At 30.3% G+C, this 42,824-nt stretch carries 41 protein-coding genes and 1 tRNA gene; 19 read left to right on the top strand and 23 right to left on the bottom strand.

Translation table 11 applies throughout. The annotated features are described in order from the left end of the window. Nucleotides 1–364 precede the first annotated feature (364 nt). The 6 genes from Q8S45_RS07110 (at nt 365) to Q8S45_RS07085 (ending at nt 9,848) form a co-directional block, all read left to right on the top strand. On the top strand, nt 365–1,324 hold the full coding sequence (locus tag Q8S45_RS07110) for an L-threonylcarbamoyladenylate synthase (protein WP_305602884.1): 960 nt from the start codon (nt 365–367) through the stop codon (nt 1,322–1,324). A 71-nt stretch (nt 1,325–1,395) separates the two neighbouring features. Beyond that, nucleotides 1,396–2,598, top strand: a complete 1,203-nt coding sequence (mnmA, locus tag Q8S45_RS07105) for a tRNA 2-thiouridine(34) synthase MnmA (protein WP_305602893.1) — start codon at nt 1,396–1,398, stop codon at nt 2,596–2,598. 533 nt (nt 2,599–3,131) lie between these two features. Further along, nucleotides 3,132–6,779: an HYR domain-containing protein gene (locus tag Q8S45_RS07100; protein WP_305602883.1), complete on the top strand. Its 3,648-nt coding sequence runs from the start codon at nt 3,132–3,134 to the stop codon at nt 6,777–6,779. A 150-nt stretch (nt 6,780–6,929) separates the two neighbouring features. Next, nucleotides 6,930–8,552, top strand: a complete 1,623-nt coding sequence (locus tag Q8S45_RS07095) for a S8 family serine peptidase (RefSeq protein ID WP_305602880.1) — start codon at nt 6,930–6,932, stop codon at nt 8,550–8,552. Next, complete coding sequence (locus Q8S45_RS07090) at nt 8,552–9,484, top strand: nitronate monooxygenase family protein (protein ID WP_305602877.1); 933 nt, start codon at nt 8,552–8,554, stop codon at nt 9,482–9,484. Before Q8S45_RS07095 ends, Q8S45_RS07090 begins: the two co-directional genes overlap by 1 nt. Nucleotides 9,485–9,494: 10 nt before the next feature. Beyond that, nucleotides 9,495–9,848, top strand: a complete 354-nt coding sequence (locus Q8S45_RS07085; protein WP_305602874.1) for a hypothetical protein — start codon at nt 9,495–9,497, stop codon at nt 9,846–9,848. A gap of 4 nt (nt 9,849–9,852) precedes the next feature. On the opposite strand, the gene Q8S45_RS07080 is transcribed toward Q8S45_RS07085, so the two are convergent. The 5 genes from Q8S45_RS07080 to mtaB all read right to left on the bottom strand — a co-directional run bounded on the left by Q8S45_RS07080 (nt 9,853) and on the right by mtaB (nt 13,903). Continuing rightward, nucleotides 9,853–10,239, bottom strand: coding sequence for a TSUP family transporter (locus tag Q8S45_RS07080; RefSeq protein WP_371132994.1), 387 nt, complete (start codon nt 10,237–10,239; stop codon nt 9,853–9,855). Beyond that, a complete protein-coding gene (locus tag Q8S45_RS07075; protein ID WP_305602871.1) occupies nt 10,236–11,150 on the bottom strand; it encodes a lytic transglycosylase domain-containing protein in 915 nt (304 codons plus the stop codon). Before Q8S45_RS07075 ends, Q8S45_RS07080 begins: the two co-directional genes overlap by 4 nt. Nucleotides 11,151–11,212: 62 nt before the next feature. Then, nucleotides 11,213–11,875, bottom strand: a complete 663-nt coding sequence (locus Q8S45_RS07070) for an alpha/beta hydrolase (protein WP_305602868.1) — start codon at nt 11,873–11,875, stop codon at nt 11,213–11,215. Further along, entirely contained in the window at nt 11,875–12,525 is a 651-nt protein-coding gene (locus Q8S45_RS07065) for a MarC family protein (protein WP_305602865.1), read from the bottom strand. The genes Q8S45_RS07070 and Q8S45_RS07065 overlap by 1 nt, the downstream gene beginning before the upstream one ends. A 40-nt stretch (nt 12,526–12,565) precedes the next feature. Further along, nucleotides 12,566–13,903 carry a tRNA (N(6)-L-threonylcarbamoyladenosine(37)-C(2))-methylthiotransferase MtaB gene (mtaB, locus tag Q8S45_RS07060; RefSeq protein WP_305602862.1) on the bottom strand — a complete coding sequence of 446 codons (1,338 nt, stop codon included), beginning with the start codon at nt 13,901–13,903 and terminating at the stop codon, nt 12,566–12,568. Between the two features lie 53 nt (nt 13,904–13,956). Here mtaB and Q8S45_RS07055 point away from each other — a divergent pair, with 53 nt between their 5' ends. Further along, nucleotides 13,957–14,463 (top strand): GNAT family N-acetyltransferase, encoded by a 507-nt coding sequence (locus Q8S45_RS07055; protein WP_305602859.1) that lies wholly within the window; start codon nt 13,957–13,959, stop codon nt 14,461–14,463. Next, nucleotides 14,460–14,786: an antibiotic biosynthesis monooxygenase gene (locus tag Q8S45_RS07050; RefSeq protein ID WP_305602856.1), complete on the top strand. Its 327-nt coding sequence runs from the start codon at nt 14,460–14,462 to the stop codon at nt 14,784–14,786. The genes Q8S45_RS07055 and Q8S45_RS07050 overlap by 4 nt, the downstream gene beginning before the upstream one ends. A gap of 41 nt (nt 14,787–14,827) precedes the next feature. Here Q8S45_RS07050 and Q8S45_RS07045 read toward each other — a convergent pair whose 3' ends face one another. The 7 genes from Q8S45_RS07045 to Q8S45_RS07015 all read right to left on the bottom strand — a co-directional run bounded on the left by Q8S45_RS07045 (nt 14,828) and on the right by Q8S45_RS07015 (nt 20,870). Then, a complete protein-coding gene (locus Q8S45_RS07045) occupies nt 14,828–15,850 on the bottom strand; it encodes an endonuclease/exonuclease/phosphatase family protein (RefSeq protein ID WP_305602853.1) in 1,023 nt (340 codons plus the stop codon). 6 nt (nt 15,851–15,856) lie between these two features. Then, a complete protein-coding gene (locus tag Q8S45_RS07040) occupies nt 15,857–16,687 on the bottom strand; it encodes a rhomboid family intramembrane serine protease (RefSeq protein ID WP_305602850.1) in 831 nt (276 codons plus the stop codon). Next, the gene (locus Q8S45_RS07035) at nt 16,688–17,425 is read right to left on the bottom strand and encodes a rhomboid family intramembrane serine protease (RefSeq protein ID WP_305602847.1); all 738 of its coding nucleotides are present in this window, start codon (nt 17,423–17,425) and stop codon (nt 16,688–16,690) included. A gap of 14 nt (nt 17,426–17,439) precedes the next feature. Beyond that, entirely contained in the window at nt 17,440–19,251 is a 1,812-nt protein-coding gene (gene mutL, locus Q8S45_RS07030) for a DNA mismatch repair endonuclease MutL (protein WP_305602844.1), read from the bottom strand. Continuing rightward, the gene (locus Q8S45_RS07025) at nt 19,251–19,544 is read right to left on the bottom strand and encodes a hypothetical protein (protein ID WP_305602842.1); all 294 of its coding nucleotides are present in this window, start codon (nt 19,542–19,544) and stop codon (nt 19,251–19,253) included. The genes mutL and Q8S45_RS07025 overlap by 1 nt, the downstream gene beginning before the upstream one ends. A 75-nt stretch (nt 19,545–19,619) precedes the next feature. Next, complete coding sequence (gene ribH / locus Q8S45_RS07020) at nt 19,620–20,099, bottom strand: 6,7-dimethyl-8-ribityllumazine synthase (protein ID WP_305602840.1); 480 nt, start codon at nt 20,097–20,099, stop codon at nt 19,620–19,622. Between the two features lie 9 nt (nt 20,100–20,108). Beyond that, nucleotides 20,109–20,870 (bottom strand): tol-pal system YbgF family protein, encoded by a 762-nt coding sequence (locus Q8S45_RS07015; protein ID WP_305602838.1) that lies wholly within the window; start codon nt 20,868–20,870, stop codon nt 20,109–20,111. A 111-nt stretch (nt 20,871–20,981) separates the two neighbouring features. Here Q8S45_RS07015 and Q8S45_RS07010 point away from each other — a divergent pair, with 111 nt between their 5' ends. Beyond that, nucleotides 20,982–22,061, top strand: a complete 1,080-nt coding sequence (locus Q8S45_RS07010; RefSeq protein ID WP_305602835.1) for a DNA replication/repair protein RecF — start codon at nt 20,982–20,984, stop codon at nt 22,059–22,061. Further along, entirely contained in the window at nt 22,061–22,357 is a 297-nt protein-coding gene (locus tag Q8S45_RS07005; protein WP_305602833.1) for a DUF721 domain-containing protein, read from the top strand. Before Q8S45_RS07010 ends, Q8S45_RS07005 begins: the two co-directional genes overlap by 1 nt. A gap of 57 nt (nt 22,358–22,414) precedes the next feature. On the opposite strand, the gene glmM is transcribed toward Q8S45_RS07005, so the two are convergent. From glmM to Q8S45_RS06990, 3 genes are all read right to left on the bottom strand, one after another. Beyond that, entirely contained in the window at nt 22,415–23,797 is a 1,383-nt protein-coding gene (glmM, locus tag Q8S45_RS07000; protein WP_305602830.1) for a phosphoglucosamine mutase, read from the bottom strand. A 99-nt stretch (nt 23,798–23,896) separates the two neighbouring features. Beyond that, entirely contained in the window at nt 23,897–26,038 is a 2,142-nt protein-coding gene (gene rpsA, locus Q8S45_RS06995; protein WP_305602828.1) for a 30S ribosomal protein S1, read from the bottom strand. Nucleotides 26,039–26,282: 244 nt separating this feature from the next. Beyond that, the gene (locus tag Q8S45_RS06990) at nt 26,283–27,707 is read right to left on the bottom strand and encodes an ATP-dependent RecD-like DNA helicase (RefSeq protein ID WP_305602825.1); all 1,425 of its coding nucleotides are present in this window, start codon (nt 27,705–27,707) and stop codon (nt 26,283–26,285) included. Nucleotides 27,708–27,809: 102 nt separating this feature from the next. Between Q8S45_RS06990 and Q8S45_RS06985 the strand changes: the two genes are divergently transcribed. From Q8S45_RS06985 to Q8S45_RS06975, 3 genes are read left to right on the top strand one after another with little or no spacing between them, the layout of a single operon-like run. Next, a complete protein-coding gene (locus Q8S45_RS06985) occupies nt 27,810–28,544 on the top strand; it encodes a hypothetical protein (protein ID WP_305602822.1) in 735 nt (244 codons plus the stop codon). Further along, nucleotides 28,510–29,358 (top strand): DUF3822 family protein, encoded by an 849-nt coding sequence (locus Q8S45_RS06980; RefSeq protein WP_305602819.1) that lies wholly within the window; start codon nt 28,510–28,512, stop codon nt 29,356–29,358. The genes Q8S45_RS06985 and Q8S45_RS06980 overlap by 35 nt, the downstream gene beginning before the upstream one ends. Beyond that, on the top strand, nt 29,359–29,907 hold the full coding sequence (locus tag Q8S45_RS06975; RefSeq protein WP_305602816.1) for an RsmD family RNA methyltransferase: 549 nt from the start codon (nt 29,359–29,361) through the stop codon (nt 29,905–29,907). On the opposite strand, the gene Q8S45_RS06970 is transcribed toward Q8S45_RS06975, so the two are convergent. The 5 genes from Q8S45_RS06970 to Q8S45_RS06950 form a co-directional block, all read right to left on the bottom strand. Next, complete coding sequence (locus tag Q8S45_RS06970; protein WP_305602813.1) at nt 29,904–30,857, bottom strand: MoxR family ATPase; 954 nt, start codon at nt 30,855–30,857, stop codon at nt 29,904–29,906. The genes Q8S45_RS06975 and Q8S45_RS06970 overlap by 4 nt on opposite strands. A 2-nt stretch (nt 30,858–30,859) precedes the next feature. Then, nucleotides 30,860–32,218 (bottom strand): peptidylprolyl isomerase, encoded by a 1,359-nt coding sequence (locus tag Q8S45_RS06965; RefSeq protein WP_305602811.1) that lies wholly within the window; start codon nt 32,216–32,218, stop codon nt 30,860–30,862. A gap of 1 nt (nt 32,219) precedes the next feature. Then, nucleotides 32,220–33,071, bottom strand: a complete 852-nt coding sequence (locus Q8S45_RS06960) for a peptidyl-prolyl cis-trans isomerase (protein ID WP_305602809.1) — start codon at nt 33,069–33,071, stop codon at nt 32,220–32,222. Nucleotides 33,072–33,074: 3 nt separating this feature from the next. Next, entirely contained in the window at nt 33,075–34,682 is a 1,608-nt protein-coding gene (locus tag Q8S45_RS06955; protein WP_305602807.1) for a peptidylprolyl isomerase, read from the bottom strand. 104 nt (nt 34,683–34,786) lie between these two features. Then, a complete protein-coding gene (locus tag Q8S45_RS06950) occupies nt 34,787–35,071 on the bottom strand; it encodes a DUF493 family protein (protein WP_371132993.1) in 285 nt (94 codons plus the stop codon). Between the two features lie 112 nt (nt 35,072–35,183). On the opposite strand from Q8S45_RS06950, the gene Q8S45_RS06945 reads away from it, so the two are divergent. From Q8S45_RS06945 to Q8S45_RS06925, 5 genes are all read left to right on the top strand, one after another. Then, complete coding sequence (locus tag Q8S45_RS06945; RefSeq protein WP_305602805.1) at nt 35,184–35,714, top strand: ATP-binding protein; 531 nt, start codon at nt 35,184–35,186, stop codon at nt 35,712–35,714. A 1-nt stretch (nt 35,715) separates the two neighbouring features. Continuing rightward, nucleotides 35,716–37,608: an ATP-dependent DNA helicase RecQ gene (locus tag Q8S45_RS06940; RefSeq protein ID WP_305602802.1), complete on the top strand. Its 1,893-nt coding sequence runs from the start codon at nt 35,716–35,718 to the stop codon at nt 37,606–37,608. A 2-nt stretch (nt 37,609–37,610) separates the two neighbouring features. After that, the gene (fmt, locus tag Q8S45_RS06935; RefSeq protein WP_305602799.1) at nt 37,611–38,555 is read left to right on the top strand and encodes a methionyl-tRNA formyltransferase; all 945 of its coding nucleotides are present in this window, start codon (nt 37,611–37,613) and stop codon (nt 38,553–38,555) included. A gap of 188 nt (nt 38,556–38,743) precedes the next feature. Beyond that, nucleotides 38,744–39,016, top strand: a complete 273-nt coding sequence (locus tag Q8S45_RS06930) for an HU family DNA-binding protein (protein ID WP_305602797.1) — start codon at nt 38,744–38,746, stop codon at nt 39,014–39,016. A 97-nt stretch (nt 39,017–39,113) separates the two neighbouring features. Continuing rightward, nucleotides 39,114–39,671 carry a YqgE/AlgH family protein gene (locus Q8S45_RS06925; protein ID WP_305602794.1) on the top strand — a complete coding sequence of 186 codons (558 nt, stop codon included), beginning with the start codon at nt 39,114–39,116 and terminating at the stop codon, nt 39,669–39,671. Here Q8S45_RS06925 and Q8S45_RS06920 read toward each other — a convergent pair. Both Q8S45_RS06920 and Q8S45_RS06915 read right to left on the bottom strand, forming a co-directional pair. Continuing rightward, nucleotides 39,657–40,481, bottom strand: a complete 825-nt coding sequence (locus Q8S45_RS06920) for an aminotransferase class IV (protein ID WP_305602791.1) — start codon at nt 40,479–40,481, stop codon at nt 39,657–39,659. The genes Q8S45_RS06925 and Q8S45_RS06920 overlap by 15 nt on opposite strands. A 52-nt stretch (nt 40,482–40,533) precedes the next feature. Further along, on the bottom strand, nt 40,534–40,917 hold the full coding sequence (locus Q8S45_RS06915; protein WP_305602788.1) for an START-like domain-containing protein: 384 nt from the start codon (nt 40,915–40,917) through the stop codon (nt 40,534–40,536). A gap of 124 nt (nt 40,918–41,041) precedes the next feature. Here Q8S45_RS06915 and Q8S45_RS06910 point away from each other — a divergent pair. Continuing rightward, nucleotides 41,042–41,115: transfer RNA gene (locus Q8S45_RS06910), tRNA-Met, on the top strand. Between the two features lie 276 nt (nt 41,116–41,391). Here Q8S45_RS06910 and Q8S45_RS06905 read toward each other — a convergent pair. Further along, a complete protein-coding gene (locus Q8S45_RS06905; protein ID WP_305602785.1) occupies nt 41,392–42,171 on the bottom strand; it encodes a type VI secretion system tube protein Hcp in 780 nt (259 codons plus the stop codon). Nucleotides 42,172–42,824: the final 653 nt, after the last annotated feature.

The following is a 42,824-nucleotide window of genomic DNA, read 5'->3' as shown; positions in this document are numbered from 1 at the left end:
TTTTTACGCCTTTCTTTATTAAGGCAATTGCCTTTTTTCGATACGAACTTCTAATCGTATCATCAACTGTCCTAAAATCTTCTTTTTCCATAGGACAAATATACAACTTTTTTATGAATATATTACCGCTAGGTTAATAGAATAAAAAAAATGATGGTAAATTGAAAAATTTTATTTCAAAATTTGCTTTTAATATGTTCGCCTACAGCATTGGAAAACTTTTAGTGAAAATTTTAAAAACGCTCTAATCAAAATAATTATTTTAGAATACTCGTGTAGTATCAAAATTTATTTTTAAACGAATAGGAATTAGTATCTTTGCACATTCAAAAAAATAATTTTTTGGTATTTTAGTTGTATTAAAATGACGTTGATTACATCAGACATAGAAGTTGTTAAACAAGAACTTATAAATGGCGGAATAGTTCCAATTCCAACCGAAACAGTGTATGGTTTGGCTGGTAATATTTATAGTGATGCAGCACTTTCCAAAATATTTGAATTAAAAAATAGGCCTTTTTTTAATCCTTTAATTGTTCATATTAAATCGATTCATGAGTTGCAAAAAATAGCAAGTGAAATTCCTGAAAAAGCACTTAAACTAGCTTCAGCATTTTGGCCAGGACCACTTACATTAATTTTGAAAAAGCAACCAGAAATTTCAGACATTGTTACTGCAGGCAAAGATACTGTAGCCGTTAGAGTTCCTAATCATAAAGTAGCTTTAGCGTTATTAGAAAATTTAGATTTTCCGGTAGCGGCACCAAGTGCAAATCCGTTTGGTTCCATTAGTCCAACAAGTGCTACTCATGTATTTGAATATTTTAAGGGTAAAATACCTTATATTTTAGAAGGTGGCAATTGTAAAAAAGGAGTGGAATCTACCATTATAGGTTTTGTAAATAATGAACCAATATTGTACCGCCACGGTTCCATTTCAATTGAAGAAATTGAAAAGATTGTTGGAAAAGTAACATTGCTTACCCTAAAGGAAGATGCACCAGATGCTCCTGGAATGTTGGCAAAACATTACGCACCAAATACACCTATATTTTTAACAAGCAACCTAAAAGAATTAATAAAGTTGCATCAAGGGAAAAAAATAGGATTGTTATTATTTAAAGCAAAAATGGAAGATAATAACATAGCTGTTCAAGAAATTTTAGCGCCTAATGGTAACTTGGAGGTAGCAACTTCAAATTTATATGCTGCGTTGCACAAATTAGATAAATGTAACTTAGATGTTATAATAGCTGAAATTTTTCCTGCTGTTGGTTTGGGAAATACTATTAATGATCGATTAGAACGAGCAACTAAAAAGTAAAATATTTGTAGTTAGTATAACATAAATAATTATAATTCAGTTTTCTTTAATGTGAAAAATGAATAATAGCAATAAAAAATAAAAAAATGAAACGAGTAATTGTAGGCCTTTCGGGTGGTGTAGATAGTAGTGTGGCAGCCTATTTGTTAAAAGAACAAGGGTATGAAGTTATTGGCTTGTTTATGAAAAATTGGCACGACGATTCTGTCACCATTTCAAACGAATGTCCTTGGTTGGAAGATAGTAATGATGCGATGATTGTTGCCGATAAACTAGGAATTCCTTTTCAAGTAGTAGATTTAAGTGAGCAGTATAAAGAACGGATTGTAGATTATATGTTTAACGAATATGAAAAAGGGCGAACACCTAATCCAGATATACTTTGTAATAGAGAAATAAAATTTGATGTTTTTTTAAAAATAGCCCTAGATTTAGGTGCAGATTATGTGGCCACTGGGCATTATTGTAAAAAAGGAGAGGAAGAAATCAACGGAAAATCTGTTTTTAAATTAGTAGCAGGTGCAGACATTAATAAAGATCAATCTTATTTTTTATGTCAGTTATCTCAAGAACAATTGGCAAAAGCCTTATTTCCTATTGGTGAATTAACAAAACCAGAGGTTCGTAAAATTGCTGCAGAACAAGATTTAATTACAGCCGAAAAGAAAGATTCGCAAGGCTTATGTTTTATAGGTAAAGTTAGGTTGCCTGAATTTTTACAACAAAAATTACATCCAAAAGAAGGTGTAATTGTTAAAATACCTAGTGATTCTAAAGTATTTAACAGAGTTATTCCAACATTTAATTCAGTAGAAGAAAAATTGGAATTTTTTGCTGCTAAATACAAGTATAGCTTAACAGACGGTAAAGTTGTAGGAACCCATCAAGGAGCTCATTATTTTACAAAAGGACAGCGCAAAGGCTTAGCCGTTGGCGGAATGAAAGAACCCTTATTTGTAATAGAAACAGATGTTATTGAAAACATAATTTACGCAGGTGAAGGAAAAAATCATAAAGGGTTGTACCGCAATGTATTGTTTGTAAGCAATGAAGAAATCCATTGGATACGACCAGACTTAGCTCTAAAAGATGGAGAAACTATGGAAGTTAAAAGTCGTATTAGATACCGTCAAAAATTAGAAAAAGCTACCCTATATAAAGTTGAAAGTGGACTATACGTTCAGTTTAAAAACAATCAGTCTGCCATAACTGAAGGTCAATTTGTGGCTTGGTATGTAAACAACGAATTGTTGGGCTCTGGTGTAATTTCGTAGGTTAGTATTTTTTTTGCACAGTTTTAATGCTCTTGTTTTTTTAAGTTAAAATCAATTCTGATACTTTTCCGAAATTTTTTGGTAACTTTCTGATAAACAATCTATTATTTTATATGTAAAAAGGACCTTTCATAATATCCGTTAGCAAATTTTTTATATCGATTTATTGCTAAAATCGTGTAATTTGCAAATTTATGATGCTTTTAGATTCTGATTATGTGGTTGTTATGCTTTTTTCATATAATTTTATACTTGAAAATTGTAGTTCCCGTAATACTTCATTAGAGCACTGCAACTTTCACTATTAAATTGGTTATTATTTGTTTGATACTATCAATATTTTAATTGTATTTACCCCATAACCCCACAAAAAAATCATACCGTTTAAGGGTGGTTTTAAGTATGTATTTTTTAAGATTTTTAAATAATTAGTTACTATTAATTACCGATTGGTAATTTCAGTTGTTGCTAGTTTTTGTTATAAGTATTTATCAATTTAAGTTGCATCTATGAAATCTAAAATTACTTCTCTCATGAATTTTTTAAACAATTTTACACGAAATTTCGCTAGCCAACGCATTTCGAATCCGTTGGGTATGTGGTTAACAGTTATGTTAACAGTATTAATGAGTTTTAACACTTGGGCGCAGACAGTCTCAACTGATAAAGATGACTATGCTCCTGGTGAAACAGTGTTAATTACTGGTTCAGGGTTTTTACCGGGTGAAAAGGTATCTTTACTCATCATTCATATTGATCCTAATTTTATATTTCACCTCCATGATGATATGCCAGATGCGCTGGTAGATGAGGATGGTAATTTTACTTCCTCCTGGTTTGTCTTGGATGAAGAGTTAAATACAACACTTTACCTAACTGCGGTTGGACAAACTTCCGGCTTTGAAGCTTTTACAGTTTTTACGGATGCAGATAAGCATGATATTTATTTTCAAACTTCTGGATTATCCAACAATACTTCCATTGAAGTTTCATGGTCTGGGACATCAGACAATGCCGTTGCATTTAGCGGTACAACAATATTTAATTCACCTGGTCCAACAGGAGCATCACAGAAAGTGACAACACAAGCTAATACATCATTTACATTCAATTTTCCAATAATTTCGGGATATACTTTAACTTCTTCAAAGACAAGTCCTTTCACTACTGGGGTAAAAAATGGTTCTACTGTAATTTTAGCTACATATACGGGCTGTACAGCGCCTGCAATTACAACTACTTATTCTAATATTTCTGTTAACAATACTGCTGATCAATGTGGTGCAGTAGTTACTTATGCTGCTGCTGCAGTAACGGGATCACCAACACCAACCGTTACATATTCTAAAGCTTCTGGTACTTTATTCCCAGTTGGTACAACTACAGTTACTGTAACTGCAACCAATAGTTGTGGTAGTGTTAGTAAGACTTTTGATGTGATAGTAGCAGATACAGAGAATCCAACAATCAGTGCACCTTCAACAGTAGTTGTAAGCACAGATGCTGGTATTTGTACTGCAAGTTCAGTAGCGTTAGGTACAGCAACATTTGCTGACAACTGTTCTGGTTCTTCAGTGAGCAACAATGCACCTGCAATATTCCCTAAAGGAAATACAACTGTAATTTGGACTGTGACTGATGCTTCTGGAAATACAGCAACAGCAAACCAAACAGTAACTGTAAATGATACGGAAGCTCCTGTGGTTTCAGCACCAAATGGTTCATCCACCATCCAATGCTATTACAGGGTTGTTACCATGCCAACACCACCAACAGCAACCGATAATTGCAGTGGGACTATAAATGGTGTATTAATTGACGGAGGCATTGTAGATACGCCATCGCCCTTAACCTGCGAAGGTAATAGGGTTTACACCTTTAAATATACCGATGCTGCTGGAAATACCTCTTACTGGACTTACACCTATAACGTGGTAGTTCAAGATTTTACTCTGCCATCAAATGGAACAGCTACAGTTGAATGTGCTTCGGCTGCTTTGGCTGCCAGCGTCACGCTGCCAGTTGCAAAATCGTCTGATTGTTCAGAATCTCCAGCAATTGTGGCAACTGGACCAGTTACTAATAAAGCAGGAACAGATACTTTCAACGGTTATGCGGGAACCATTAGTTACACTTGGACTTATACAGATTGCTCAGGTCGCTTTATCCACGATTGGACTTATACTTATACTGTAAATGATGTAACACCACCAACCGCAATCTGCAAAAACATCTCTATAAATCTTAGTTCAGCTGGAGCCGCTTCAATAGTAGCTGCAGACATCAACAACGGAAGCAGTGATGGTTGCGGAGCAGCAGTTACACTTTCTGCGAGCAAAACCAGTTTTGATTGTACAAATCTGGGAGCAAATACTGTGGTATTAACAGTTACAGATGCCAGCGGAAATTCTTCAACTTGTGATGCAACAGTTACGGTAAATGATGTAACACCACCAACCGCAATTTGCAAAAATATCTCTATAAATCTTAGTTCAGCTGGAGCCGCTTCAATAGTAGCTGCAGACATTAACAACGGAAGCAGTGATGGTTGCGGAGCAGCAGTTACACTTTCTGCGAGCAAAACCAGTTTTGATTGTACAAATCTTGGAGCAAACACTGTGGTATTAACGGTTACAGACGCCAGTGGAAATTTTTCAACGTGTAATGCAACAGTAACGGTAGAAGGATATGCTGTAATAGATACGCAACCCGTAAGTGTCAATATTGTTTACGGTTGTGATGCACCAAACTTAACTGTTGCAGCTTCTTTGGTTGGTTCAGGAACAATAACTTACCAATGGTACAAAAATACTACTAACAGCAACAGTGGAGGAACTTCGATTCCGGATGCAACAAGTACTAGTTATCAAACACCTCATAATTATAGTATTGGAAATTATTATTACTATGTAGTGGTAACTGCAAATTCATGTAGTGTTGCTAGCACAGTGGCAACCGTTACTATAACTCCTCAAATTGCTTCGGCTGTTGGGAACATATATTATACAGGTCCAACAATGGCTTGGACAACAAGTGCAACCAGCAATACAGCAACTGTGACTTTATCGGCAACAATTAAAAATGGTGAACCATGTGGTGATATTAGAACTGCTCGAGTTACATTTACTGTTAATGGTCAACGTATTTCAAGCGCTACAAATTTACCAGTTGGTTTTATTGATCCGAATAATCCGGCAATGGGTGGTACTGCTTCAGCAATTGTTCAATTGAATATTGCTAACACTGCCACAAGCGATTTATTTGAAATTGGTGTAATTATTTCAGGTAATTATATAAATGGAACTTTTCCATCTGGTGTAGTTACGATTATTAAACCAAAACCAGGCGGAGTAATTGCTGGTGGCACTCCATTGTGTAATGACAAATCTACTGGTTATGTGAAAGGATTTGGAATGTCGTACTTGAATTTCTTTGTTGAATATGCAATGAAAGGAAAAAGTATAACAAATCCGAAAGGCAAAGTAAGTTTAACTGTTGCCAGTTATAACAAACCTGACGGTACAGTTGACAATAAGTTGCATTTTTATTTGATAAAAAGCAATGCAATTGCCAGTTTGAATATCACTTCACCAACAGCCACTTTCTCTGGAAAAGCTAATATTGCAGAAATTGTAGGAGGAAACTTAATTCCAATTGAAGGTAACTGTCAAATGGTTCTTGATTTAAGAGATAATGATTTATCAGGAAATTCCAACAGCATTGATTTAGCTGGAATTACGATTCAACGCAATGGCGGTGGTATCTGGTATTCAAATAACTGGGAATCTACAAAAACTGTTGCAAGAACAATTTGTGATGGAGATATTAGTGTAGCTGGAGCTCCAGCTGTTACAACTTCAGCAAAAACAGCAGAACCTGAAATTACTACAGCTCCTGAAATCAAAGCGGTTGCAGAAGAATTAGTTGCAGAAGCGCAAATATTCAATGTGATGGCTTATCCTAATCCATCAGCAGATTACTTTACACTTAAACTTCAAGGGAAAACCAATGAAGAAGCAATTGAAGTAAATGTATTTGATGTACTTGGTAGGCAAGTATATTCAGCTAAAGGGCGTTCAAATGAGACCTATCAGTTTGGAGCACGTTTCCAAGCAGGAATGTACGTAGTAAATGTTGTTCAAGGAACGGAGAAAGTATCATTAAGAGTTATTAAACATTAACTAATTTTAATAGTAAGAACCGGCCAATTGGCCGGTTTTTTTATGTACAATTAAATAGTGTTAAAAGTTGTTTATGGTTTTTTTAATTAAAAAGATACTTTTGAATTAAAAGTAGTAATTTCGAATTATAACTATTATAAAACCGATACATTGAAAAAGAAGCTTGTTTCTTTAATTCTATTTCTTATTGTTTTTAATGTAATTGCTCAAACTGAAGATGCTTGGGTATATTTTAAAGACAAGCCGAGCCAATCTTCCTATTTGGCAAATCCTATAACAATGCTTTCGCAAAGTGCCATTAATAGAAGAATACGTTTCAATATCGCATTAGATTTTAAAGATGTTCCTGTTCAATTAAGTTATATCAATCAAGTTAAAAATATAGCAGGAATTACTGTTTTAGCAAAATCGAAATGGTTAAATGCGTTGCATATTCAAGGGAATCAAACGGCAATAAATGGTTTAAAATCAATTGCTTTTGTTGAAAAAGTTGATTTTGCAAATAAAACATTAAATGCTGCTGGAAAGCAAGGGGTTGTTCCAAAAAATATAAATCGTTCGGATAAGTTAAAAGTGGAAACCAATTTTAATTATGGAAATGGAGCCAATCAAATTCAAATGTTGAAAGGGGAGGTTTTGCATCAAAATAATTTTACAGGAAAAGGAATTAAAATTGCTATTATAGATGCGGGGTTTCCAAATGTGAATCAGTTTCCTGCTTTTGAACGACTTAGAACAAATAATCAGATATTAGGTGGTTATAATTTTGTGAATAGAAGTTCAAATTTTTATTCGGGAAGTTCCCACGGTACTTCGGTACTTTCAACTATTGGTGGCTTTATTGATAATCAGTTTGTAGGTACTGCACCAGACGCTCAATTTTATTTATTTATTTCAGAAGATTCATCTAAAGAAACGCCTTTGGAAGAAAGTTTGTGGGTAGAAGCTGCCGAAAGAGCTGATAGTTTAGGGGTTACTATTATAAACACGTCGTTAGGGTATACCACATTCGATAATTCAAATTATAATTATACCTATGCAGATATGGATGGGAAAACTACCTTTATTTCTAGAGGTGCAGAAATTGCATTTTCTAGAGGAATTATTGTGGTTAATTCAGCAGGTAATGAAGGAAATAGTGCTTGGCATTACATAAGTGCGCCTGCTGATGCTACAAACGTGTTAAGTATTGGAGCCGTAAATGCCACTCGCCAAATTGCGAATTTTAGTTCCTATGGACCTACAGTAGATGGTAGAATTAAACCCGATGTGTGCGCACAAGGAGCTGGAGTATATATTATTAATAGTAATGGGCTTGTGGCTACCTCTAATGGAACTTCTTTTTCGTCCCCGGTATTAACTGGTGTAATAGCTTGTTTATGGCAAGCTTTCCCAACCAAAACCAATGTAGAAATCACAAAATTAGTGAGGGAATCGGCTCATTTATATAATACACCAACTAACCAAGAAGGGTATGGAATCCCAAATTTTGAAATAATTTATAATTTATTATATGTAGCCGAACCTGAAGTTGAAAATACGGATTTAGTGGTATATCCAATTCCTTCAAGCGATGATATAAATATTAAATTTCCATTAAAAGTTACCAAAATAAATGTGACGGTTTATTCTGTTATTGGTGAAAAATTATTAAATAAAATGGTCGATATTAACAACCCTATGATTAATATTAATCATTTATCAGACGGTATATATGTGTTGCAGTTGTTGTATGAATCAAAAATTGAAACATTTAAAATTATTAAAAACTAATGAAAACAAGAGTAACGGAACTATTTAAAATTAAATACCCAATTATTCAGGCAGGAATGGTTTGGAATAGTGGATGGAGGTTGGCTTCGGCAGTAAGTAATGCAGGTGGCTTAGGTTTAATTGGGGCAGGTTCTATGTACCCAGAAATACTAAGAGAACATATTGTAAAATGCAAAAAAGCTACCGATAAACCTTTTGGAGTAAATGTTCCTATGTTGTATCCAAACTTAGAAGAAATTTTCAAAATAATTGTGGACGAAGGAGTTAAAATTGTTTTTACTTCGGCTGGAAATCCTAAAACATGGACTTCTTTCTTAAAGGAAAATGGCATAATAGTTGTGCATGTGGTGAGTAGTGTTAAATTTGCTATTAAATCGCAAGAGGCTGGCGTTGATGCAGTTGTAGCGGAAGGTTTTGAAGCTGGTGGGCATAATGGAAGAGAAGAAACTACAACTTTTACGTTGATACCAATGGTTAAAGAAAAAATAGAAATTCCGTTGATTGCTGCTGGAGGAATTGCAACAGGAAGAGGCATGTTAGCAGCAATGATTTTGGGAGCAGATGGCGTTCAAATTGGAAGTCGGTTTGTTGCAAGTGAAGAATCTTCTGCTCATATAAATTTTAAAAATGAAGTTGTAAAAACACAAGATGGAGATACTCATTTAACCTTAAAAGAATTAGCACCTGTTCGTTTATTGAAAAATAAGTTTTATAATGATTTACAAGAATTGTATCTTGAACATCCAACAAAGGAACAGTTGATGGAAAAATTGGGAAGAGCAAGATCAAAAAAAGGAATGTTTGAGGGTGATTTAGAGGAAGGGGAACTGGAAATTGGTCAGGTAGCTGGATTGATTCATACAATTAGACCTGCAGCCGAAATTATGACCGAAATTATAGACGAATACGAGTTGGTTAGATCCACCATTTAAGTTTTAAAATATGAAAAGTTTTATTTGTAGTATCCTATTAATAACTTGGTTTTCAGCATTTTTAGAATGTGATTCTTCAGATGATGAGGCAACAATTCCTTCCTGCATAAAAACCAAAATAGAGCAATTAAAAAATGCTGAAGTCCAAAATCCTCCTGCTCAAGTTTGGGAATGGAAAGTAGATGGAGCTAGTTATTACTATATTACAGCCGATTGTTGCGACCAATACAATGTATTATATGATCGTAATTGTACAATAGTTTGTGCTCCGGATGGTGGTTTTTCAGGAATGGGCGACGGAAAATGTCCTACCTTTAGTGAAAGTATTCAAAAAACCTTGATTTGGGAAGATACTAGGAAGTAGCGTTTTATTTAGTAGAAAAAATTAATTTTAGAGCCACCAACAACATCATTACACCAAAAACCTTTTTTAAGATTCGTTGATCAATTTGCAATGCAATTTTAGAACCAACAAAACCACCAATCATAAATAATAAAGCAACTGTTAAAGCAATTCTCCAATCAATATTACCGCCAGAACCAGCGGTATGATAATTATAAACAGCCAAAAAAGTTACAGGAGGCAACATAACAGCTAAGCTTAATCCTTGTGCGTTATGTTGGGAAATTCCTAAAAAAAGAATAAACAAAGGCACCATAATTATTCCACCTCCAACGCCAACTAAACCACTTATAAGGCCCGCTAATACACCAATTAAGGCTAAAATAAGAAAAGTTGATACTGTCATTTTCATTTGGTATTGTTTGGAATTTTTATTTGATATTCTTTTTTCGATGTATTATTTAATTTATTTTCACGTAGCCAGGGATTATGCTCTTTTATAATTTTATAGTTAATCCCTAAATCTTTTGAGAATTTCGCAAGGTTGGTAATGGTTGAATCTACCTTAATTGTTTTAGTTGGTGGTAAATTATATAAATCGTCTTGATCATAAATATAACCATATTTTTCAGGATTTGACACTATTTCTTTAATTGCAACAATTCTTAAGATGTATCTTTTGGTCTCTTCAGTTAATAACAAATCGTAATAATTAGAAACTAGTTGCTCTTCCTGTTTTTTTGAAATTCCACTCATACCGGCGTTATAAGATGCAGCTGCTAAGGTCCAATTTCCAAATTTTTTATACGCTTTGTTTAAATAATTACAGGCTACCTCAGTAGATTTTTCAACATGATAGCGTTCATCTACATTATCGTTTACCTCTAATCCATTCTCCTGAGCGGTAGCTTTCATAATTTGCCAAAAACCTCTAGCACCTGCTGGAGAAGTCACATTTTGTAATCCGCTTTCTATCAATGCTATATATTTAACATCATCGGGAATTCCATTTTTTTTCAAAATGGGTTCTATAATTGGAAAATATTTATTTGCTCGTTTAATTAACAGAATGGTATTTGATTGCCAGTAGGTATTTACAAGTAGCTCTCTATCAATTCTTTCTTTTACATCTTCATCTTCAGTTGGTACCCGTTCTCCTGCAAAATTTAAATTTGTTGGAATTTTAAGCGCTTTTATTTGATATGTTTCACTTGTATTTTTTTCATTAGTAAGCGTAACATCATCTTTTTTTGATGAAAAAATGAATAATGAACTTATAAAAAGTAATGAAATAATGCCTATAATTTTTGTTGAAGTTTTCATAAACGGACTAATTTAGGGTAAATTACAAATAAAAAATTAGGTGAAGATACCGAATTCTTTTTTTAACAATTTATTAAATTGGTAATTATTGCACTAATTTCCTTGGCTTTGGTTAAAATCATAATATGAGTTCCTTTAGAAATCAGGATTGGATTTTTTACATAGTTACTTGGAAATATATGATCTCGTGTACCTTGAATATGGGCAATATTTTGAATGGCTCTTGTTGGATTCCAATTTAGAGCTTGATGTATGGCCCAGTTTATATAAATTTCATTTTTAATTGCAAAATAACGCTGATAAAGTGTTACTCTTTTCTTTAGTATTGGAATAAATATAAATGGAATTAACTTTTCTAAATGCGTCACCAATTTTGTTGGAAAAAGCCAATATAATTTTGTTTTTTTAAAGAAAAGTAATCGCTTTGGAAGTTCTGACGGGTGTTTAATGCTAGAAATTATAATTATTTTTTCAGGATTTAAAAAGACACTCATCTCCTGGACCATAATTCCCCCTAAAGAAACTCCAATTAAAACTGCATTTTTATGAGTTACCAATAACGCCATTCTTTGAGCATAACTTTCTAGAGTTTCATTTTTTGATGTAGGAATTAACCATTCTAAAAAATGAAGTTCATACAAACTTGAAGGTAAATTTAAATAATCAAAAATTTTTGAATTTGCTGCCATACCTGGCACAAAATAAATATGTTTTTTAAAAGTCATTAGCTTTTTAAAATTTCAATTACAATCGGTTTTAAACCGCTAAAGAAAAATTCTACAGCAATTACCATTACTATTAACCCCATCAATCTCATCATAACTTTATTACCAGTAGAACCTAATTTTTCAGTTATTTTACTGGCACCTATCAATATTAAATAGGTTAATAGTAAAATAAATGCTATGACAGCAATTAATACTATTTTTTGAGAGATTTTGGCAGCATCTTCCATTAAAATAATTGCGTTAGTTATAGCTCCAGGTCCACAAATCATAGGAATTGCCAAGGGTGTAATTGAAATGTCTTCAACATAGGCATCAATTTTTTCTTCATCATCACTATGTTTAAAAGATCCTAACCGTGCTTGCAGCATATCCCAACCCATAGTAAAGAAAATAACGCCTCCAACTATTCTAAAACTATTGACAGAAATTCCAAAAAAGTTAAATAAAATTTGACCTGAAAAAGCAAAGGCAATTATGGTAAAAAATGCGACAATAGTTGCTTTTTTAGCTGTTTGCTTACGACGCTGTTTACTTAAAGAAGCGGTCATGGTCATAAATATAGGCATGGTACCTAACGGATTAATAATCGTAAAAAACGATGTAAAAATAAGTAGGGCAAACGTATATAAATCGGTTTCTGGAATCATTTCAGTAAGAATATTTTATTTAATTATTTGATAATTAATGTTAAGAAATAAAGGCTGGAACATTTATCCAATCAAAACGAACAAAACCATCTTCATCAATTTTAGTTAATTTTATGCGATGTAAAGTATTCACTAATTCAGGATTCCAAGGTGTTTTTACTTTCACGTAATTTTCGGTAAATCCATATATAAAACCTTCTTTATTTTCGCTTTCAAAAAGAACAATTAATTCATTTTTAAGTTGACTTTCATAAAATGCTCTTCTTTTTTTAGCTGAAAGTCCACGTAGCATTTTACTTCTTTTGTTCCTGATTTTTAATGGTACAACTCCTTCCATTTCAACTGCTTCGGTATTAGGTCTTTCAGAATATGTGAAAACATGTAAATAAGAAATGTCTAAATCATTTAAATAATTATATGTTTCTAAAAATAGCGCATCCGTCTCTCCAGGAAAACCTACAATTACATCGACACCGATACATGAATTTGGCATTTCTTTTTTAATTGATGCAACTCTATCATCATAAACTTCACGAACATATCTTCGTTTCATTAGTTTTAGTAATCCATTGGAGCCACTTTGCAATGGGATATGAAAATGAGGAACAAAACTTTTAGATTTTGCAACATATTGTATGGTTTCATTGGTTAACAAATTGGGCTCAATAGAAGAAATTCGAATTCGGTCTATACCATCAACCACATCTAAAGCTTTAACTAAATCTAAAAATGTATGTTCGTGCTTTTTATTACCAAATTCACCTTTTCCATAATCACCAATATTTACACCGGTTAGCACAATTTCTTTAATTCCTTTTTCAGAAATTTCTTGAGCATTTTTTAGTACATTTTCCAATGCATCACTTCGTGAAATTCCTCGAGCCAACGGAATTGTACAATAGGTGCATTTATAATCGCATCCATCTTGAACCTTTAAAAATGCTCTGGTTCTGTCTCCAATAGAATAAGAACCAACATAAAAATCAGCTTCTTCAATTTCACATGAATGTACTTCTCCCATTTCATTTTTTGAAAGGTCGTTTAAATAATCTGTAACTTTAAATTTTTCGGTTGCTCCTAAAACTAAATCAACACCATCTACAGCAGCTAATTCATCAGGTTTTAACTGGGCATAGCACCCTATGGCAATTAAAAAAGCATTTTCGTTCTGTTTTAAGGCCGACTTTACAATCGATTTAAAACGTTTGTCTGCATTATCAGTTACTGAACACGTATTTATAACATAAATATCTGCTTTTTTGGTAAATTCAACGCGCTCAAAACCATCTGCTTGAAAATTTCTAGCAATGGTAGATGTTTCTGAAAAATTTAATTTACAGCCAAGTGTATAAAATGCTACTTTTTTTTGTGCGGTCATTCTCGTACATTTATCGGGTGCAAATTTACAATAATATTATAATACTATAGGAGGTGCAACTAATTTTTGAAACTGAACGTTTAATAGTTAGAAAATTAAAACTTTCTGACCTTAAAGGCTTGCATGAAATGCAAAGTAATAGTAACGTGATGCGATATACTACTGGAAATATAAAAACATTGAAAGAAAATGAAATGGAGTTATTGAAACTTATTAAATTTTATAATCTACCAATGAATAATTTCTGGGTTTATGCTATTCAATTAAAACCGAGTACAGATTTTATAGGAACAGTTGCTATAATAAAAGAAGAAAACAACGATGCTGAAATTGGTTTTCGTTTATTGGAAAAATATTGGAATAAAAAATTTGGGACAGAAATAGTTAATGGGTTGATAAATTACTGCAAGTTAAACGATTATAAGACATTGATAGCCAATTCTGTATTTAAAAATTTAGCCTCTATAAAAATTTTTGAAAATGCTAAATTTAAATGTGTTGAAAATTTTATAAGTGAGGATTTGAAATTACCCGAACAAAAATTTATTTTAGAATTATGATAGCAAAAACACCCAAACCGCCATATTACGCTGTAATATTTACTTCAATTAGAACAAATAATACCAATAACTACCTTGAAACTGCTAAAAGAATGGAAGAATTAGCCAAATTACAAGAAGGTTATTTAGGTATTGAGTCGGCTAGAGAAGAACTTGGAATTACAGTTTCTTATTGGGATAGTTTAGGGGCTATTTTAAATTGGAAAAATAATATTGAACATACAATTGCAAGAGAAAAAGGCACCGAAATATGGTATGAATCGTATCATGTAAGAATTTGTAAAGTGGTGCGCGAGTATGGTTTTAAAAAAGAAAGCGATTAAAACTTACGAATCAAAAGTAAAGTGAATATTGAATTTATTTTTTAATCTTGATCATTCAAGTTTAAACGTGCCATAATAGGGTAGTGGTCAGAATATTTAACATCATACGTTTCGAAATTATTAATTTCGATACTTTTATCTGTTAAAATAAAATCAATTCTAAACGGAAAACCATAATCGTATGTTTTCCCAAAGCCTTTTCCAGCCACTTCAAATGCATCATTTTTATCAGATTTTATTTTACTATAAACCCAAGAAAATGCAGTATTATTAAAATCACCACAGATGATGGACTTAAAAGTCAAATTTTCCTGATGTTTAATTATTAAATTAGCTTGGTTGGTTTGTTTCTTAAACGAATTTTCTAATCTAATTTTAAGCCTTCCTGAATTTTCTTGATCAAATTTTTCTTTAGCAGGATTTATTCGAAGTGATTCTAAATGAACGTTGTAAACACGAAGCGTATCATTATTTCTAATGATATCAATAAATTGAGCATTATTGTTACTATTAGTGAAATTTAAAGAGCCAGAATTAATTATTTTATATTTTGAAAAAATGGCATGGCCAAAATTGCTATTTTTCTTACTTGGAGTTATTAAACTGTATGGGAATGAAAATCCAAGTTTTGTCTCTGGGTTAAAATCTTGAAGACATAAAATATCTGGATTTGTTTTTTTTATAAAATCAAATATTTTTAGGTCTACATTTTCTTCTTCAATCCACTTATAAACGTTAAACATTCTAACGTTATAACTCATTACTTTTAAATCAGAATTTTGTAAAACTTTTTTTTCTTGAAACTTATAAAATTTGGAAACATACGAAAAACCAATAATTAGGATAAGGGTTGAAATTAAAAATTGTCGTTTTAGTTTTAATAACCAATATGTTATAAATAAGAGGTTTATCAAAATTAAAAAAGGAATAAATAAACTTATTACTGAAATAAACGGAACGCTATTTGGAGAAATAAAATAGCTCAAAAATGAGAATAGCAATATTGAGGCAATAATCGAATTTAAAATAAACACAAATTTATCAAATGCCGATAACTTTTTCATTGGCTATTATTTTCCTGATCGAAATAAAAAATCTTTTTCTTCTTGCGACAAACTTTCGTAACCAGATTTACTGATTTTATCTAGGATGTCGTTTATTTTACGCTGTTTGGTTTTAGAAACTTCTTCTTTATCACTTTTTTTATGACTTCTATGAACAGTTTTTAAAGGACTTTTTTTACTTTTTGAAGTAAAATTTAAAAAATAGTCAACAAAATATTCAAACCATTTTCCAATATCATTTCCCTTTTCTAATTGTTTAACATAAATAAAACCAAATAATGCACCTGCAGTATGAGCGATTGCACCTCCGTTGTTTTGATTTGTTAATTGAATAAGACTTAATCCCACCCAAATAGCTGCTAAAACCCATAATTGAACACTTCCTATAAGTCGTAATTGAATTGCATAACGTGGTAACTTTGTTGCTATTCCAACAAAAATAGCGGTTACTGCGGCAGATGCACCACCCAAAGGGATTCCTATTTTATCGGTTAAATAATACACTAATAAAAATGCAATTCCACCAAATAAAGTGCCTAAAAAGTAAAAATTGATAAATGTTTTTTCACTGTAAAAATCTAAAAAAAGGTTTCCAATATAATATAATACAATAAGGTTACTTAAAACATGAATTAACCTGTCGTGAATAAATACGTAGCTAATTATAGTCCAAGGTTTCGAAATAACTTCTGAAAGTTGTGATGGTAACGCAAACCAATCTACCATAAAACTTGTAAAAAGTGCTGTGCATAAATAAAAGAATATAGTGACATATATAATTTTTTCAGCAACAGATGCTTTTGCATAAGCTAGTTTTATTTCTGATAGTAAATTCATTTAATTCCAGCGTTTAAATTGATTTTGTTTCCAATACCAAGCAATAATAAATCCGATTAATGCGCCTCCAATATGAGCAAAATGTGCCACATTACCAATAGAATAATTTGTTACTCCAAAAAATAAATCACCTAAAATAATAACAGGGATAAAATACTTTGCAGCTATTGGAATTGGTAAAAAAATCAATGCCAATTTAGCGTTGGGAAATGCCATACCAAAGGCAACTAAAATTCCGTAAACTGCACCAGAAGCTCCAACTGCTGGAGTGTGATATGTGGCATAAAATTCGGTTAATTTTTCGCCTGAAATAGATTGAAGAATTTGGGTATTATAACTGCCTGTATCGAGAATGTTTTGAATTTCTGTAGGTGAGATTCCCAATGCAATTAATTGGTCATAAACCCCATTGAATTGATAATAGTTTACCAACGTATAAACGGCTCCAGCTCCTAATCCTGCTGAAAAGTAGAAGAAAATAAACTTATTTCGTCCCCACATTTGCTCCAATGGCGTACCAAATGCCCATAAAGCATACATATTGAACAATATATGCATAAAGGAATCTTGACTATGCATAAACATATGTGTCAGAAATTGCCAAAAGCCAAACTGAGGATTTTCAGGAAAATGAAGTGCAAATAAACTTTGTAAATCAAAATCCAATAATTGTGGAGCGATAAATAACAGAACATTAATAATGATTAAATGTTTAATGACTTCTGTAATTCTACTCATAGTTTTTATATTTATTAATTAAATTTTTTATCCAATTCGTCTATTCCAATGGTTATAAATGTTGTTTTACCATAAGGTGATAAATCGGGTTGTTTGCACAAAAATAGTTTATTTACAATTTCTTCTTGCTCTTTTACATCTAATTTTGTACCTGTTTTTATTGCTAAACTTTTTGCAAGACTTTTAGACATTACATCTAACTGGCTGAAACTTGCGTTTGGAATTTCATTATTAATATCTTCTAGCAATTGTTCTATAATAGTGGTAACCTGACTTTCAACAATAGTAACTGGAATTCCTTTTACTACAATTGAATCGCCTGAAATTTTATCAAACAAAAATCCAATACTTTCCAAATCTTCTTTTATTTCTAAAATTAATTGAATATCGGTTTTTTTAAATTCAATTTCCAAAGGAAATAATAATTGTTGACTTGCAGCTTCTTGAACGGTTATATTTTCTAAAAATTCTTCATATAAAATACGTTGATGGGCTAAGTTTTGATTTATATAAACAATGCCAGATTTAATGCTACTTATAATATATTTTTTATGAATTTGATGCGTTTTTGTTTCAGGTACTGAACTTTGAAATAACCCACTTTCAACAGAATTAAAAGGTGTTTCTGTATATGAATCATCAATGTTATTATACAAACTTTCCCATTCCATTTTTTGTTCTCTTTTATAGGGAAATTGAATGGCTTTTTGTTCAAATTCTTTAAATGGATTAAAATTTGAATCGACCGAAATGCTTGGATTTAGAGATTTTTTATCTTTAAACGTATATGGAGTGTCCATTGAAGAATCTCGATTAAAATCCAAAACTGGAGCAATGTTATACTGCCCTAAACTATGTTTTACAGTCGCTTTTAAAATTGCATATAATGTTTTTTCATCATCAAATTTTATTTCAGTTTTGGTTGGATGAATGTTTATATCTATACTTTTTGTTGGGACTGTTAAATATAAAAAATAAGTTGGATGCAATCCGCTTCCTAATAAACCTTCAAACGCATTTATAACGGCATGATGTAAATAGCCATTTTTAATAAAACGATCATTTACAAAGAAAAACTGTTCGTCGTTTTTCCGTTTTGCAAATTCAGGTTTAGCCACAAAACCTTCAATGATTACAATATCTGTCTTCTCACTAATTGGGACTAATTTTTCATTTGTTTTTTTACCAAAAATTGCAACAATTCTCTTTCGAAGGTTACTGTTTTTTATATTAAAAATTTCATTTTCGTTGTGATGAAATGAAAATGAAATAGATGGATGCGCAAGTGCAACACGCTGAAATTCATTGATTATATGGCGCGTTTCAATTGTATTCGATTTTAAAAAGTTTCGTCTGGCAGGAATATTATAGAATAAATTTTTAACAGCAATTGAAGTGCCTACTGAAGTTGCTATATTTTGCTGAAATTTTAGGGCACTTCCTTCAATTTTTATATGTGTTCCAATTTCACTAGATTCTTGTTTCGATTTTAACTCAACATGTGCAATAGCAGCAATAGAAGCTAAAGCTTCCCCTCTGAATCCTTTGGTGTGTAAATCAAATAAATCTTCAGCTTTTCTAATTTTTGAGGTGGCGTGTCTTTCAAAACACAATCGAGCATCCGTTGCACTCATTCCAATACCATTATCAACAACTTGAATAAGTGTTTTGCCTGCATCTACCACAATTAATTTAATAACGGTAGCTCCAGCATCAATGGCGTTTTCCAACAGTTCTTTAACAACAGAAGCAGGTCTTTGTACAACCTCTCCTGCCGCAATTTGGTTAGCAACGTGATCGGGTAGCAGTTGAATAATGTCTGGCATTAAAATAAGGTATGTAATTCAAGAATGTAGGCGGCAATACCAACTAAAATAGCAATTATAAGTGCTAATCTAAGATTTGTGGATTTATCTGTTGCATTTCTTTTATTTTTAACCCAATCTGATTTTAAATTATTTTTATAAAATTTTAGCTTAGAAATATCCGATTTATCACCCTCTTTTTCCTTATTATATTTTTCTTCTAGTTGTTGCAAACGCTCTTTGCGTTCGTTGTAATAACGAGGTTTGTAGTCGAAAACATAATGAGCTCTAGCTTTAAATAAATTACCAAACATAATAATGAAATATCAGTATTCTTCAAAAGTACTGAATTATAAGATTGTGGTCAAGTTTTGTGAATAATTAGGCTGTTAAAATGCTCTTAAAGCTGCCATTTTAATTGCAGCAATAGCACATTCAATGCCTTTATTACCATGTTTTCCTCCCGATCTATCTAGTGATTGTTGTTTAGTATGATCTGTTAATACACAAAAAATTACAGGAATATTGTATTTAATATTCAAATCTTTTATGCCTTGGGTAACACCATCACAAACAAAATCGAAATGCTTTGTTTCTCCTTGAATAACATTACCAATAGCAATAATTGCATCTAATTTTAGGGTTTCAATCATTTTTTTACAACCATAAATTAACTCAAAGCTTCCAGGAACATCCCAACGTATAATATTTTCTTGAAGAACGCCATTCCCTAATAAAGTATTTTTAGCGCCAATAAATAAATTTTCTGTAATCTCAGGATTCCATTCAGAAACAACAATCCCAAACCGAAAAATTTTCGAGTTTGGGATTATTGTTTTATCGTAATCAGATAAATTAGTTGTTGCCATTACAACTCTTTATTTTGAAGCATGTGCTGCTTTATTTATATAAATATCTATATTTTTAGCTTCGTCTGAATTAGGATATTCGTCTTTTATTCTAGTAAAAATATCCAATGCTTTGTCAAATTTTTCAAGTTCCATTGCAGTGTTCCCTGCTTTAAATAAATATAATGGACTTGTAAAATTATTATCTCTTAAATTTCCTGCTTTCAAATAGTAATTCAAAGCATCTTCTGGTTGATTAATATCGGCAAAAGCATCACCAATAGAACCTTTAGCAATTGGAGCTAATAATTCATCATCTGACGAAAAGTCTTCTAAATATTCAATAGCTTCTTTATATTTTTTAGTTCTTAAGAAGGAAATACCAGCATAATAGTTTGCTAAATTTCCAGCAGCTGTACCACTATATTTGTCGACAATATCTATAAACCCATATTTACCATCAGCACCATTTAAACCAATTGTAAAAAGTGAATCTGCAGCCATTTCGTCATTTATTGCTTTTTCAAAATATTGTTTTGGAAAAGCCAATTCATTAGCCGCTTCTTTTTCTTGGGGTCCTTTTACATATTTTTGATATGCTAGATACCCTAAAATAAAAGCAACAACAGCTCCTACAAAAATATATATTATTTTTTGATTTTTAATAACCCATTGCTCAGAGCGTGATGCAGTACTATCTAATTTTTTAAATACTTCTGCAGTTGTTGAATTATCTTCAACATTATTTTGAGCTTTATTTCCTTTAACTCCAGTCTTTTTATATGTTGCCATTTCTTTAAAATTTGTAGCCGCAAAAATAGGATTTTTAAATGGAAAGTAAAAATGCAAATGAGTCTAATTTTTCAATTAAATTGAATAATTTTATAGCTTCAAAAAAAATGAATGTATTTACAGAAAATTACTTTAGTAAATTTTAAAAATTTCAAGTCGCAATTATTTGAATTTCAGTCTAAAATAAACTGTTTTGTCGGTAATAATGGTGTTGGTAAAACTAATGTGTTGGATGCTATTTATTACCTTTCGAATGCCAAAAGTTATTTTAATCCGGTTGCAACTCAAAATATAAATCATACGGAAGAATTTTTTATGATTGAAGGAACATACCAAATTCAAGATAAAACAGAAACGGTAGTATGTAGTTTAAAAAGAGGGAATAAAAAAGTAATTAAGAAAAACGGGAAGGCTTATGAAAAATTTTCTGAGCATATTGGATATCTACCTTTAGTTATTATTTCTCCTGCCGATAGAGACTTGATTATTGATGGAAGTGATATTAGGAGAAAATTTATGGATAGCGTGATTTCACAATCAAATAAATCTTATTTGCAAGCGCTCATTAATTATAATAAAGTACTGACGCAAAGAAATGCCTTATTGAAATATTTTGCCCTTAACAGAATCTTTGACCACCTTAATTTGAAAGTATATAATGAACAGTTGAATTCTTATAGTGTTATAATATTTGAGGAAAGAAAAGCATTTTTAAATGATTTTGTTCCTATTTTTAAGCATAAATACGCGTTAATTACAAATTGTGAAGAATCAGTAGATTTAATATATAAATCTCATTTAAATGAAGGGGATTTTTTAGATTTATTAGATGAAAACCTAGAGAGGGATCGATTGCTTCAATTTTCGACTATTGGAGTTCATAAGGATGAATTGATTTTTGAAATTGATGGCTATCCAATTAAAAAATTCGGTTCCCAAGGGCAACAAAAATCGTACTTAGTGGCATTAAAATTGGCTCAATTCGAATTTATAAAAAAACAATCAAATGTTAAACCAATTTTATTATTAGATGACATTTTTGATAAATTAGATGATTTAAGAGTAACTCAACTTATTAATTTAGTTAATAATGATGAATTTGGACAATTATTTATTAGTGATACACATAAAGAACGTACGGAAGAAGCGGTAGCAAAAACAAACCAATCGTATAAAATATTTGAATTATAATGGCAAAACGACAAAATGAATCTAATTCGATAGAGGATTTAATGAAGTTATTTATTAAAGAAAATAAATTAACCAAAGGAATGCGTCAAATTGCGGTGAAAGAAGCTTGGAATATGCTTATGGGTCAAGGTGTGGCATCCTATACCACTTCAGTTGAGTTACAAAATAAAACATTAATTGTTCAATTAAAATCGGCTGTTTTAAGAGAAGAATTAAGTTATGGAAAAGAAAAAATTATTACAATGATGAATAATGAATTGGGCGAAAACATTATCACTAAAATAGTATTGGCATAATTTAAAGCTTACCAACCAAAATTAACTATTTAATTTATTGAATCATAGATTCATTCATTAAATGAGTTTTTTTATTTCACTTATAAAACGAATTGCCAAATCATCAGCACTTTTTTGTGTGGTGCTTTCCGTATAAATTCTAATAATAGGTTCGGTATTTGATTTTCTTAAATGAATCCATTCAGTTTCAAAATTTATTTTCACACCATCAATCGTAATAACATCTTCATTTTTATAAGTTGAAGCAATGGTTTCTAAAATGTTATCAACATTAATTTTAGGTGTTAATTCAATTTTGTTTTTACTCATATAATAGCTTGGATAGCTATTTCTTAATGTTTTACAAGAAATTTTTAAATTTGCTAAATGCGATAAAAATAAAGCCACACCCACCAATGAATCTCTTCCGTAATGCGATTCCGGATAAATAATTCCACCATTTCCTTCACCACCAATAATTGCATTCGTATTTTTCATAAGTTCAACAACATTAACTTCACCAACAGCACTTGCTTCATAACTACCTCCATGTTTTTTGGTAATATCTCGTAAAGCTCGAGATGATGATAAATTAGAGACAGTATTTCCTTTAGTTTTTCCTAAAACATAATCTGCACAGGCAACCAAGGTGTATTCTTCACCAAACATAGAACCGTCCTCACATACAAGAGCCAATCTATCAACATCAGGGTCAACTACAATTCCAAAATCTGCTTTTTCTTTAACTACTAATTCGGAAATATCGCCTAAATGTTCTTTTAAGGGTTCAGGATTATGTGGAAATTCTCCGTTTGGTTCACAATATAATTCTACACATTCAACTCCTAATTTTTTAAGCAATGCAGGTATTGCAATTCCTCCAGTTGAGTTAACAGCGTCTACTATAACTTTAAAGTTCGCATTTTTAATAGCTTCAATGTCAACTAATTTTAACTTTAATACTTCTTCAATATGCCTGTCAATATAATTTTTCTTTCTTCTATAACTTCCTAAAAAATCGACTTCAACAAAATTATAGGCATCCATTTCAGCAATCATTAATATATTTTCACCTTCTTTAGCATTTAAAAATTCGCCTTTATTATTCAATAATTTTAAAGCATTCCATTCCTTTGGATTATGGCTTGCAGTAATTATAATACCACCATCGGCATTATCTAATGTTACTGCAATTTCTACGGTAGGTGTTGTAGATAATCCTATATCAACAACATGAATGCCCATACCTACTAAGGAATTAGCCACTAGACTACTAATCATTTTACCAGATTTTCTAGCATCTCTTCCTAAAATTATAGTTGGATTTTCTTTATTAGTAATATTTTTAAGCCACATTCCATAAGCAGCTGCAAATTTAACAGCGTCAATTGGGGTTAAATTATTATTTACTTGCCCTCCAATGGTTCCTCTTATGCCTGAAATTGATTTTATTAATGCCATGTTTTCTTTTTATTATGAAACAAAGATACTTGATAGGAGGTAAAAAAAAAAGCTGTAACTTAATAGTTACAGCTTTTTGAAAAATATTTAAAAAATGGATTATTTTTTACCTTTTTCCATTTTTGCTTTTAAAGCTGCAAGTTCTTCATTGATATCACCAAAAGTTGTTTTTTCGGCGGCATCACTATTAGTTTGTGCTGTTTTAATATTTTTATCTTCTTGTTCTTTAAAAATTGAAGTATGAGAAGCTACTACACGTCTAAATTCTTTGTTAAATTCAATAACTTTAAATTCGTCTTTGTCTCCTTTGTTTAATTTTGAACCATCTTCTTTTACAGTAAATCTACTAGGTACAAAAGCTTCAACACCATCTTCTAAAACAACAATTAAGCCTTTATCGCTTTTATCTTTTACTGTTCCAGTATGCACAGAATCTATAGAATAAGTATCTTCGTGAGCATCCCAAGGATTGTCAAGTGTTTGTTTATGGCCTAAATTTAATTTACGACCTTCAACATCTAATTCTAAAACTTGAACTTCTAATTTATCACCAACAGATACGAAATCTGATGGGTGTTTAATTTTCTTAGTCCAAGAAAGATCAGAAATATAAACTAAACCGTCTATTCCTTCTTCTAATTCAACAAAAACACCAAAATTTGTATAATTACGCACTGTTCCTGTATGGGTTGAACCAACTGGATACTTTTCTACGATATTATTCCATGGATCTGGGAATAATTGTTTAATACCTAAAGACATTTTTCTATCATCTCTGTCTAAAGTTAAAACTTGAGCTTTAACTTCATCACCAACAGATACAAAATCTTGAGCCGAACGTAAATGTGTTGACCAAGACATTTCAGAAACGTGAATTAAACCTTCAACACCTTGATTTACTTCAATAAATGCACCGTAATCTGCAATAACTACTACTTTTCCAGTAACAGTATCTCCTACTTTAATGCTTTCATCTAAAGCTTCCCAAGGATGAGGATGTAATTGTTTTAGACCTAATTGAATTCTTGTTTTTTCATCATCAAAATCAAGAATAACAACATTTAATGTTTGGTCTAATTCAACCACTTCACTTGGATGGTTAATTCTAGACCAAGATAAATCTGTAATATGAACTAATCCATCTACACCACCTAAGTCAACAAAAACACCATATGAAGTTATGTTTTTAACAACACCTTCTAATACCTGTCCTTTTTCTAATTTACCAATAATTTCTTTTTTCTGAATTTCTATATCAGCTTCAATTAATGCTTTATGAGAAACTACAACGTTTTTAAATTCGTGGTTAATTTTAACAACCTTGAATTCCATTGTTTTTTCAACATATTGATCGTAATCTCTAATTGGTTTAACATCAATTTGAGAACCTGGTAAAAATGCTTCAATTCCAAAAACATCTACAATCATACCACCACGAGTTCTACACTTCACAAAACCATTAACTACAATACCTGTTTCGTGTGCACTAATTACACGATCCCAAGCTTTAATTACTCTTGCTTTTTTATGAGATAAAACTAATTGACCTGAACTATCTTCTCTTTTATCAACTAACACCTCTACAATATCTCCTACTTTTAAGTTTGGATTGTAACGGAATTCATTTAATGAAATTACTCCTTCAGATTTTGAATTGATGTCAATAATTGCTTCACGGTCAGTTTTTCTAACCACAATGCCATCAATTACCTCACTTTCATTTACAACACCTAAAGTGCCATCTAAAGCTGCTTCAAACGCTTTTAAGTTTTCTTCGTCAACTGCTTCAATACCTTCTTCGTATTTGTGCCAATCAAATTTTGCTAAAAACTCTTCAGGTTTTAGTTTTTCTTCTTTTGGAATTTCAACTACTTCAATAGCGACTTCTTTAGTAGTTTCTTTAACGGCTTTAACAGCTTTAACTGGTTTAGCAACAACTTCTTTTACCTCTTCAATTACTTCAGTTGCTATTACTTCAGCTTTAACTTCTTTAATTGTTTCTGTTACTGCTTCAACTACTTCAGTTGCTACTACTTCAGCTTCAACTTCTTTAATTGTTTCGGTTACTGCTTCAACTACTTCAGTTGCTACTACTTCAGCTTCAACTTCTTTAATTGTTTCTGTTACCGCTTCAACTACTTCAATTATTTCTTCACTAGTTTCTACTTGAGGCGTTGCCTCTGTTTGAGTTACTTCGGTAGCTTCTATTTGCTCCTTTGTTTTTTTTGTTTCTTCAGACATTTGCTGATGATAATTATTTGTATCTTATTGTTATCCAGATTTGTACACGATAATAACTCAAAGAGATTATTTATATTTTTTTTCTCTTACTCCTTTTAAAATCTGCTCTCGTTTAAAGGAGTGCAAATTTAAGTTTTTTATTTATTATAACAAAAAGAAAATGAAGGTTTTAAATATGCAAATTGTTATGTTTAGAAATGTAATTAGAAAAATATAGTTTTAGTAATGCCAATCCACATTTTTTTTATAAAAAATAATCATTTTTAAAACCTATTAAATACACTTTTTGTTCAGCTCTTGTAAGTGCCGTATAAAGCCATCTTAAATAGCCTACTGTTTGACCATCGGACAAATAAGGTTGTTCAATAAATACAATTTTCCATTGGCCGCCTTGAGATTTATGACAAGTAACCGCATAAGAAAATTTGATCTGAAGCGCATTAAAAAATTTACTCTTCTTAATGCTTAACAATTGTTTATATTTTGATTTTTCATTACTAAAATCTTTCGCAACTTCCTGATATAAACGATTTGAATCTTCATATGATAAGGAAGGTGATTCGGTATCTAACGTGTCTAAAAGCACTACAGTATCAAAAGGTTTCTGATTTGGATAATCCACCATTCTAATTTTTACCTCGGCGAATCTAAAACCATATAATTCTTTATAATTATAAATTCGCAAAATTTCACAAATATCTCCATTCGCAATAAACCCAGCTTCACTATCATCATCTAACCAGAAATAATTGTTTTTGACAACCATTATAAAATCACCAGATGAAATTTCATTTTCTTGGCCTCTAATTTTAGTTCTAATTTGAGTATTATATTGGTTTGCTCTTTTATTGGAGCGAACAATAAACGTAGTATCTTCAATTCCGTATTTGTCGTAGGCGCTAATTAAGGCATCCTCAATTTCATACCCATCTTCTAATCTAATAATATCTGGATATCCCAATTTAAATTGAAAAGTTTCAAAACCTTTGAGGCCTATTATTAGTCGAAGTTGGGTGGCATTCAATAAAATTCCAGAATTTGCATGCTGTCTCATTACTTCGTTCAATTCTATTTCAATAATATTTTTATTGTAATTTAAACTTAGAATTTTAGCGTCTAATGCAGGACTTACGTCTAATTTTACAGGAGGTAATTGAGCTGTATCGCCAATTAAAATCAATTTACAGTGCTTTCCGCCATCAATAAAACTCATTAAATCGTCTAATAAAGAAGAACTTTCGAAAAGTTTTGGTCCATTCACTCTGTCTGGAATCATAGATGCTTCATCAACTATAAAAACTGTGTTGGAATGTTTATTTGGTTGAAGAACAAATTCTACTCCTCCAACTTTAGTTTTTTTTGGATGATAAATTTTTTTATGAATGGTGTATGCCTGTTTACTTGAATAATTTGATATTACTTTGGCAGCTCTACCAGTGGGCGCCAATAAAACGGCTTTTTTTCCAGCTTTCCATAGATTATTTACAACAGTACTAATAGTGGTAGTCTTACCTGTTCCTGCATAACCCTTTATTAAAAAAGTAGTTTCATTAGTTGATTCAAATAAAAATGCAGCTAATTTTTGAAGTAACTCATCTTGTAGATTGGTTGGTTCAAATGGGAATTTAATAATAAGTTCTTTATAAAATTCAGATGCAGTTTTAATCATATTTTCAAGAAAATTCAAATATACAAATTGATTTATGCTTAAAAATTTTTCTCATTAAAAAAAATTTGTAGATTTGCCTACAGACATAAAAAAAATATACAAATGACAACAATTTTGATTATAATCGCAGGTATTATAGTTACTGGATTTTTAGCGTATGCTATAGTGAATAAAATTCCTAGAAAATTTCATTGGATGCTTTCATTAGTTTTGCTTGCTTTGGCCGCTTTTTTAGTTTATAAAATTAATTTTGAAATTCAAAAACCAATTCATTTTAATAAGGAGAAAAAAGTTAGGTATGCTAAAGTTATCAAAAATTTAAAAATTATTAGAGATGCTGAAGTAGCATACAAAAAAGTAACAGGAAATTACACCTCAGATGGTGAAGCTTTAATTCAATTTATTGAAACAGGGAAATTTGCCGTTACTCAAACAAGAAACGTAGTAAGAACTGTGAAAGAAAGAGGTGGAATTACTAAAGAAATTGAAGTAAGAGTAGTTGACACTGTTGGATATGAAGATGTAAAAGCATCTTTTGTTGGGAAAGACTACAAAAACATGATGAGCATTCCAGGTACCGATCAAAAATTTAAAATTGAAATTGGTGAAGTTGAAAAAGTAGCTGGTTTAATGGCAAAGGTTTTTGAAGTAAAAGTAGACAAGGCACTTATTTTAGCTGGTTTAGATATGAATCTTGTAAAACAAGAAAAAGAAGCCATTGGAGGTGAAGAAATTAGAGGAGAATTTGTGAGTGTAGGATCATTAGGTGAAGTTAGCGAAGATGGTAACTGGCCCCCATTTTATGAAAAAGGAGGAAAAAAAGATAATAAGGAATAATCGTAATTTAGAATTAAACAATCTAGAGGACAAACATTTATCCATCCAACTTAGTTTGGATGGATTTTCTTTTTGTATTTATAACAAGGTAAATTTAATGTTTGAGAATTTTAACGAATTTTCTTTTAGCCTTCCTGCTAGTTCACCTTACAAACATTTAGAATTTGTAGAAGAAATTTTTTCTAGTGAACCATTGTTACAACCAAAATACAAGTCGGTTTCGGTTACACATTTCAATAACTTGGCAACCCAAGTACCTGCTGCCTTATTTGATAAAAAGTTATTAAATACCTATTTGAAATATTCGGTTAAGGTTTTAGAAAATGATTACATCACCTACGATAAAATTGATAATAGTGAAATAATAAACGTTTATATTCCTTTTGTAAATATTAATAACTTTTTGCTTGAAAAATATGGCGCATTCAATTTTAAGCATTCGTCCACTATTTTAATTGAAAATCTATTAGGATCTTTTAAAAATTCAGAAAACAAAAAATGTTTTGTAAATGTTTATGCTAATAATTTTGAAATAGTAGTCCTCAATGGAAATAAATTAGAACTTTTTAATTGTTTTAATTTTAAAACAAAGGAAGATTTTATTTATTATATTTTGTTTACTGCTGAACAATTAAAATTAAATCCAGAAGAATTTGAATTATTTTTAATGGGTGACATTGAAAAAGATTCAGAATTATATAGTATCACCTACAAATACATTAGAAATGTAAAATTTTATGAGCCTTCACAATTCCCTACTGAATTAAGTGAACTCCCAAAACATTCTAATTTCACACTTTTAAATAATAATTAAATGCGAATTATCTCTGGTAAATTTAAAGGGAAACGCATTACAGCTCCCAAAAAACTTCCTGTTCGCCCAACAACTGATATGGCTAAGGAAGCCTTGTTCAATATTTTAAACAACACCTACTATTTTAACGAAATTAACGTATTAGATCTTTTTTCTGGAACAGGAAATATAAGCTACGAATTCGCATCTAGAGGTTCTCAAAATATTATTTCTGTTGATGAAGATTATTGCTGTGTTAAGTTTATAAATACAATTAATTTAGAATTAGGAACATCTATAAACGCTATTAAAAGTGATGTTTTTAAATTTTTAGAAAAGTATTCTGCAACTTTCGATGTAATTTTTGCAGATCCCCCTTATAGTTTTGAAAAATCTCAATTTGAAAAAATTATTCATTTAATTTTTTTAAATAATTTATTAAAAGAGGGTGGCACTTTAATTATTGAACACTCTAAACAAACCGATTTAAGTAATGTTGTTAATTACAGTCATTCTAAAAAGTATGGCGGTAATATGTTTAGTTTTTTTGAATTAAATCAAATCGATTAGAACAAAGCTTCAATAATTTGCATTTCCGAAACACCTTCGGCTTCAGCTTTATAATTTTTAACTATTCTATGTTTAAGTATAGAATATGCAACTGCTTGAACATCTTCAATATCGGGTGAGTATTTACCATTTACTGCTGCGTTGGCCTTTGCGCCTAATATTAAATTTTGAGAAGCTCTAGGACCTGCTCCCCAATCAACATAGTTTGTAACTATTTCGGGAGATTCAATTGATCCAGGTCTGGTTTTAGCAACCAACCCAACGGCATATTCTATTACATTATCCACTACAGGAATTCTTCTAATCAAATGTTGAAAACTTAAAATTTCTGTTGCTGTTAAAATGGTATTTATTTCCTGTTTTTCATCATTGGTAGTGCTTTTTACAACTGCTACTTCTTCAGAAAAACTTGGGTAATCCAAGTTAATAGAAAACATAAATCGATCTAACTGAGCTTCTGGAAGAGGGTAAGTTCCTTCTTGTTCAATCGGATTTTGAGTAGCCAACACAAAAAAGGGTTCATCCAATTTATAATAATGCCCTGCCACAGTTACAGATCTTTCTTGCATTGCTTCAAGAAGGGCTGCCTGTGTTTTTGGGGGAGTCCTATTTATTTCATCAGCTAAAATAATATTACTAAAAATGGGCCCTTTTATAAATTTAAATTGATTTTTTTCGTCAAGTATTTCGCTACCTAGAATATCGGAAGGCATTAGATCAGGTGTAAATTGAATGCGTTTAAAATCTAATCCTAATGTTTTGGATATAGTGTTAACCATTAATGTTTTTGCAAGCCCTGGCACACCAATTAACAAAGAATGACCACCACTCAATATTGATAACAAAATATGGTTTACGGCCTTATCTTGTCCAATTATAATTTTGGCAATTTCTTTTTTAAGTTCTTGGTGTTTTTGTACTAAGTTTTGAAGGGCTTCTACATCAGACATAGTTATTCTTTTTTCCAATTATTTTTAAAGGTACATTTTTTAAAATCTTCATTAATTTTTATGTAGGTATCTAAAATTTTGGTTTTAGACCATTTTTCAACAGTTTCTTCTTGTTTTTTTTGTAATGTTAATTGTTGAATTTTTTCATAATCTTTAATAAAATTAGCAACGTGAGCATCACTTTTGCTTTTTAATAAAATAATTTTAAACATTTTTGATTCTCCTCTTACTTCATCGTAATATGGTTCTGTAATTTCACCAGCTTTTAAGTTGCTTACTTTTCCATATAAATTTGGATCCATTAGTGTTAAATCAAAACGAGTATCATTGGATTCTGGATTTAAAATTAAACCTCTATTGTGTTTTGTTTCAATGTCATCAGAAAATTGTATAACGGCATCTTCAAAAGTCATAGTACCTTCCAAAATTTCTTTTCTTATTTTTACTAATTCTGCTTTAGCAGCATTCATTTCTTCACTAGTAATTTTTGGTTGAATTAAAATGTGTCTAACATCGCGCTCCTGACCTTTAATTTTTTCAACTTGAATGATATGAAATCCAAAACCGGATTCAAAAGGTTCTGAAATTTCACCTTCATCTAGGCTAAAAGCTACCTCTTTAAATTCTTTTATAAATCCACTTGTTCGGGTTAAAGTATATAATCCGCCAGAACCAGCGCCATTACTTGAAACAGCAGGGTCATCAGAATTTATAATGGCTTTTAATCGAAAGCTATAACCATCTTCAATTTCTAATTTAATATCTTTTAATTTAGAAATAACTCTATTTGTTTCTGCTTCAGAAGGTTTAAGTGTTTTTACAATTTGAGCCAATTCAATTTCAGCACTAAATTCTGGTAAATTAGTATCTTTTTCAAGATTTCTAAAATAGGTTCTAACCTCTTCTGGGGTTACATCAATTTTATCAATAATACTTGCTCTTTCTCGCCTAATTAATAATTGTTCTTTTTGAATTTCGAACAATTCACTTCTTAAATCATCTTCATCATTAAAACCATACATTTTTAACACTTTTTCCATAGAACCTAATTGCTGTGTAAAAAAACTGATGTTTCGATCTACTTCAGTGTTTACTTCGGCCTCTGCAACAACTATACTATCTATAACAGCATGGTGAGCTAATAACTTTTGGATCATAACTTCTTCCAAGATCTCACAATCTGTAATATCAATTTTTCCTTCGATACGTTGTTGAAGTTCTTTTTTAAATTTCTCTATATCTGAGTCTAATACAATATTTTTACCCACTACTACTGCAACTCCGTCAATTTTTATACGTTCTTGAGCTTTTGCTCCAATAAAAAATAAAAGCAAGGTTATTCCAATAATATTTTTTTTCATTTTAATAAATTTCAAATTGTTGTTTTTTATTTGCATCGTCAATTAATGTTTCTTCAATATTTCTTAATAATAATAACTTTCTTTGATGTAAAATCATTTGTTTTATAGTTGGCGTAATGTAACTTTTTGGAGCAATTTCATTTCTACGCAACACCTGTTTTATAGCCACCAAATATACACCTAATGAGTCTTCTTTTTGAACAAAACTATTGTTTTTTAATAAAGCGTCTTTATCCACATTTTTAAAAACAGGAACTTTATTTACAAATTCTGAATACTTTACCCAAACAGTTTCATCTAAATGATACGAATTTAGGTTCAATCCTTTCTTTTCAAGTTTATCTAAATCTTCTTTTTTACCCGATTTAAATAGTGAAGTAAGTTGATTTGGATTAGTTATGTCTTTTCCAATTTTAATATACCTTAATTTTAGTAATTCCTCATTTAGTATAAATTCCTGATTGTTTTCATTATAAAATTTTTCAATATCTTCATTGGTAATTTCCTTATTCAAATACTCTGTTACAACGGCTTCTTTGTAAGAATTAATAAACAAATCTTCCTTATATTTTTTAACAAGTTGGTCAAATTCTTTCGATTGATCATCTAAATTTATCTTTGCTTTTTCTAATAATAATTGGTGTTTTATCCAATTTTTAATGTAATTTTTTACCAATAAAACACTGTCTTGCTTCGTTACATCTTTTGTTATAATATTTTGTAAATCTTCTTTGTATAAATAAACGCTATTTACACGTGCAATTGCTTTTTTTGATTCATCTGATTTAACAGTAAAATACTTACAGGATGTTGTTAAAAGGATTACTGCAAAACCAATTATAAATTTATTCATATCTTAAAATTTAAAATTAATAATTCGACTATTTTCGTCTGAATTTATATGAACTGTATATTTTGAATAAAGATTTTTCAAAAGTATTTCTTCTAGTGATAATTGATAATCTACCATAACTTGGTCGCTAACTTCTTCGAAAGTTTTAGCATGGTATTTCAATTCTTTATTTTTAATAAAATAAGCATTTAATTCATTCAAATTAGTAGATTTTTGCCAAACCAATTTATCCATTAAATCAAATAGTAACAAACCATCCTTAAAATCTGTGTACAATGTAGCAAATTCTGAATTTGTAAATTCTAAAGTTTCCTTAAAATAAGTGATTACTTCTTTTTCTTTAAAATTTTCAAATGCATCGTAAATAGATGTGTATTTTACAGTATTCAAATAATTAATAAATGTTTGTTGCCCTATTTTTTTATCATTTATTGATAATAGTGTGTTATTGAATTTAGCATTATTAGTTTTCCAATCTTCATTTTTAAATTGTTGAAGGGCTGTATTATTTATAGATATATTGTACTTTTTAAGGAGTTTATTTACAGTAGATTTGCTAATAATAGTAGCTCTTTCATCGTTATCAACCATGACACCTAATTTGTCATAAAGTATATTGAAACTTTCTAATGGATACTTTTTATGTAATTGGATAATATGCCATCCAAATGACGTTTCAAAAGGTTTCGAAATGTCACCTTCCATTTTTAACGCAAAAGCTACATCTTCAAATTCAGAAACAATTGCTCCAGTTCCAAATTTTGGCATTAAGCCATTGTTGGAAGCACTTTCTCTATCTTCAGAAAATTTTTGAACCATTTCTTTAAATGTGGCCTTTTTTGTTTCTAGTAACTTGTAAATTGAATCAATTTTCCTTACTACATTTTGAGTATTTTTTGATAGTATTAAATGGTTAACTTCTATTTCACCACGAGATTTTCGAATGTCATGAACTTTCAAAATATGATAGCCAAATCGGGTTCTAAAAGGCTCTGAAATTTCATTTATTTTAGTGTTATAAGCAATATTTTCAAAGGGATATACCATTTGAAAAGCAGTAAAGAAACCCAAATTCCCATCATTTTCAATAACAGATGGATCTTCTGAATATTTTTTAGCAACTTCTTTAAAATTGTCGCCATTTAATAAAAATCCTTTAGCCTTCAAAATTTTATTAAAATATATAAGAGTGTCTTTTGGTGAGGTATTTGGAGGAATTGTAACTAAAATATGACTTGCGTTAATTTCATTTTGAAGTCGATTATAACCTTCTAAAATTAACTTTTTTTTAATTAAAGTATCTTTTAAATAAGGTAGCACAAGGGCGTTTTTATAGTGTTGTAATTCATTTTTAAATTTTGGAAGTGTATCTAGACCCATTGCTTGGGCTTCTTTAACTTTTAATTTAAAATTTACAAATAGCTTTAAATAATCTTGGATAGAATTTGTTTTAGATTCTGAAATAACCTTCAAATTGTTTTTATAGGAATGCAAAAAATCTGCAGTTAAATAATTTTCATTATCTATTGAAAAAAGAACATTGCTATGTTCTTGTGAATAATTTTTAAAAGTAAAAAGTAAAATAAAAAAGAACCAATAAATGCCTTTCATTAAAATAAATTTTTGAAATAAACTTTAGACGGTAAAAGTAAATTTACCTTTAAATTAAAACGTTGCAAGATATTTTTTATTTTTTTTAATCCATGTTAAAGTAATCACAAAGATATAATGCCTTCAACCTGCTCAGCTTCCATATACTTGACAATTATGTCGTCTGCAGTTTTCATAATAACTAAAACGGACAAACTTACAAATTTACCAGTTTTTGAATGTGTTTTTGTTATTACAGCACCAGCATGGTTAAACATTGATTCAATCTGATTCATTTTTTCTTCATCAGAAGGAATAATAAATTTAAAAAGATATTTTGAAGGAAATTTAGTATCCTTTTTGAGCTTCTTCTTCAATTTTTTGTAAAATTCTGTTCTTTTGTCCATCATAATTGTTGCTTTGACCTAATAAAAAGTAACGGTCAGACGTTTTCTTTAAATAGATGACAAAATTACATGTTTATTTTTTAGTTTAATTTAACGAATACTTTATTTTTGTAGTATGCAACAAAAAATAGTTATAACTGGAGGTCCAGGAACTGGAAAATCTACTGTAATTGATGAACTTATCAAGAGAAATTATAGTTGTATGACCGAAATTTCTCGAAAAGTAACATTAGAAGCTCGAAAAAACGGTATGGAACAATTGTTTTTAACTAAACCATTATTGTTTAGTGAATTATTACTAGAAGGTAGAGTTAATCAATATTTAGAGGCTCAGAAAATAGAAAGTAATTTTATTTTTTTTGATAGAGGAATTCCGGATGTTCATGCATATATGAATTATATAAGTATCGATTATCCTTCTATGTATATTGAAAAAAGCACATTATATCGATATGACAAAATATTTTTAATGCCTCCTTGGGAAGAAATCTATATTTCTGATGATGAAAGATATGAAAATTTCGAACAAGCTTTGGCTATTCATAATCATTTGGAAAGAACATATAAGAATCTAAATTATGCCATTATTGAAGTTCCCACAGGAAATATAAATGTAAGAACAGATTTTATTTTGAACCATCTTTAAAATGGCTACTCCAGTTGATATATTAAAAAAATATTGGAATTTAGAACAATTTTGGGCTCCGCAAGAAGCTATTATTAATGAAGTTCTTGCGAAAAAAGACTGTGTTGTTCTTTTACCAACTGGTGGCGGAAAATCGATGTGTTACCAAATTCCGACCTTATTATTTGATGGCATTTGTATTGTAATTTCTCCTTTAATTGCTTTAATTGAAGATCAGGTTTCTAGTTTAACAGCTAAAAATATTAAAGCAATTGCCCTAACATCAAAATTATCGAATTACGATTTAATTATTGCCTTTGATAATCTTCAATTTGGAAATTACAAGTTTGTATATCTTTCTCCTGAAAAATTGCAGTCGCAAGTAATTCAGGATAAAATTAAGCAACTAAATGTTTCATTGATTGCCATAGATGAGGCACATTGTATTTCTGAATGGGGACACGATTTTAGGCCTTACTATCTTCAGCTTAAAGTGCTAAAAGAGTTACACCCTAACACCCCTTTAATTGCACTAACTGCAACTGCTACCGAAAAAGTATTGGAAGATATTCAAAATAATCTTTCTATAAAAAATGCAACTGTTTTTAAAAAGTCATTTGAACGTCCAAATTTAACGTATCAAGTAATTTTTACTGAAAATATATATGGACAGTTATTAAGTCATCTATCCAAGAATAAAAATGCTGGAATTGTTTATGTAAATAGCAGAAAGCAAACCAAAGAAGTTTGTGAATTTTTAAATAGAAATAATTTAAAAAGTAACTTTTATCATGGAGGTTTGATCCCTTCTGAAAAAAGTAAGGCATTATCTCTTTGGATGAATGATGAAATTCCAATTATGGTGGCAACTAATGCTTTTGGAATGGGAATAAATAAAGCCAATGTTGATGCCGTTGTTCATATCAATATTCCAAATAGTATTGAAAATTACATCCAAGAATCGGGCAGGGCAGGTAGAAATGGAGAAAGATCTATGGCATTAATATTAACCAATGAATCACTTATTTATAATGCAAAAAGCAAATTTACAAGCAATCTACCAACAATATTGGTTGTTAAATCAGTTTATCAATACATAAATCAGTATTTTAAAATTGGGCTAGGAGAGATGCCAGATCAGTTATTTGATTTCTCATTGCAAGCATTTTGTGAAACGTATAAACTAAATTTACTACAAACCTATAATGCATTGAAGGTTTTAGATAGGGAAAATATTATAGCATTGGATGAAAATTTCTCACGTAAATCAACTATTATTTTTATGTCGTCTGGTTCTCAAGTTATAGATTATATTGAAAATAATCCATCAAAAAAAGAGCTAATTAATTTTGTTTTAAGAAGTTATGGAGGTGTTTTTGATCACTATACTATTATAAATGAACATAAAATAATGAAAAATCTCAATTATACAAAAAGTCATTTATTACAATTATTGACAGAACTTAAAAAGGATGGAATTATAGATTATAATTTTGAAAACACGTCTTCTAAATTAAAATTTTTAGTTCCAAGAGAGGATGCATATACCATTAATCTAATTTCAAAAAACATTGAACAACAAAACAATCTTAAAGCTTTCAAATTTGATGCGGTATTAGCTTATTTAAAAAATGAATTTCAATGTAGAAATAAACAATTATTGATATATTTTGATGAAATAGTTGTGCAAGATTGTTTAACTTGTGACAATTGTTTGAGAATAAATAGTAACAATAATGAAATACTTAATATTGAAGAAAAATTGTTGAATTTTCTAAAGGTTGGTCCCCAATCATCGTTGGCATTGGTTCAGCAATTTCAATGTTCCGACACTGTAGTTTTAAATACCCTAAAAACATTATTAGAACACAATAAAATATCAATAACTTCGCAAAATAAATATAAACTGAATTAAAAATGAGGGATGTTAGAATTGTTTTTATGGGAACCCCTGATTTTGCAGTTGGTACTTTAGATGCATTATTAAAGGCAAATATTAACGTAGTGGGCGTTATAACAGCACCAGACAAGCCAGCTGGACGAGGTAGAAAAATTCAACAATCTGCTGTTAAAGAGTATGCTGTACAAGCAAATTTACCAATTTTGCAACCTACAAATTTAAAAGACGAATCGTTTATTACGGATTTAAAAAACTTAAATGCAAATCTTCAAATAGTTGTTGCATTCCGTATGCTTCCAAAGGTAGTTTGGCAAATGCCAAAATTGGGAACATTCAATTTACATGCCTCTTTATTACCAGATTATAGAGGAGCTGCACCCATAAATTGGGCCATTATAAACGGTGAATCTAAAACTGGGGTTACCACTTTTTTTATTGATGAAAAAATCGATACAGGAACCATTATTCTACAAAAAGAACTTGCTATTGAATCAACTGAGATTGTTGGTCAATTACACGATAAATTAATGGTATTAGGAAGTCAATTGGTTGTTGAAACTGTAAAATTAATTGCCGAAAACAAGGTTGAAACTAAAAAACAACCTGAAAATGATTTGAAATTGGCTCCTAAACTTTTTACTGAAACTTGCCAGATAGATTGGAATAAGAACACTTCAGAAATTTTTAATTTAATTAGAGGTTTAAATCCGTATCCGGCAGCTTGGACCACTTTAATAAACGGTTCTGAAACTATAAAAGTAAAAATATTTGATATTCAACAAGAGATTTGCCCTACCATGTTGAGTCCAGGGTCTATAGTATTTAATAAATTAGAATTAAAAGTTAGTACGGTAGATGGTTTTATAAAAATTGAATCGTTGCAGTTAGCAGGAAAACGTAAAATGGATACTAAAAGTTTATTAAATGGGTTCGATTTCGAACTGGACTCTAAAATGATTTAAACCCCTTATTTTATTGAGTTTTTATATTTTTTATACCAAATAGTAAAACGTTATTAACATTTCTTGTTATTTATCAACAAAAAAATCACTTTTTTTACGAAAAACTTGCACAAACCCTTATTCCGTCTAACTTTGTTAAGCTTTTATTAGCGAAATAATGTTTAACCAATTAATTTAATACTAATACTATGAACAAATCAGATTTAATTGATGCAATGGCAGCTGACGCTGGCATCACAAAAGCAGCAGCAAAAGCAGCACTAGAATCATTAACAGAAAATGTTACTGCAACTCTTAAAGGAGGTGGAAAAGTAGCTTTAGTTGGATGGGGAACTTGGTCAGTATCTAATAGAGCAGCTAGAACAGGAAGAAATCCTCAAACTGGTAAAACTATTAAAATTGCAGCTAAAAATGTTGTGAAATTTAAAGCAGGAGCTGGATTTAGCGATGCTGTAAACTAATTTAAATTAGTTCTAAAAAATTAAAAACTCTCTTATTTACTTCGAGAGTTTTTTTTATTTATAAAATTTACTATATTTAGAATATTAAAAGAATTTTATGTCTACAAATAATCTAACCAAAGGAAAACTCTTAATTGCCGAACCATCTATTTTAAATGATAAAGAATTTAATAGATCGGTTATTTATTTGTCCGAACATAACGAAAAAGGGTGTATTGGTTTTATCATAAATAAACCAACAGAATTTGTACTTAACGATTTGATTCCAGATATAAATTGTGATTTTAAAATTTATAATGGAGGACCTGTTGAACAGGAAAATTTATATTTTATACATAAATGTCCCGAATTAATTCCTAATAGTATTGAAATAGATGATGACATATATTGGGGAGGGAATTTTGAAGTACTAACTCAATTATTAAATGACCACACTATTGAAAATTCCGATATTCGTTTTTTTCTTGGATATTCTGGTTGGTCTATTAATCAATTAGATGATGAGTTAAATGAAAGTACTTGGAAAATTGTTGAAAACAATTACGTGAATTTATTTACTGAAAACGCAAATTCTATTTGGAAAAATCAGTTGATGAAATTTGGTGGTGAATATCAAATATGGGCGAATGCACCTGAAAATTTATCGCTCAACTAATTTTTTTAATTCTTTGCTCAATAGTTCAGAAATGTCTTTTTTATACTCATTTTTTTTATAAACTGAAACAGGTTGAATTTCAACAATAGCATTTGTAATAAATATTTCATCGGCTTTTTGTAAATCGAATGGAGATATTTGAGTTTCTTCCAATTCAAATTGTGGTAGTTTTGATATTATTTCAATTATTTTTTTTCGAATGATACCTTTTATGCAGCCATCTGCTAATTTTGGCGTTTTAATTGTATTTCCAAAAACTAAAAACACGTTTCCATTTATTGCTTCAACTACATTTTTATTTTGATTTAATAATATACAATTATCAAAATCATTTTCATTTGCATAAATACTTGCCAATACATTTGTTATTTTTGAAGTTGTTTTTATGGTTGAAAGTAATCCGGAAGAAATGTAATAATCTTTAAAAATATCAATTTCATATTCTTTTTTTAGATTTTCAATCAATGGTTCAGCACTAATTAAGAAATCTATTTCATTTGTTACTGGTGTGTATTTTCCACCTTCTTTTCTAAATACAATTAGTTTAACTCGTGCATTTTCGAAATTATTAGCCACCACAGTTTTTGTAAGTTGTTCTTTAAAAAAAGCAAGTGTAAATTCCATTGGAATTGTCATTCTTAGCATTCTTAATGAAGCCATAAGTCTAAAATAGTGATCTTCCAAAAAATGAATGGTTCCATTTTTCACCTTTATTGTATCAAAAACACCATCGCCATAATTAAGAGCTCTATTATTAGAACTTAAATTTAGGTTTGCATCTTCTACTATGTTACCGTTGAAATTTATCATAATAAAAAAAACCTTGAAAATTCAAGGTTAAATTTAGTAATTTATAATTGCACTATGCGCCTATTTTGTGTTTCAGAGATTCTATCTGATTTTCCCAAAACATTTTTGCATCCTCAACTTCATCTTCTTCAGCAAAATCAGTAACAATTAGAGAAACATCTTTAGTAATTTCATCAACCTGAATTTTAAATTCAAAAAACGTTTTTTCATCTCCATCTTCAAGCCATTTAAACTTTATTTTTTCATCAGGTCTTTCTTGAAGCACTTTTGCTTGTTCTTGGGAATCATCCCATATAAAAGTGAATATTTCTCCTCTTGAATTAACATTATCTGCAAACCATTCTGTAAGTCCAGAAGCGGTACCAAAGTATTGATATAAAAGACTTGGGGACGCGTGAATTGGAAATTCTATTTCAAATTTTATTTTTGCAGGCATTTTTTGTTTTTGAGTGCACAATATATAGATTATTTCATTTTAAAAAAAATTATAAAAGCAAAAAAAAAAAGAAAAAACATTACTTAAAAAGTAAATATTAATTATATTTGCACCCTTTATAAATGGCGTGGTAGCTCAGTTGGTTAGAGCGTCGGATTCATAACCCGGAGGTCTCCAGTTCAATTCTGGATCACGCTACATAGAAATCAAGGACTTAGGCAGTTGGCTTAGGTCCTTTTTCTTTTTGAATGAGGAAATTTATCCTAATACCTTTATTTTTATTGATGTTAAGTCTTCAATGCTATAACAAACCACAAAAAAACCCCAAGCAATTTGCTTGGGTTTTTTAAATAAATGAAATTTCTAGTTAAATTTTATTACTGTAAAATACCTCAATTATACCAATTGAAATTTGCTAAAAAAAATCACTTTTTCTAACTATTTACAAAATTTAAAAACATCCTATTTATGTTTTTATTTTGGGTTGTTATTTTTGCCTTTATTAGGTTTTTTATCTCCTGGTAATCCTTTTTCATTGATGGCCATTGCTGTACATGCTCCATCTTCTATTTTTAAGTAAAAATCAACTGAGCTACGGCTCATCCCTGTCCCAGTAGAACTTAAACCTGTGCTACTAGCATTATTCGCTCCCCAACTCCAATCTGCTGTCAAAGTACAAACTCCATTTGGACAATCATCGGTTGGTATTTCGCATACACCATCTACAACTGCATATTTTGTACTTGCAACATCGCATCTTTTGGTAAAATGAAAATCTTGCATCGAAACTTTGTGGACTCCCTGTTCATCAATAGCGATTTCGGAAGGAGGTGAATCAGAACTAGATTTACCTTTTGCAACTGCTTCTGCCAATTTAGGAGAACTTTTGTCTATTTCTTTTGTAATAGTTACTGGTTTATGTTGTCTTTTACCAGTTGGCAAACCACTTGCTGCATCTCTTGGGCTAATTACTTCGGTTACAGAATTATCTGTTGAGCTTACGCTATATTCTCGTATAAACCTCACTTGCTCGTGCTGTCTTTTGCCAGTTGCCATTCCACTGGCAGCATCTCTTGGTGATTTTACATCATATTCAAATGAAATAGAATAGCCAGTTTCTGTTGGGCTTACTCGGCACTTAACATTTTTTTTCACGTCATACCCAGTCGTTTTTGAAGTTGCTTCTTGAGCAAATAATTGACTTGTGATACAAGTAATAGCAATAAATGCTATGGTAATGAATTTTGTTTTCATAATTTCTAAAGTTTAAATTTTTAATTTTTTTTAGTTGTTTAGTAATAAATACTTTAAGTTCAAAAATTTTGACCTATTTATAATAAAAATAAATTTCAAATTATAATAAATTTCAGTTAATAAATAGAACGATTAAATGTCTATGAAAGCAAGTAATTTATATGTTCCCTTTTAGGTTTGAAAACAAAGACAACATCTTGTTTATTAACTATGTATCAAATATATAAAATAATTATATGATAATTATCATTTTTAGTAATTGACATCCTTAATACTATAAATGGTATATTCATGTTAAAATTAAAGAGTTGTATAGAATTTTTATATTGCAAAAAAAGTTGAAGCAAATGAAAAATTCAAGAAATGGGTTTTAGTTATTGACTCTATTTTGATAAAAAATTAATCAGAAAAAATCTATACTTTGCATTTACCTTAAATATTTTAATGCTGATACAAATAAAAAAAAACAAGCACAAGCACAAACATGGGTTTTTATCTATTAATAAAAAAAATTTTGATTGTCCGTAATTACCCATAATTAATAAAAAAGCGTTATATTTGATAAAAAAAACGATGAATTTATTCAGTTTTACAGCAAATTTTGGGAGCGAGGAATCTTGTAGGCTTCATTTTAAAGAAGAAAGAGACAAAAT

Source organism: Lutibacter sp., assembly GCF_030692605.1.
Lineage (GTDB): Bacteria > Bacteroidota > Bacteroidia > Flavobacteriales > Flavobacteriaceae > Lutibacter.
Note: the sequence above shows the minus strand (reverse complement) of the source record. Positions and strands in the feature narration are given on the sequence as shown.

Coding starts and splice junctions, on each gene's coding strand:
- Q8S45_RS07110 (WP_305602884.1), top strand. CDS start 365: ATGACGTTGATTACATCAGACATAGAAGTTGTTAAACAAGAACTTATA.
- Q8S45_RS07100 (WP_305602883.1), top strand. CDS start 3,132: ATGAATTTTTTAAACAATTTTACACGAAATTTCGCTAGCCAACGCATT.
- Q8S45_RS07090 (WP_305602877.1), top strand. CDS start 8,552: ATGAAAACAAGAGTAACGGAACTATTTAAAATTAAATACCCAATTATT.
- Q8S45_RS07085 (WP_305602874.1), top strand. CDS start 9,495: ATGAAAAGTTTTATTTGTAGTATCCTATTAATAACTTGGTTTTCAGCA.
- Q8S45_RS07080 (WP_371132994.1), bottom strand. CDS start 10,239: ATGAAAATGACAGTATCAACTTTTCTTATTTTAGCCTTAATTGGTGTA.
- Q8S45_RS07075 (WP_305602871.1), bottom strand. CDS start 11,150: ATGAAAACTTCAACAAAAATTATAGGCATTATTTCATTACTTTTTATA.
- Q8S45_RS07070 (WP_305602868.1), bottom strand. CDS start 11,875: ATGACTTTTAAAAAACATATTTATTTTGTGCCAGGTATGGCAGCAAAT.
- Q8S45_RS07065 (WP_305602865.1), bottom strand. CDS start 12,525: ATGATTCCAGAAACCGATTTATATACGTTTGCCCTACTTATTTTTACA.
- mtaB (WP_305602862.1), bottom strand. CDS start 13,903: ATGACCGCACAAAAAAAAGTAGCATTTTATACACTTGGCTGTAAATTA.
- Q8S45_RS07050 (WP_305602856.1), top strand. CDS start 14,460: ATGATAGCAAAAACACCCAAACCGCCATATTACGCTGTAATATTTACT.
- Q8S45_RS07045 (WP_305602853.1), bottom strand. CDS start 15,850: ATGAAAAAGTTATCGGCATTTGATAAATTTGTGTTTATTTTAAATTCG.
- Q8S45_RS07040 (WP_305602850.1), bottom strand. CDS start 16,687: ATGAATTTACTATCAGAAATAAAACTAGCTTATGCAAAAGCATCTGTT.
- Q8S45_RS07035 (WP_305602847.1), bottom strand. CDS start 17,425: ATGAGTAGAATTACAGAAGTCATTAAACATTTAATCATTATTAATGTT.
- mutL (WP_305602844.1), bottom strand. CDS start 19,251: ATGCCAGACATTATTCAACTGCTACCCGATCACGTTGCTAACCAAATT.
- Q8S45_RS07025 (WP_305602842.1), bottom strand. CDS start 19,544: ATGTTTGGTAATTTATTTAAAGCTAGAGCTCATTATGTTTTCGACTAC.
- ribH (WP_305602840.1), bottom strand. CDS start 20,099: ATGGCAACAACTAATTTATCTGATTACGATAAAACAATAATCCCAAAC.
- Q8S45_RS07015 (WP_305602838.1), bottom strand. CDS start 20,870: ATGGCAACATATAAAAAGACTGGAGTTAAAGGAAATAAAGCTCAAAAT.
- Q8S45_RS07010 (WP_305602835.1), top strand. CDS start 20,982: ATGTATTTACAGAAAATTACTTTAGTAAATTTTAAAAATTTCAAGTCG.
- Q8S45_RS07005 (WP_305602833.1), top strand. CDS start 22,061: ATGGCAAAACGACAAAATGAATCTAATTCGATAGAGGATTTAATGAAG.
- glmM (WP_305602830.1), bottom strand. CDS start 23,797: ATGGCATTAATAAAATCAATTTCAGGCATAAGAGGAACCATTGGAGGG.
- rpsA (WP_305602828.1), bottom strand. CDS start 26,038: ATGTCTGAAGAAACAAAAAAAACAAAGGAGCAAATAGAAGCTACCGAA.
- Q8S45_RS06990 (WP_305602825.1), bottom strand. CDS start 27,707: ATGATTAAAACTGCATCTGAATTTTATAAAGAACTTATTATTAAATTC.
- Q8S45_RS06985 (WP_305602822.1), top strand. CDS start 27,810: ATGACAACAATTTTGATTATAATCGCAGGTATTATAGTTACTGGATTT.
- Q8S45_RS06980 (WP_305602819.1), top strand. CDS start 28,510: ATGAAAAAGGAGGAAAAAAAGATAATAAGGAATAATCGTAATTTAGAA.
- Q8S45_RS06975 (WP_305602816.1), top strand. CDS start 29,359: ATGCGAATTATCTCTGGTAAATTTAAAGGGAAACGCATTACAGCTCCC.
- Q8S45_RS06970 (WP_305602813.1), bottom strand. CDS start 30,857: ATGTCTGATGTAGAAGCCCTTCAAAACTTAGTACAAAAACACCAAGAA.
- Q8S45_RS06965 (WP_305602811.1), bottom strand. CDS start 32,218: ATGAAAAAAAATATTATTGGAATAACCTTGCTTTTATTTTTTATTGGA.
- Q8S45_RS06960 (WP_305602809.1), bottom strand. CDS start 33,071: ATGAATAAATTTATAATTGGTTTTGCAGTAATCCTTTTAACAACATCC.
- Q8S45_RS06955 (WP_305602807.1), bottom strand. CDS start 34,682: ATGAAAGGCATTTATTGGTTCTTTTTTATTTTACTTTTTACTTTTAAA.
- Q8S45_RS06950 (WP_371132993.1), bottom strand. CDS start 35,071: ATGATGGACAAAAGAACAGAATTTTACAAAAAATTGAAGAAGAAGCTC.
- Q8S45_RS06945 (WP_305602805.1), top strand. CDS start 35,184: ATGCAACAAAAAATAGTTATAACTGGAGGTCCAGGAACTGGAAAATCT.
- Q8S45_RS06940 (WP_305602802.1), top strand. CDS start 35,716: ATGGCTACTCCAGTTGATATATTAAAAAAATATTGGAATTTAGAACAA.
- fmt (WP_305602799.1), top strand. CDS start 37,611: ATGAGGGATGTTAGAATTGTTTTTATGGGAACCCCTGATTTTGCAGTT.
- Q8S45_RS06930 (WP_305602797.1), top strand. CDS start 38,744: ATGAACAAATCAGATTTAATTGATGCAATGGCAGCTGACGCTGGCATC.
- Q8S45_RS06925 (WP_305602794.1), top strand. CDS start 39,114: ATGTCTACAAATAATCTAACCAAAGGAAAACTCTTAATTGCCGAACCA.
- Q8S45_RS06920 (WP_305602791.1), bottom strand. CDS start 40,481: ATGATAAATTTCAACGGTAACATAGTAGAAGATGCAAACCTAAATTTA.
- Q8S45_RS06915 (WP_305602788.1), bottom strand. CDS start 40,917: ATGCCTGCAAAAATAAAATTTGAAATAGAATTTCCAATTCACGCGTCC.
- Q8S45_RS06905 (WP_305602785.1), bottom strand. CDS start 42,171: ATGAAAACAAAATTCATTACCATAGCATTTATTGCTATTACTTGTATC.